Here is a 57,671-nt window from a genome sequence, read left to right on the forward strand (position 1 = left end):
GGTGCTATCTTGGTAGCTATCCAACACGATGGACACGATCTTTTGTATCGAAGCCCTTGAAGACGCGCTTAAACATTATGGACCGCCAGATATCTTCAACTCAGAACAAGGCAGTCAGTTTACCAGCACCGAATTCACACAGAAGCTAATCGACCATGGAGTCAGGATAAGTATGGATGGGAAAGGACGCCGGTCGACAATGTTTTCATCGAGCGATTTTAGAGAAGCCTGAAATATGAGGAAGTTTACTTGAAAGCTTGCACAACACCCCGAGAAGCAGAGCTTGAATTCGGCCACTACATGGTGTTTTATAATGAGGAGCGTGATCAATAGGCACTCAATGAACCCAACCCGATGAAGCCTACTTTGGTAGGCAGAGATACGCTGCATGAGCTGCATCAACCACTTGAGATATTAGCTTATGTGACCAAAAATTGGGGCCCACTTCTTTTCAGATACAGCTTGGTATATCGAACCTAGCAGAAGGTCTTTTTGTAACAAATAAAGAGATGCTGGATTAGCAAAATCGTCAACATCGATTAATATTGTGACGGCGTGAAAAATACACTTGAAAAAATTACTTAAAGGTATTATCAACCATTTATAGGATAATTTAACTATTCAGTAAAATGCTTAAATGAACAGTGTTACCCTTTACAGAAACGCTTAAGACCTTGTCTAAAAGCTGAAAAAGCGTACCAGCCATTGCTGTATCATTTACAATGACTGGTATAGCCAGTCTGCCCCCCAAACGACAATACTTCTGGAACTGGAACAGGGCTCCGACATGATTAATGAACAATCAAATAGATCAATCGCTCTGAGGGTATTAATAAAGTGTAGGCTGACTTTTTTTCAAATATACTCAACTGATAAAACTAATTTACTTCGGAAAGAACCTTTAGCTACAGGAATAGGCGAAATACCTATCACATTTGCTATAATTGATGCGTTATATAATTCGTTACCCGTAACGTTATTAAAATACTTAGATCTATATACTAACGTATTATCTTCTCTCCACTTTAACCTAATAAATACACCATTCAAACTAGTTTTGAGTATACCCGGTTGCGAAGTCAAATCATGTATATTTTTTACGTCCAATCTTATACCTCTACTACGTACGGGTGAAGAACTACAATCAATTAAAATTGGGACATCTACAGGTGATCCTGAACCAGTGGTTACTTCCGATACAGAATAAGTTCCCATATCTATGGTTTGATCTAGTCCTGTACCATTATTTATTGAACACGTCGGACCAACAACTTCACCAGTAACACTCACTACGGAACTGGTAGTCTTGGCTAGAGCAGCTTTTGATAATAAGCAGACTATAACTAAAACAGATATTTTTAAAAATTTCATACCCACCTATCTCACGAATATGTAAGCGTAAAAGCTAATCGAACTTGTAAGGTGCCGAGCTCTGCACGATCCTTTGCTTTTACTTGAATCTGGAGCCCTTTGAAATCTGTAAATGGATCAAGCGGATATATTTTTGAACCAGAGCTATCTTTCAAGATAATATCAACATTTGATAAATTTGTATTTTCCCCTGAATTTGACAGATTTTGATATACTAAGCTAGCACCGTGGGGTAATTTTGATCTTGTTGAATCACCGTCAGTACAAGTTAGGTCTAAATCAAACGGTCGAGTCGTGGAGCCCCGCATTGGAATTTTACCCATATCTATTGATTGATCAGTTAGAGTACAAGTATTATTTCTTACTACGATTTGGATATCCTGATTGCCTACCTGATTCCACCAATCATCGGATATAACCCCTAGGGTTAATTTTTTACGGTACCTACCGGGAGCAAGCGTACTTGGCAATGTAAATCTAACAAACGAAATGTTAGTGCTAACATTATAGTACTTACCTCCAGGCGTATTTAAAGGATCTACAGCATAATTATCACCACAAGTAGCTCCAGTTGTACAAAAATCTTTTCTACCATTTAAAATATTAATAGAAACTGATGACCAAGGGGTAGTAGTATATGCTGAAGCATCAGCATTAAACATTTCAGCTATAATCCCGTTTGGATCAGTGACTTTGCTTGGCAAAGGACAGGGCGCAGACCAGAATGCCGTGTTTCTAAAGTTTCCGAAACCTAGACACACTCCGGAATGATTGCTGTACACATTCGTTTTATTGTATTGTTGATCAAAAAAAGCGTTAAAGGTATCTCCTGGCGAGGCTTCGATTATAACATTAGCCGAACTTAAACCAGACCAAAAAGCAAAAAAAATAAGAAGAAATTTTAAACAAAATGAGTTAATAAATACTATATTCATTAAAAGCACCAAAATCATCTATGGATTCAAAAGTTAACTTTGAAGAAGGTTGTAAAGTAACACCTTCTAGCTTAACCTTACTAAATGGCTTAAAAATACTAAGACTTTCACTTACTTCTTGGGTGGATTCAATATCAACATCGTTCAATTTTAGTGAGGATATTGAGAAGTAATAAGGTGTAGTATTTTCTAAAAAAGTGACACCATTTTCGTCTATTAAACGCATTTTCAATTCTGCATCTTTTCGACCATTACGTAATACATCCGGACGATAAATAAGTTTTACTTTTGTATGTATTGCAATAACCATTGAGTTATTAGGATTCTTATTTGCAGATGGTATTTCCTGAATATTTAACCAATATATAGATTCTCTATTTTTAGGTTGGTCATTACTAACTCGTGCTATACGTACTACCTGACTATCTCCACCATTAATTTTTGAAAATGATGGCATCGGTATAAATGAAACATCTGACTTAGGTGAGCTAATATTTTCCACCCAAACTTGACTACCATACATAAATTTTGATTGGTTGGTAATATCTATTGAAATATTTTCTTTCTCTTCATCATAAATAAATCTCGTACCATCTAAAATGAAAGCAGCTAATGTTGGTTGGGATAATATGCTTAGTAAAATAAATGCTAAATAATTAATTTTAATTTTCATTAGTAGTCTCTTGTTAATTTTATTAAATACAGGTGACATGTTCTAACTTCATGGTTCCTGGCTTTATTTCTGATATATCTAAAACACAGCTCCCAAATTTATTGTTAACTTTTAAATATTCAGAATCAGAAGCTAGAGAAGCCACCAAAACACCATTGTCCGATATAAATCCAACACTAACCCCTGTATCACTTTCAACTTTAGTTCCAAAGCGCAATGTATCCCCATTTTTATCAAATATCCTTAATAAATATCGGTCAACAGGCATGTAACTAAATTTCCTAGCAACAATAGATTTTCCTGTTGGTGTAAAAATATGTTTACTCTCTTTCAACTGAATGTTGTTTGGAATATTTTTTGTGTCAATTTTAAGATTGTTAACCTGATACGGAGTTAATGGTACTATAGCATTACCCCAAGAATTTGTTGGATTGGACCCATTAAATGTAACATTATCAATACCTTTTATCTGAGCAATAGCTAGTGTATCGCTTTGTTGACTAGAGTAGGCAACCCCCAAATCTCTTGAACCAGCAATAACACCAGAAGCACTTGCCGACAAAGATGTCGAATTAGGACTATCAGATATTGACCAACCTGTTTGTAAGTTGTCGAACCGAATGCCTGTATACAAACTTGATGAAGTACCATGCTTATTAGTACTAACATTTACGTTGTGTGATATATTATCTTCACTTGCAAGTGTTAATCCGGCGTTAAATGAACTACCGCTAGAGGAATCATGTGTAACTCCACTGTTTAAAAATCCACTTTTATCGCTAAAGATGTCTAGTGGGACACTAACATTTATACCGGCGGAATATTGACTGCCCAAATTATAAACTTCAGAATAAGAACCGTTGAGACCTGCTGATATCCCTCCGGAAAAGCTCTTAGAAAATGAAGCATTTATGCCTGCATCTCGCCTACTTATACCTCTGTACTCTTGTGCCCAAGCGGATAAATTCAAATGAGCAAAACCAATATTTTGCTCTATTATCGCTTCATATCGATTACTTTTTTCAGTGTATAAGAACGATGTTGAAGGGTTGAATGTTGCAAAATCCTCATACCCTTCACCTGTGTATTGATAGCTTAATAGTTGTACATTCGTATCTTGCCCAAAATATTTGGCATATTTTAAAGAAAAGCTAACACCAGTTTGATGAGTCAAACCTCTAGGGTTTAATAACGGGCTATCATAACTGCTTTTTGATAAGTTAAAACCACTCGATATTACACCTAGCATCCCCAGGGGAACAGTAAACGAAGATCCAATACTCTTATAATTGCTATGTATAACAGAAGAAAGACTGGCGGTACCTAAATCGAAGCCATAATCCATAGATGCCATACCAAAAGTACCATAGATGTTACTCGACTCTTCTCGAACACCAGTTGCAAAACTATAGTTAATTTCACTCGAACGCAATAAATTTGGTAAAATATTTACCGGATAAACCCGCCTTGTTACACTTCCATTATCTTCTTCAATATTAAGAATTAACTCGCCATTTGATACCGTTGATATATTATCCAAACGAAATGGCCCAGCTGGGAGGTTTCGTGAATATAAAGTATACTTGCCTTGAACTACGGTTACCTTAGCATTGGTATTTAGAGTACCTTCAATTATAGGAGCATATCCTGAACTAAATGAGCTTTTCATCAACTGGTTCGAGTTAAGAGCGATTCCATAAAAAGAAAAATTGTCAATCAGAGAGCTCCTAGTAAAGGACTTACCTATACTGAAGTCACCCCTAATTGGTTGTATGGCTGTAGATAAAGTTAGATCAGGAGATTTAATTCCTCTTGATTGATTACCGCTAGCCTTACCTGAAAGAACCCAACGGTCAACATTGGCGTTAAAATCTAAGACACCATGAATGTCATCGTAATCTTTTTGGCCATGTTTAGAAAAACTCTTATTCCCGTTTAAATAATAATTTAACCGAAATCCATCATCGCCAAAATCCCAATTATCTTCTATATCTTCTTCTTCTAAGGTAAGAACTTGAGGTAATTGTAAGATTAATCTCTGGGTTGTATAGTCAAATTTTGAAAACCCACCGTCAATTTTACTTAAAACATAGCAATCATTTTTTGAATCTAGTAACACGTCTATTTCATGATATTTTATAGGTGCATTCGTTGATTTCAACCAAGGTTTTTTAAGGCAAAGCTCCTCCCTTTCAAAATTACTTATTTTAAATCTGTATAAACCTAAGTTTTTACCATTAAAAAACACGTCAGCAAAATATTCACCTGAAACATTTCCTTCAGGGTTTTTAAAAACCTCAGGTATATTACCACCGTCTGTATTTAAAAAAGAATAATCTAGATCATCCTGAGAATGGACAACATTTGATGATAATAACAGTACAGGTAAAAATAACTTAGACCAAGTGCGAATTTCTGGGGTTTTGAATATAAACATCTTTACCATTAATAAAATCACGAAATTACATGGTGTGATAGAATAATACTTATGATGTTTATCCTATAATTGAATGGGATAAACATCATAGAATTAAAGCTTTAATTAGTTTTTAAAAAAACCATTTTTTAATTTACTTAAAAATTACTTGTAGGCAACTGCAAATCTAGCTGAAGAAATCACAGTACCAGCTTCGATAGTAGTACCAGTACCATCTACTGCTATTTTAGCTTTGAAAGGTAACTTGCCTGCTACTGCAATACTGTCATCATAGCTAACAGTCTGCTTAAGCGCACTAAAGTTATTACCAGCATTGTCCATAAGACCTACTACGACACCTTTAGCCGTACCAGCGTTTTTTAGGCCATTTGTAGCCCAAGTACCTGTACTCGGCAGCCATGAAATATCTACTGACTTTCCGCTTGCAAGTTCACAATTTGTACCATCTGTTTTTTTCCCCACTAGATGGAAATCAACAGTCAATGCACTTGCAGCAACATTAGCTACGGTATATGTGCCTAGGTCAACTGTATTACCCTCAAGTCCATTTTGAGATGTAACGATGTCACATGTAGTATCAGTAACAGCACCAATAAAGTGTGTCGTACCTGTATTTGCCAGAGCTGAACCAGCCAAAGAAAAAAGTGCTAAAGCAATTGAGGTTTTAGTAATCATTTAATGTTCCATATGTTGAAATAATGTTTAATACAATTCACAGATTTATGAATCGAAAATAAATTATCGCCTTTCTGGCATATCAGATTGATAATTTCGCTTATATTTTCAATATTATTTATCAACGCGCACTGACCATAAGGGACGCAATGCACATAAAAATAATTAAGCTAAGAAGCTACAGACTGTGCGGCTCCCCCTCATAAAACACATTATAAAACAAGCACCTAGAAGTGATACAATTGGTCATAACTCCAACGTGGTGATTAATGATAAAACTCCCGTTCTATAAAGGTTCCGATGACCTTATCGTTCATTACTTCTGATCTGGAGAAACCGATAGTTTTTCAACGAGTCGCTTGAAACGAATTCTTAAGGTGAGCTTGGTTCGTTCTCTCCTTTGCTTATACAGCATACCTATGATTTGTTTTTCTCTCGACAAGTTCTCTGAATAAACACGGAAGTCTTCTTTACAATAAAAAGGAATGGAAATTTTTGAACCGTCCCAAAATTTTTAGGTTCATCGCGGCTTTCCGGGGAAAGCCGCTTTTATTTTCAAGAAGAAGTAGTCTGTATCTCGATACCCATATCCCATTCGCTTGATTAGCTTTATCTTGTTGTTTATCCCTTCCAATTAGGAAGAAGAGGCAGTAGTTGTTCTATATAGCTTTTAGGCGCTTCGTTATACGAGCATAAGGCTCCAACCAAGATAAAGCCTTTGTTTTTATGCCGCATTCACGGCACTTAATCCTTCGAGTTTGCACGGAAAGTTCAACAGGAACACCGAGCAACATGGCTTCTTTTACATGACGCCATTGATACTCATGGATAGCCTGGGCCTCGAGACCACATGAGCATTTCGCCTCAGAGTTAGGGTAATAAGTGAGGCTGTCTGGTGAGACTCTACTATTTTAAAGCCTTCCCAGAATGAAGATAGGAAAGTATGATTCGGCATGAAAACGGTAGTTTGTGTATAATTTTTGTTTGGCGACTAAACCATATCACTTACTACCGTTTTTGTTTTTAGTTCCCGTTAATCCGCGATGAACCAATTTTCAGACACTGAGTTAAGTGAGTACAGTCACAAACGAAGTGAACAATGACAACGAACAAAAAAAGAGAATTAAACATCCCCTTGAATTTAAGACAGAAGCTATGAAGCTATCAGACAGAGTGGGTGTTGCAGCGACAACGAGACAGTTCGGATGTCATGAATCTCAGATTTACGGTTAGCGTAAGACAATTAATAAAGAGACCAGTACCAATCAACGTGAAAGATAGCTCGCAGCTGAAGTCGCCAAGGTCAAAAGGCAATTGGCTGAGCTAACTAAAGAGTTAGATAACGGAAAAGGCCGCCACCTCCTTCGCATATGGAATCCACGGATTTTTTACAAGGTAGATACCCCCGTGCATGCACGAGGTACTTACTATGTACCAACAACCACTTCTGAGATGCCGAGCCATAGTCAGCATCAACCCAACAACCCGTGTAACCATTGCCGATACAGCTCAGCTGCTCTGGTTCACGGTTCAAAGTTCAATAAGGGTTCTTTGGCTGACTTAATAGTCATTGGCACACGCGTAATAAACTTCTGTTGTTGCTCATCCAGTTAACGAATACTTTCTTCGGTATATAGAGCGGCATAATCGATGAAGTTGCGACTGTTTTGAGCTGCTTTTAGGCAATGAATATGTCGCTTGGTGACCTCTGAAAATGCCTAAGCATCATTGATGTCGCCACTGAGGGCTTGCATGTAAACAGGCAGGCTTGCTTGATTTTCACAGATCAGTTCAAGGACCATTTGGTTTAGCTCTAGACGGTGATCTCGGCTGAAGCCTTTTAACAGTTTGATGGCATTAAGATCTTCGTTTTGGGCTTATTCACCATCGACATGAAAGATAGTGACATCAAGGTGGTCAGAGTCTGTTTTAAGTCTAAGATTATCAACGACATGCTCTGTAATCGCTTGGTAAAGCGCTGAGACATCTGCTTCATATAAAGCACTGAGGGTGCCCCTCAGGGCAAAGCCTAACTGTATGATAACCACCTACCGAAGTAGGTGGTTTAGTGGCTGGAAATTCAAGAGGGAAGGACAAGTAAGTCTAAAAAACAAATTCTTGCGTTATTACCCCTGATGAAAATTTATACTTAACGCCAGCCTTTAATATAACTTCATATGTTAAAGAATTGTCTTCAGATAGTTTTTCATATGATGAGTGCTCAAGCCTTACCATGTTTTTCGGTTAGTAATTCCAGTCACCCTCAACACTACTAAGGCTTTGTTTCCTAAATCAGGGAACTAATGCTTAAAGCTACGATCAGATCATCTAAGTTCACTCACATACTTAGAGCAATGCCAAAGCCTCGCTACAGAACAACTAACTGGAAACAATATAACCAAGCCCTAATCAATCGTGGTTCACTGACATTCTGGATTGATGAAGAAGCGATTCAAAAGTGGAAGCAACTCAAGCAAGGTAAACGAGGTCGACCTCGATTGTTTAGTGACTTAGCCATTACGACCGCCCTCATGGTTAAACGAGTATTCGCGATGCCGTTGAGAGCGTTACAAGGATTCATCGATTCTGTTTTCAAACTCGCTCAACTCCCGTTGTCATGTCCTCATTATTCATGCATCAGTAAACGAGCCAAAACGGTTAATGTGTCATTCAAGACAAAGACCCGAGGCGCAATACAGCATTTAGCCATTGATGCAACAGGGCTAAAGGTCTACGGTGAAGGTGAATGGAAAGTAAAAAAACATGGTACTGACGGGAAGCGTCAAGTTTGGCGTAAGCTCCATTTAGCCGTAGACACTGGCACTCATGAAATCATTGCGACTGAGTTAAGTTTATCGAATGTCACTGACGGTGAAGCTCTTCCTAATTTACTGAATCAAACTCGTCGTAGAATCAATGAGATATCTGGTGATGGAGCTTACGATACAAGACAATGCTACGAAGCCATACGTATTAAACAAGCTGTTCCACTTATTCCACCGAGAGAAGGTGCTACTTTTTTGGGTGCGAGGTCCCCCCCGTAATCTGGCGGTAGCTTACCAGAAATTATACGGCTCAAATAAACATTGGAAAAAGAAGTACGGTTACCATAAACGGTCACTTTCAGAGACGGCTATGTTCCGTGTAAAGACACTGTTTGGTGGGCGATTAAGTTTAAGAAACTATAATGCTCAGGTTGGTGAAACCTACGCCATGATTAAAGCGTTGAATAAGCTCACAGGGTTAGGTATGCCTAAAACGATAGAAATAGCCTAATAATTACCCATACTGGCCGTTTCTATCTGAGATCCAATTAGGAAACAAAGCCGCTTACACGTCATCAAACAAGCTTGCTCGGGTACAGTTAAAGACCGAGCAAAAAAAAGTAATGAAATAACGGCAATCCCTGAACTGATAAAGTTGCTCGATATCAAGGGGGCTCTGGTGACCATTAATGCAATGGCCTACCAAGCAAAGGTTACTAAAATCATTGTCGAGCAAGGTGACGATTACTTACTTGCGGTAAGGAGTAACCAAGGAAAACTCCGACAAGCGATAGAAAAAGCACTCTCCTCTCAGCGAGTAAACATAGCAGATGCTCCTTGTCTTGAACAAGGGCATGGACATATAGAGTCTCGTCAAGGCTATGTTTTTTTTACACGACAAACCTGAAGGTAACTTCTCTCGTTGGAAAGACTTGAAGAGTATTATAATGGTAGAAAGCTTCCGCCTTGAAAAAGGAAAAGCACTAGACCTAGAGTATCGCTATTACATCAGTTTTAAAGTACTAAGCGCAGAGCAAGCAGCGATGGCAGTTAGAGAGCATTGGTGGATAGAGTCCATGCACTGAGTGCTTGATGTCAGTATGAGTGAAGATGTGTTCCAGATATACAAAGATCATGGTCCAAAAAATTGTCTTGCTTACATCATATGAGCTTGAACATGATCCGAGAAAAGTCAACCAAGCTAAGCATTATTGGGAAGCAAAAGCGATGCATGATGAATACAGCCAGACTAGATACAGTATTAAGTGCTGGCTTTAGTCAGGTGGTGAAAAAACTAGGCATTCATACGGTAGCCCTGTATCTTCGACGTATCGAATAAATAATAATTTTCGAGCTCTCCAGCAAACATCTTCAAGTTAATTAGGTATAAATAACTTTCCACACACACATAAAGCACTAACTACCAAAGAAAGAAAGTAAAAACAATCAACCTAGCAAGCATCTTCAACATCTAATAGTTCAACCAGCTCAGGCTTGTGAAATAAGAACCCTTGAAAGAAATCTACTCCCATCTCCTTTAAAATTCCAATGTGAGAAGGTTCTTCTATCCCTTCAATAACCACTTTCACACCTATATTGTGGAAATAATCAATCAACCCTACCAAGTAACTCTGATTATTCTCCATATTTCCTAGGTAAAGATGACGACTTATTTTCACTATATGTGGTCTACACGACTCAACTCTCTCCAATGTCGAACCCTCATCACCAAAGTCATCGATCGCAATATTAAATTCACCATCAGACATAAATTCAACGCCCTGGGCTAACTTCTTATCATCTAAAGCATGAGCCTCCGTAACTTCAGCTATAACATCATCAGGAGAAAATCCATAAGCAGAAAGTAACCCTTTAAAAAGGTAAATGGTATATTTATCTTTGATGAGTCTATCGAAAAAGTCAGGAGGAAGATTAAGAAATAACTTCATATGAGGGGAGTAAAACTTACTCAATCGAAACGTCATCAGGTGACATCGATTGATCTCAAAAAGAATCCCTCGGAATTTTTCCAACTTATCCACCGCATTAAAGAAAATATCGGGACGAATAGCCTGCCCTGTATCTCTGCACTGAATACGTGATAACGCTTCATAACCAAACACTTCACCGTCGGAAGCAATAATGGCTTGAAAAGCACTGCGTATAATATAACTATCAAATTCAACTATGTAGGATAAGTCTTGAGTACTAAATTTAACCAAACCAAAAAAACCTGGTGAAAACATGCTCCATTGTCGCCTTAATGAGCAATAAAACTTGAAAATAAGAGGGAGAATTTCAACATGACAACCTAACCCTAATTATGTTTAGGTTATCCATCACTCGCATAGACTTATAGAAATTCATACGCATTCAATTATCCACCATTCACTACTAGGGTAAATCATATTTAAATCGGATCTCTTAGCAGAGTTATTTATTAGTTTAGTTACGTTCGACGAAAAACAGCATCATTTTCAAAGTTCCCATATCAACCAAGGGTTTCCACCTTAGCCCAGATTCCAATTCCCGATACCCAACTTCGGAAACTCTCAACTCATCGCGCTATAACTCATTCGTCCCACATAACCGCGACACCAAGCCAAGACGAATTCAGTTCACCACCAACTCCATGCCAAGATGGTTATTTTTTAGACAAAATAGGACGCCACGCTATAAGTAATTACTGTGTAGGTTTCGTGTCCGGTTAAGGAACCACCATTCGCTAACCTAACTTCTCGCCCAAATTCATACGTGATTCATGCTGTAATGGGTTCTAGCCTTGGTATTACCGAGTCTAATATGAATATCAACCCATGAACTTAGGGCTGGTTTCGAGAGTTTCAGTGGTGGTGATTGGAATTGATGGGGTTGAGAGGGATGATGGGGTTATGAGCATCTATCACTAATTGGAACTATCTAGTTATGTTTCTCGTACAGCTTAGCCTCAAAAGCATTAGCCTTAACCTCAATCTCGTTACGTTCTTGGTGCAGGAGAGCTAATTTAGCTTGGTCTGATTCTATTTTTATCTCAGCATTGAGTTTGTCTAGGTATTGGGCTAAGGATTAGATATTCTTCATCGGAATCATTTCTATATGACTTTGGTTGCTGAATGTAAGATAAAAAAATAGCACTACTCATGAACGAAGTAGTGCCTATGCAATAAATCGATAGGTATCTTTTACGCAAGAAAGGATTTAGATGTAAATAGGAGCATTTACATATTCTATTGAAACATGGTACGACTTGATAATTTGAATTTTTATTGTTTATTTTCAACAGCTTGTATTTTTAATTTATCCCAGAAATGAAAAAGCCACCTCCGAAGAGATGGCTATTCAAGTATATCGAAACAGCAAGTATTCAAATCCATTTGAAATGAACTATTCTCACAAAGCAGTCACGCACAGTAAGATAAACAACATGTTTCGTTGATTAATTTACATCACCCCAGTTAAGGCACAACGTTTGACTTATAGAAATTAAATACCAATTCAAAAAATCACATACCATTGGTCAATATCTTATCAATTAAGTGAAGCATAACCGGAAAACGGCCAAAATCCCTATTAGTAACTCTTATTTAGGGTTTGTGTCCGGTTCGCGGATGTGGGGATATTCACGATAGATTTACCCCCGGATGATGGTATAAAAAGCTTTAGTTAGTTAAAATTAATATATCTTTTCCATACCTATGCGTAGCTGTTATGAAAAAATATAAAGAAAATTCTACATCTGACGATACCAATCAAACTAGGTTAAAAGAATTAACTCGCTGGAGTAAGCATGCGAGGTCTAGAGAGCGCACCAATTACAATACAAGTAATGTCATCAACCATCAGCCCAAAATATCAAAAGAGCGCCTCAACCAAGCTCTCTTAGACTATACATCAGGCAATTTTCAATCTAAAGAAGAGGTAGCGATAAAGCACAAAATATCAACACAAACCTTAATTAAATATGCAAGACTGCGGGACGTTGTCAACGTATCCTTTATTTAAAAAGTAGCTGAGAGCGTTGAGGGGGACTATCTACACAAGATGCTTGTGACTTACCTTGAGAAGTATTTGAAAACGTTACAGTACAAAAAGTGAAAGGTAATGACATAGAAGTGTAACGAGCACTTGCTCGCTCTCGCTTCAAAATATGCAATTAAGTGATCTTTTATTGTACAAATTAGAGCGACTCTTTCTGTTAAACTGATTTTTTACCGAAAATAAACGCTCGCTATGAATCAAAACCTTCAACACTACTACATGCTTGAGAAGCTAGTAACGAACTCCTTAACCGCTTTGTACCTCGAAATTTCAACCCAGAAAGGTTATTGGACGGTCAAGAAAAGAAACGATTACTTAATCAAGTTCTTAAAATCTCGAAGCAAAATGCCCAAATTTACGGTATGTAAAAAAGACATCAAGGCAATGCTAGTGGTAGGCAGGAACGCTAAGGGGAATCTCGAAAAGAAGCTATGGGAACTGAATCAGATCAGCCTTAACTACAAAGCAAACCTAACTCAAGCTGACGAGCTCTACATACTGCTGACAGATTTGTTCGAACAATACCAGTTTCCATCCTTGCTTGAACAAGGCAGTAACCAAAGAGAAACCGATGTAATCTATATGAAAGAAAAAAGATTAAAGCAAGGGTTTGATGAAAACAATAAGCAAATTAAACCTTTAACGATAACCGTTAAAACAGCTAGATTAAAAGAGCTTATTGACGCTGTACAAGCTAAAGGAACATATCGTGTTGAGGTCGAAAGCGAGGATGAACAAGGTACAGTTCAATTACTAATACATAGAAGTAATCATTATTCACAAGACTAAATAATTTAAACATAATGAATCATATTTCATGTAGCCAGTTGAATCGAGGATAAACTATTTAAGGTTACCTGAAGAGGTTATTTATAAAATTCAATTCATCTTCTGACACCAATGCTTCCCCGGAACTTTTCTCATTTAACTTCAGCTCAATTTCGCGCTTTAGCACCACAAGCTCTTTATTCGACAAATTATCAAGGGCTTTCTTAACTGAATCAATCAACATTATTACACAGTATCCTTTGGTCTCTTCTTATATAAATTGAGCTAACAACGACCACCGCCTTACAGCACAGCGTTTACCTGTGAAGGGGTGTAATTATACTCTTAATATTTTCACAGCCACGTAAGGAAAAGGTTGAAAATAAAACCTTAAATTTCAAAACAAGTTGCATGAGCATAGGAGTGTAACGAGGTAAATGCGATTCGTAGTTATGGGGTAGGGTCTATAACTACTGTTGTTGGTGGGTTAAGAGCTAAATCTTAGAAACAGTCTTTAGCAATGTATATTGCTGTCGTTATTACAACAGTATCACTAGTCTAATCAAAACGGCTAAAGCATTGAAATATAACCAAAGAATGACAGCAATCGTTCCACTCACTGCTACCACCAGTTCTGAAATAGAAAGCCAGACCCCTTACGGAATCTGGCTCTGTAAGTGTTGCGCGATACTACGCTACTAGTTTTCCAGTATGTTCTCGGTTGTACTCTTCTAGCATGGAAACTGCTTCTTCAGCCTCGATAGGATGGAAAATCAATGTCATATTGACCATTGGGTACTTACGCACTAACCATGATATGAGTGGCAACATACGTGGCGTTACAGGCAGTTTAGATTCCAGTAGCTTACGTCCCTTCGAATTAGCCAAATCTTGTTTAGTGACACCTTCAATACCGTCAGCTTCAAACATAGCGACCATCTTATCGTAATGACCTCGTGGAGCGCGTTTTGGTGCTTCTGGTAGTCCCCATTTGCCCTGAGTGATAGCTCGTAACATCTGTACCTTGAATATCAACAATCACAGGTGTAACGACACTTCGGATAAGTTGAGCAGCCATAGAAGCTCTTACCTGAATTAACGCCCCTTTTAGCAACACGCATCACAAGCTTAGATTGGCAACTAGGACAAACTCTATGTTGAACAGCTGACACGGCCTCAGACTCAGGTATTACTGGTTTATCCAGAAAACTACGTCCAACTTCGACCATGTGGACCAGTTCACTACCGTTAACCAACCACAAGCGCTTATCGACAGCGAAGGCAATCGCTTCTGAAGTAAAGTCGCCTGATGTAACAATAATCATCTTACTGGCATTGTTAGCGACCATACTCTTAGAACTTGTACGCCTACTTTACGTGCCTTCCAGTGCTTACATTGTACAAGACTTAACTCCCCTTCTTTCGTCAGCCAAATATCAACACCACCATCGGGCTTCTGAGAGAAAGATTGTTTGACCTTATATCCTTGAAATTTAAAGTACTCACCAATGTAACTTTCAAACTCAATCCAACTTAAGTCATTCAACGGTGAAGTGTTCTTGCGAACTTTAATTTGAGAACTTGTCGTTAGATAACTTTGCTTTCTTTTGTACTGTTTAAAGAAAGCTATCGGCGCAGGGAGTAAAAATAGAAAGGTAAAATAGGGGGCCATCAAAGGAAGGTTGGGAGCCATAGCGTTAAAGATAAAATTATCACTGCTAGCTGCTAAGCTAGGTAATAGATATGAGAGCCCTAGGTATATAACACCAGCGAGCAACACACTAAGCCACCATGGAGCATCCATTAAGCGCCATATAATTCCATCTTTACGTCGTGCCATTTAACTCTCTACCAATAAGCATTTGAGTGCATTAAAACACAAATGATAGATAGTGAGAATAATAAATAGCTCCCGGCGCCCTGCACCAAATTAGTGCCACCTAACCCCCGAATTGGATTAGGCTGTTCATAACACGTTTACAAGGGCTCAAAGACGGATCAAGACATCTTATCCTGCTAGATGTGTTAGCAAAATCATCGCTAAAATGGACACCAAACCTAACAGATAATCTAATTAGGCTTCGTGTCCACTTACATGCAAACTCGCGTCTACTCTTTCGCTCTATCTTCAACGAACGCTTCATCCCACAAGCCGCCCCGTAACTCAACATCCTCTACATGACCAAACTTGTCAGCAAACAAAACCGTGGCATGTAACTCATGCTCTTGTCTTTTAGCTGAGATTTGTTGATCTGTTAGGTCTTTATATTGCTTTAAGCTCTTTTGTTCACGTGTCCACTTGTTATTCAGAGCCGTCGCCTTTTCCTCAATCCAGTTTTTTTTGCGCATTGCATCTTGTTCAATTGGCAATGCTTCCGTCACGACTTGATACCCCGCACCTATTAGATCTTTCTTCATGTGGTCTATATAGGTAAAAAGCTCCCCTAATGAAAGCCCCTTGGCTTCACACAAGGTATGAAGCTGCGCGATGTTAAATGCCGAACTACCACTTTCCAGACGAGAATAAAACGCACCTTTAACGCCAAGTAAATCGGCATATTCTGCTTGTTTGGTTTTAGTTTTAACTCTTTTCGTTAAACCCATACCCAACACAAAATCGCAGCCATACATTCTTAGATCTTTTACCGCTTCTGATATCAGCGTAAAGATACTTACTTTTCCTACGACCTTTGACTTCATACTTGCCTCTCTAACTCAGAATTGAAATTTTAACGCTGCGGGAATTTTTTTCAATTATTTATTGACATAACTGAGCTACAAGTCGTAATCTTTACCTGAAAAGCTTACCCTATAGTTATAATTTCAAGTAGAGAATAATATGAATGACATTCTAAAAACTATGGTTACGGATGAAGACAACTCTAACCAAGAGTACCTCTTGCACGGCAAACGCATAGCCTATGTTGCGGCTTGCTTAGCTTACAACCGTAAAGAATTACCACTGCATTGGGTTCGTTTGTTTACGGAAAATGAGGATCTCTCTTACGGTGATGGAGGGGGAACACCTATTGCCGTCATGACGGTACAACGCGTAGCAGAATATGAAAACAAAGGCGATGAACACATTGAATTCTATTTCAATGAAAAATTACATTTAGCCTCTAACACCATTAGCCGTGAAGGCGACGTGTTAACCATTGATACCGTTCATCAATTAGGTCACGCAAGAAAGATATTTACCTGCACACATGACTTAAGCACCACTCAAAGCATACCTAATTCAATTTATGAGGCAGTGGGCTACGCAAGTAAAGATCTGCCTTTTTACCACCCGCATGCCATCGAATTCTTTTGTGCCTCCACTTTTTCATTGGCCAGCGAATGCTTCGACTATGTTGATTTTGCTGATGGTCAGTCATTTTACTTTGATGCTGAACGTGCATTAACCAATGATTTCTCCCAATCAGATTCGTGGGAGCACCTGATTGATGCGCTAGAACCGATTGATACGCCTTAACGCCTTAACCACTCAAACAGAAAAAACTTCCTTTAAAAACTAGATAGAGAATAAGAAACATGACAACTGAACAAAAAACAATAAGCAATCATGGGCGCAACCAGAAAGGCACACATGAAGATATCTTTGGGCCTGATGCTGCTAACCTGCCCACATACGCTCAACCAGATTTCCTCTTTAACACCCGTTTGAACGAGGATGGATGTACGATCTCTTTCGTGATGAATACTTTTGAAAAAGTGTTCTTCCATTACCTAGACACACCTGAATTTAAAGGTTTTGCGCAATGCAATGGCTGCAAGGATTGCTCGCTATGCGAGGCAGGCATTAAGCTAGACCATCGCATTTTGACACCGGTGTATAACTTCTTCGAAGGACGCATGGAAGTTCTGGCTATTCCACCAGCAATGAAGCCAACATCTCTAGCTCCGCAGCTAAAGCCGTTATTTAGCAAGAGTGGCCTGATGATTAGCATCACGAAAAATGGCTACCAGTACGAAGTGACTTCAGCTGATATCATGGAAGGTATGGGCATCGACGGCGATAAGGTATTGGCATTTAAAAATGCCTACGACAATAACGAGTTTTCGCTAGCAGACATCTACGAAATAAAAAGCAACGAAGAGCTTGAAGACATTTCGCAAATTAAGACACGCCTATTCCTGAAGCGTGGCCGCGCAGCCTAATGACTGGTGACAACCAACTGATTGACGAGGCTGAGGGCCTCGTTAACTTCAGACTTAAAGAAAGCGCTGAGGTTATTCTTCAGCACTGCCTAGAGCACCAGAACGTTGTCGTTAACTGGCAAGTTGGTGTCGGTAAGTCCTATAACATGGATCAAGTGCTCGAAGCAGCCATTCGACAAGGCCAATACGATCTTGTGATTGTCATGGCTCCTACCCGTAAGATCATCGATGAGCGTAAGATCATCGATGAGCGTAAGTTCATCGTAAACCCTCCTAATGACATTGAAGTTATCAATATCCGCCCACGTCCAGTCAACCTGTGCGGCGAAGAACGCAACAAAGTATGGCAATCTTATGAAGCAAGGAATTTAAGTCACCTTGGTAAACGTCACTGCTGTGATTTGTGTCCTAAGCGCTCAGAGTGCTTCTGGCCTAGCCAATATGGGAAAGACCTGCAAGGTAAGCAGGTAGTGTTTGCAACCCAAACGCACCTTGAGCGAAACCCGTACTTCATTACTCATGTAAAACAGCAATCTAACGCTAGGAAAGTGCTGGTCATATTTGATGAAGCCAATGTCAGCCTAGCTAATTATAGCCGTACTCTTACCGTAAGCTCTATTCGCCAACTCATGGAAGCAACGAGTAAATCAGATGTATCAAGCAAGCATAAATCAGTTATTAGTCACTATTTAAGCTGTCTACTAGATGCACCTAGTGAAGATTTACAAGATAAAAACGCTTGGCACTTCCCTCGCCTAAGCACTAATGACATGACGCAGATCTTAACCATTGGCGACGAGATCTTTGGTGATTCATTCCACAACATCATTTACGACTTACAAGCTTTTGGCGATTCCAGTGCTGAATCTCGCGAGAAATTACCGAACGGTGATATCCGCTTTCCCGCATCTCCTTTGACCTCTACAAGTGATGTACTGCTCTACAGTGGTACCAGCCACCTATCCATTTTAAAGATGCGGTTAGGTATTGATTTCTACTCACCTTACGACAATTACGAGTTTAAAGGTGAAGGGACGACTTGGTTGAATCTTGCTTCCGCTACGGGTGCTAGTTCTAATTTCATTAAGAACGCACCACAAATCTTAGACGCATTCACGCAGCTAACAATACTACGCATACGTGAAGGTAAACGAATTCTACTTGTCTCGAAAAAATCTCATGTTGGCTACTGCGTGAAAGCAATGAACCAGATGTTAGTAGAACAAGGTGTAAACGATATCCGTGTAGTTCACGGTGAGCATTACGTGGAGAATCCCGATATAACATTGGTTCCTGTCATCCACTATGGCGTGATTGGTATTAACCAGTTTGAAGAGTTTGATTGTTGCTATTGCCTTAACAGCTACTACGTGAAGCAAGGAACGCTCAGTGATTCAATACAAGACCTTCGGGCTGATAGTGAGCGAATTGATGTAGCAATTACATACTCGAAAAAGCCACGTCGTCGCTATGGCGTCGTGGCTGATGATAAATACCGATTTACAGATGTAGCCGAGGTAGTGAACCCAATGCTACAAACCCTAGAAATGGGTTGTGTCATTCAAGCTGTGGGCCGTGTACGTCCATTCACTAAGACTCGTGAAGTTATTACCTTTCAGAGCAATGACCCTTTAGGTACGACTTACGACAAAGAGTTCTCGAACTTAGCAGAATTGCGCAAGCACTTCGGACTAGCGACCAAGCGTACACGTAGCAGTCATTCTACGGCTGATAATGTTAGAGCTCTCAGCGCCAAAAGCCTCAAACAAGCTGAAATAGCAGAGCAGTTGGGTATCAGTGTGCGCACTGTCCGCCGCCATCAATCCAATATGAAAGCCTGACTCCATTAACTATGGGGGAATAATTCCCCCCTCTTACGAGGATTATACAAGTGGACTTACTTCCAGGAATTGAGCAACACTTTGCACCAGCCAAGGAAAAGAAAACATCTATCTCTGTATTACCTAGAAACCCTAACTTTACCAGTGGGGGGACTACACATATCAATACACAGCAGGGAGTGGTTGACTTCATTGACCTAACGTTACAACTCCCTATCAGCCACATTGGTGTTGATTGCAAATATAGTTATAGTACTACTCATGTAACCTTACCCAATGGTTACGAAAAACATGATATTTCAGCGATTCATCCAACTAAGCTGTGCCTGTCACTTTGCACTAATGATATGGTATCGATAGAGCAGCATACATTCATCATTGATTTAGTATCAGGTATTGACGTCAGTCCACTACAAGCACTGTTTGACTTACCAGCAACCTTTGTTGCTTACGATGCTAACAAACTGGTGCATTGCCTCTGGGCTTTAGAGCTTAATGAACCATTCCGTATCTGGGACATACTGATTGCAGAGAAAGCTCGCTACCTTGGCCTGCATCAGTTCAATAAATGTGAAGAATTTGACAACTTAGTGGCCAAAATCGAGGCTAAAGATAGCTTTGCTGTGGAACGTGAGAATTTCTATGGCTTTAAAGCAACTCATTCCCGTTACTACCTAGAGTTCCCGTTGACTGGGTATACCGGAACGTTGTGCGAAGAAGTCGCTAAATTATACTTGTTACAAGTTCAAGCTGTTGTAATACAAGGTATCCATAACCACCTACTGGAAGTCGAAATGCCTTGGATTGTTACCAATGCAGCAATGGAGCGAAATGGCGTCCTTGTGTCTCGTGAGCAATGCATGAAAGTTCTAAACGGGACAAAGGCTAAACTTGCTCAGTGGAAGTCCGAACTTGAAGTCTATGGCTTAGCAAACCCTAGCAGCACTGATGAGAAGATCGCCTTCTTTAACGCTCTTGGCTTGCTACATCACTTTAAAGAAGGCAACGACTATAGCTTCGACCGTGAAATGCTAAGTGCTAACTACGACTTACATCCCGCCATCAAGTTGTTAGCAAAATACTCGAATATGGTTTCAATTTCTAAGGATGTAATATTAGAGCGAGGAATAATTGGCTCTGACGGTCGCATCCATCCAGTACACAAGCACCTAGATACCGTAACAGGCCGACAAGCAACAATGGCTCCTAACCTCCTAGGGTTACCTGCCGTTCTTCGCCCCATCGTTGTTGCACCTGAAGGCTATGGTATTGGCGAGGTTGATCTTGCTCAGATTGAGGTAGCGATAACGGCTGCTGTGTATAACGATAAAGACTTGATAAAGAAGTATAATGCAGGAGATTTATACACAGCATTAGCTCAAGAGTTCTATTTAGATGAACTACCGATGGAGTTCCAATCCTGTACACCTGACATATTCAAAGAACACCACAGCGATAAGCGTAACGTGATGAAAGAGTGTACTTTAGGACTCATTTATGGAATCACAGCCTACGGCTTATCTAAGAAACTCAAAGTTCACGAGGTTAAAGCCCAGCAGTTAATGGATAAGTTTCTCAATATGTTTCCTACCCTCGGTAAGTCTATGGATTTAGCACCACAATATGGTTTTATTCGTGGCTATGTGAGTACAGCAACGGGTCTACAACGGTTACGTCCCCAAGATACTGAACGTAACCGCAAAGAAAAGAATTGGATGGTCAACATGCCAGTGCAAGGCACTGCTGCAGCCTTGTTTAAAGTCTCGGGCAATCGTCTACATCAATTATATAAGCGCCATAATGCTAAGTTGATTGTCGCATTACATGATGCTTTTGTGTTTGAGGCCCCAGCAGAAGAATTAAAGGGAGTTGCGAGCCTGACGTCTCAGGTAATGATTCAGGTCATTCAGGAGCGCTACCCTCAACTAAACATCCGAACAGACATCAATACGTTACAACCTACATGTTGGAATAAAGATGGCAATGTAAACACCATTGAAGAGTGGCTACACAAGTGAAGACACTAGCTTATTTTTCCCCCAAAGTGCGTTGCGATCGATACCAGTACGGATTGTAGAGAGCATACTTTGAAATACTTGATATAATACCGGCAAAAAGAAAGACCTGACTCTATCACTTCCCAAGGCTAACGGTTCAAGAGTACCTATTCCCTTCTAGAAAATTTAGTAAACGTCACGGGTATATCTCAGGTGACACTCTGCATCATGCTCTAGCAAAGCTGTTTGGCAATCAGGGTTACATCAAAAAAACCAAGCGAGAACTGCCCAAAATAATCGGTAATAAAGAGATTGTTCACTTTATTATTCACGATTTAAGGAGGACTTGACATGTCGTAGCTTATTAGCAGAATTGAGAGTTCCCCTCATATTGCAGAGAAATGCCTAAACTACAAGCTTAGAGGGGTAGAAGCTGTTTATGACTATTTTGACGAGCGGAAAGAAGCGTTACGTAAACTAGCTCAGTTAGTTACGAGCATAACCTAATTTCTTAGTTTTATGCTCGATTTTGATAATACTGAGTCGTATAGTCACAAAGTTGACTATGAATACTTGGGGCAGACATATCAACTTCGGCTTTTATTGATGGCTCAGAACTTTGTGTTGAAGCTGCTATTTCCTGTGGTAAAAATCTTGATTTCCCTATATTTCCAATTTGAGCTTTCAAGAACTCCAATGTGACTACATCTGGGTTTTGTTGATGCAAGTGATGTAGGTAATTAAAAACTTTCTTTTGAAAGCTTGTATGGACCTCATCGGCAGCAGGCCAAGTGTCCCAATCTATAAGTTGAATACCACAAGAGAGAAAAACTTCAACAACAAACGTAGCGCATGTGAAACCAATAGTACTATCATATTGATCATTTAACTTTCCGGTTTCAGGATCTAAACAATAGACCGCATGATCTAAACCATAGCGAATTTGGCTGTCTTTATTCTCTTCGGCGATATGAAGAAGGTGAGCAAGTATCACTTGCTTTCGAAATGAATGGAAATCATCCCCTAAATCTAGCCATATATACTTGTCTGATGGCTGCTCTATCAATTCACCTTTATGTTCACCGACGTGCATGAGCATAACACCATCTTCACCATGAAATAATATGGCTATATGATTCTGTTCGCCAGGATATTGAGCCAAAGCTACACCTACCGCATCAACCTCAGAGAATGGGTTATCTTTTGGAGAATTTATTTGCATGTAAGTCTAAATCAAACCTTTAAGAATCTCATCGGCATCGAGCTCATGAATCGTTAACGATGCTTTTACTTTATCGACAGCTAAAGACCAACTGCTAAGCTTATTCCTTGCAGGGTAAGCAGCACTGATAAACGCAATCATAGCTGTAGGGCTCAATTTATTCACTTCCATCTCAAGAAGAATATCACTAACTGTCGAGTACTGTTTTTCGGAAAATAGTCGCTTAATCCCTGATATCAAAGGCAGTACTTCTTTAGCTGTATGTGCCGAGTTCCCAATATCATAAAAGTCTTTTAACCAAGGTAGCTTCTGTACAACAGAGTCATCTAATAGAACATTTGTCTTATTAAACTCAGCCCAAATCGTACTATCTTCATATTGATTTTGAATAGACGACGCAATATCTGGGGTAGTTTGAAAGCCAGATACCATAAATAGTGAAGCTGTAATTGCAGCAACAGCAACTTTACTCAGCGTATCACTATTCGATTCGTTCAGGTTTGAGGGCTTCGTATAGCTGCTCAGTAAGGCACCATTGGAAAAAGTCTCTAGCCTTGATGTTGGCTGCTGATAAGAATTTGCTTGCAGCGTCATAATCAAAAATCCCTTCGTTATAGTAATCGCTATCAATCATAAAGCACTGCTCTTGAGATTGAGCGTGATTAACAATTGTACAACTTACATTCATTTTTGCGTTTTTATCAATACTATCAAGTGCTATAGAAAAATTAGATTGAGCTCCTAAAATCTTACTCTTAGATAACTCTTGATCTTCAAATACTGATACCAGAGGAGCATTAAGCAGTTCATTCCATGAATGGCTTATATAGTCCTCACCGAGCAAACTTCTTTGAATAACATCTTTGTATCGCAGGCCAACGCGCTTAATAGGAAGCATCATACCAAGTTCAACTAGTGCGCTATGAAGGCAATCTATATAGCCAAAGAAAGCTTCTTTCGACTCATACTTAGTCGTAACAAAAGCAATAGAGTCAGTGTTAATTATGGCTCGAACTGTTTCATCAAGTGATGCAAATTCATACACAGGGTTCTCTATTTGAGTTACCGACTGAGTATCTGCATTCACATCCAAGCTAACATTTTTAGATCTCTTAAATAAAGGAAGTCTATCCTTTATTAAAGTATGTAGCTTAACGAGTCTATCAGCATCCTCGATTCCATCTACTTGAGATACAAAAACAAACTGGCATACGACTTCAACCAAGGGATCATTATGGAACCTTACCCGAGGCTTATCTTCAAAAGGCATTTGGCGATCAACTCTCTCAAATGGGACATGTAAATAGTGTTAGTATCTGAACATAATATACCACTGCGCCTAAAAAGTCCTTAGTAAATGGTTGATCTATGCGCAAAAATGATGTTTGAAACAGCTGCTGTCGTTTTTGATATCTCCTAGCTTTATTTTCAATAGAACTAACTCGATTAAAAATAGTCCTAACATCAACCCCAAGCTCTTTTGCTACTTCTATGTGTGAATTCTTTCTAAGTATCAAATCTAAAACTTCACGTTCCTTATCTGACAAGTTATTCAAAGACAACTGATTTTCAATCAATGCATCTTCAGGAGATTGTCTATTAATAGATTCAACTACTGCTTCCATTTCATCTAAGCTTTCAAACCTTACTCTCTTCCCGTTTGAACTGTTGACTCTGCTATCTCCAATTAACTTACCTACATCATTGTCATCGCTATATTCATGCTTTTACTTATCAGAGCTTTCCATACTTGAGCTAATTCGCTTTTGGCTATTTTAGCTCTGCCAGCAACTCATTTATGTCCAAAAACAATTCAGCATCCATAAAACAAGTAAAAAGCGGACTCGAAACCTTTAAATATATTACTTTAGGCCCAGTGTCCGCTTTTTACTCACATAGCGATACGCTCTTGATACACCATCTGTGGTTTTATCTCGCGCCAACCTTGTGGAACCAACGTTTGATATAAGTCTTGAATTGCTTGCGACCAAAGGAATCGTAACCACCTTTATTGGCTAGACCATTGCGGAAGCAAGACCAAAAATAGTTACGTAGGTAAGCGCTGCCTTTCATCGGCCATACTTTTTCTCGTATTGATAAATACTGTCTTCAAGCACAGTCAAATATGCACTCATATTGCCGTTCTTAAGTTCACTTGTGTTGTGCTCGATAATCTTACTGAAGTTTTCCATGACTTTATCCTACATGATTAATTTAAAGTAATCCCTGTACAGTGAGGTGCTATCGTACAGGGTTATTACTTTGTTAAGAGCCACGGACAAAACTTGAAATACGGTAAAAGGCTTTATCTGCCCGCACAGACAATGCCATTTTGCGATATGGTTTGTTCTTGTCGCTATCGAAAAAAAAAACAGGGAAACATGCGTCCCTGTTTTATTGTGTAACTAGTCCTCTAGTACCTCATCAATCAAAATTCCCGCTGAAAATCCACAAATTGTCCCTATTAACATCCCATACGGCCCACCAAATCGAAGTCCGATCGCGCCGCCAAGCTGGGCAGCTTTGAATCCTAACTCCTTCCTACTTTTAGATAGAGTCTCTGATCCTTTTTGTGGTTCAGAATAGTTGTCTTTATCCACGTACTGACTCCCTTCCTATAGATATGAAAAAGGCGACACCATTACTGATATCGCCTCTATGCTTCGCCTATTAAATAAAGCGTATATTTTTACACATATAACACCGAAACTTTTTCTTCTTTCGATATATAATACTTTCTAGCCAAGTTCTTTTCACTCGGTCTATAAGTTCTGTTTCGCCGCATTTTTTACATTCAATAAGACTCCCCTCCTAATTAAAAATAATCTAATCACATCTGTACAGTTTTGGTTGAATTTCCCAATTGAAAAATCAGAACCTTTCGTTGAAACGCTAGGCTTAAACCAACGTTGAGCTAAATTGACCAATACAACAAACCTTATTGTGCTTTACCTTTCGGGGTATCTGAGGCGCATTTCGCCGTATCCATTACTTTTCCATTCATGGTTCCACAGGCATCGGCATACCACTCAATGCGAGCTCCCGACAGAGTGTAAACTTGTTTCCCTGCTGTTCCATTCCAGGATTTTTCTATCTTCGAGATATCGCCCGGATTACCACTGAACGTACCACCTGCGAATGCCGGAGATGCGAATAGCGAAGTTAGACCTAGCAGGATGATTGATTTTTTCATTGTTGTTTTCCTTAAATACGTAATGACGCCGCTTATAAGAGACGGCGTTAACGTGATTGATGATTAGTTTAAAGAGGGTGAACGACAGGGTGTGTCGCTCAGATATAGAAATATTGAAATGATTGATGAATGCCTTGTAAGGCATACCTTGAGATAACTAATGAAAGCTATAGCAATATCAGTAACCTTATGAAAATCAGCTAGAAATAATCAGGTTCTTTCCGACCATGACACCACCTGACGAGTGACCTATCTACAATGCGTAGAATGAAAGAGCATGACAAACTAGCGAAACGACTTGGCATTATCCTTACCCGTTTGAATACAGGTGAGAAGTTGCATCTAGATGATTTAAGTCGTGAATTTGGGGTAGCAAGAAGGACGTTAAATCGTGACTTCAATGAACGGTTAAATTACCTACCTATACAACGTGACGGAGCTTGTTACTCGTTAGACCCTAAGTTCTTAGGCAGACAGACCAATAATGAGCTATCTCTCCTACTGTTAAACATGGGATTCGATACGTTGTTTTCGGGTAAGCACTATCTAAGTAATGGCGTATTAAACAACAAAACCACACCACCCTTTCTCTTCAAGAACCCACAAATCGAGGACATTAGTGAATGTGCTTCGGTGTTCGAGAAACTTATCGAATCGATACAACGACGAAACGTGATTAGCTTTAGCCATGAAGGAAAAACCTACGATGAGTTCCACAGCTACAAATTAGTAAATGACTCTGGCTACTGGTACATCGCTGGGACACAGAGAAACTGCCTAGAGCCTCTCAGAGTGGCTAAGATTCGTGAGTTAGTGCGTTACGAGGATAAATACTCTCCTGACCCTAGCGTTGAGCAGAAGCTAACTGGTTGTGGATATGAAGATGAACGACTCAATCCCGTTGAAGTCCTTATACAGATGAGCGCTAAAGTCGTGGAAGCTTTCTTAAATGAAGGTAATGCCGATGACTTCAGGGTGTTAAAAGAGTTAAGTTCAGGGCAAGTGCTTGTTAGTCACCAAACCAAGAACATTCCAGAGTTACTACGCCAACTTAAAACGTGGCTACCTCATGTGGAGGTGCTCTCACCTGATTGGATACGTTACTTGTTGAAGCAAGTGCTCCAAGTTTATATGGACTCAACCAAGTAGAAGGCACTGAGCTGATTGAAGTACGTCGCTGGGCTTGTTGATGGTTCGTTGAGATGAAATGCAACCACCAAGACATAATGTTGTTTCTGCTCTCTGTTGTAGTCGCTCCATGTCATAAAGATACCACTATACAGCGCTTTTTAAGCTTTCGATGTTAGATATGGGAACTGGGGTGTTTTACCAAACTTAAAACCGATACCAGTTAAGGGAAGGCTCAAAACGATGCTGTTTTTCAGCGAACGGTGACTAACTAATAAATAACTGCACTTTGAGCAGGTTGAATATATAGGGGTATTACTATGAGAACTGATGCTAGAACTCTGCTTCAAATCACTGAATCCAGTCCATATCTGTTTATCGTCGATATCACCAATGTTGCTGTGGTGGTTATCTTGAGCCAGATAACTTGGTTATTTTAATGAGAATGTTTTAATGGATTGAACTTGTCATTGAGCTTAGATGTGACAAGTTCCTATTCCAATCAATGCTTGTCTCTGGCTATGTGGACTTACTACACGAGGTAGGTATAGCTTGTATATTTTGGGTTAAATGGAGAACAATGCTTAAACTCGAAAATGTTATAATGCAGTAAGCTAAAAGCTCTAGGCCCTCTTCCGAAATATTTTTCACATCACGAATATAATGTTCCCCCATCACACCCTGCCAAAAACTCCCCATCCCCCAAAGTCGAGAGAATACGAGCAAAAGCATCAACCCGATAATTAACACATTCATGTGCGGGGAAGCTAATATTAATGCCAACTGTTCAAGAGTTCGTCGCCCATTCTGAATAGCATACAAGATAGCACAACAGGCGAGCCCCATCGCAGGATAAACCCACGCACCATGGGTTAACTTATCAAACCAAAAATCCATCTCTCGAATAAATAGAACACCAAAAAATGCACAAATTAACACTGATGCATGTTTAATATCACACCTCTCCTTGGCTAAATAAGCAAAAGATAATGACGTTACAAGTAATAAGATTTGCTGTAGCGTTTCAGTAACCGACATTTCACCAACCCCCCCCCCCCCCAAAGCGACAAAATCAAATCTAACCACCAAGTTAACAACAAGACTGATAATTAAGGTACATAAAGTCGTTTTACTTCGTTTAAGGAACACTTTATTTATTGAGTCTTCTATATTAAATTCCGTTTGACTAAGTGAAACTTTATACCTTTTAACGGTATTTTTCATTACCTTTCATTTCCAATGAGAAAACCTTGAATCATACCAACATGAACAAACCAAAAGCTGAAAAGTGCAAGAAAATATTCAACAAGAAACAAATGCAGGTTATTGCGATAAAGCCCCCAAAAGTAAAATAAATATACGCCATAGCTAAACCTAAACATTCGCTCCCATTGCTTCCAGATAGCAATGGGAGCCTTTAATAACAAAACACCAGACAATCTCATCCTTACCCACCTTGAATAGATCTCAACATTTTTCAACTAAGAACACACCCTTGTCGTAAAAGTAAAGTTACACTTGCAACGTGATGGTTACATTTACAATGCGACAGTTACAGTGAGAGGATGTATGTTAAAGAAGTGGACTGACTTACGACTAAATAGTCCCTGTCTAAGCTTGTGTTTGGAGGCTGTAATTTTAGTCGCTGCCATTCTATCTGTTTTGGTTCCTTTCTTAATGGAAAGCATCCATCTCATACTGTTATCAACCTTGTGGTTAGCCGTTTTCTCGTCATTAATTTTCATGTTAACTCTGAGCGACACTCTCCTACTAAATCGTATTAAACTGTAAAGGTAGGACACGCTCATAGCCCCTCCAACACGGCGCAACGGATGTACAATCCTTGAGTTATGTTTATAAATTAAGTGCTAATACCCCATCACACATTCACCCATATGAATTGATGAACAGGACAAAACCACGGAGCATTTTTCCTTTACTCGCTCCGGTCACGTTCCTGTCCATCACAACACTAATAAGCGCTATGCCTCTTCAGCCATTACCTTAATCTCATCGAAGCAGTCCATCGATAGTTACGACAGAAAATTACTATCTCTAATTAAATCACTGAATCCAGTCCATATCTGTTTATCGTCGATATCACCAATGTGGCAGTGGTGGTTATCTTAAGCCAGATAACTTGGTTGTTTTAGTGAGAGTGGTTTTAATGGATTGAACTTGTCATTGAGCTTATAAATGACAAGTTCAATCAAAATTGTAAGACGCACCATTACTTTAATATTTTTTGATACGTTGCAATGATTTCTTCTGTTGTGAAATTAGCCTCATTTCGAGACAGCATAATCCCAGGATGAGCAAATAAGCTAACCAGCGCTACTCGGTAAAGCTCATAGTTTTCTTTTTCAATATCTTCGCAGAGTCTAAAGTAAGAATAGATAACTTCATTGAGATCATTCTTAACGTCTTCATTCTTAGAGAGTAGGTCGTGAATTGAAAGTGCGTACATATGGTGTTCGATAAAAATCGACGAATAAACCAGCACTAGCTTTTTAAAGTTTAAGTCCTTGATAAGAAGACACCTTTCACTTATTACATATGCGTAAGACTCTAGTAAAAGCTGCTCTTTATTCTCATAATAGTAATAAAGTAGTGATGCGGGAACCTTAGCTGACTTAGCAATCGCCGTAACCCTAACATCGTTATAGTGATACTTGGAAAAGTATACTAACGAACTCTCCATAATTCTTTTTTTCTTGATGCTTTCTTTAACTTTCATATTTCTCACCTCAATCGCATAACACAACTGTAACAGTTTGAATTATCAGTTGCATTATTCAAAAGATGCGAAAGTAGCTCCCTAAAAATAGCATTCTTATTGTTTATATAAATAAGCACGAATTTGAAATTAACTTCCATCAAGAACAATAAAATGTATAATTTAATGTAAAAATAAATAGATATAATTAAAGATATTAAAATAAAATAATTACAAACCCATACAAAATAATCACACAAGACCGAGATTTTATACAAGGCGTGGCTGCAATATCTTCGTCCAAATGTTACTCACGCCCCATTTAACCGTGAATTCCGAAAACTCACATTCATCGCACTCGTAGTGAAACACCCATTTTGACCTTGTTTCTAATGCCAAAAGTGAAAGTATCCAAGTTTTCACTCCGAGCTGTAAACATCGAATTAAGGTGCGCTCTTGGCGCTGTAATTAGAACGGATGACTATGGAAAATCTCCGGGGAAGTTGTTCTCAATACCTCTATACGTTACGCGCCATAGCTAAACCTAAACACTCACTCCCATTGCTTCCAGATAGCAATGGGAGCCTTTAATAACAAAACACCAGTGAGAACCAAGCAAACTCGTTAAAATTAGAACTCCCTTCCTTGGTGTTTCCACCGTCCATTGCAGTCCAGCGACTTAACCCTCTCTGAATCCCGACAGCAACGTTTAAGTAATCCGTTGTAGAACGTTACCCCAATGAAAAAGGCTTCCCATCACACCATGAGTTACATGGAGCAATAGGAAGCCTTGATTTCACTAGGGTGTGAGAGGCGGATTTTATGGTGCATACATGGTGCTTTCAACTTGATTGGTTAGTGATGGACTAATCCACCGTGACTTTTATCTCATCAAAGCAGTCCATTCCGATGTAGCTTAGAAAGTTGGTTTCCCACATCGAATAGAACTCAGCGACACTGGATTCAGTAATGGAAACTTCACCCATGTATCGGATGTAAGCCACCCCATGACCAAAATCAAAGTCGATTTCTTTCTCTAGTTCAGGCATCAATCCACAGTAACTAAAGTCAGTGATGTAATCAAAAAACCATTGGTCATTAAGCCTAGTGATACGAATCTCGACAGGGTGATAGCCACCATTTTCTGGGCTGTAAGATTTCTGACGGAAAGAAAAGACGATCGATTGGATCATAGGTGTCCATTTGCCTGATTCGCTGATCACTCGGTTTAAAGTATCTTGAAGATCGACACTGACAGGTAAAGTCAGCTTATTCTTTGAAAAGCATAGTTTCATAATAAATTCTCTTTTAGTTTGCTAAGGAAGCACTCTTGTTAAATGCTCGGTATGAAAAGCCAGAGTTGGCTTAGTGGATAAGGATTGATGTGAGTTTCGAGGTTATTTAGCTTCGTTTTCACCGTCCACTAATGACAGGAGTTCATCACGACGTTGCTCGTAGTCAGGCGCAAGAACGTGGAGAAATACCGATTTCTCTGACGGCAGGATAAGTAATAACCCACGCAGTGCCGCCGCCATAAACCCAGCATTATTAGCAGACCCACCTTTGAACACAGATTTAAGTACAGTGCTTTTAAACGGCTTGTCGTCTTGCTCATTTAACACAGCGACGATATCTTCAAAGGCTGCCCACTCTTTACTATGAAGACCGCCACCTTCATTACCCGAAAGTCTAAGGAATAGAGCATTTAGATCATCATGTACCGAAAGCTCATAGAACACATGATTCTGAGTTTTCGGTGATAACTTTTTCGCTTTGCCTTCGAGCACGATATTAGTGAAATGGTCTACTGGATTATCGTCAGTAACCGTGACTTGTTCAGTACCCCCTAATACTTCAGGTTGAACGACTTCTTCTTTTTGATTGGTTTTACGTGCCATGGGACACCTCCATACGATTAGTGACTATTAAGATTAAATTCGAGATTAAGATTCAGCTTGATCAGCAAGCTTGACGACAGGGAACGTTGGACTGTTTATTGGAGCGCAGCAATACACTCCACTACCAACCGTAGTGACAATGGCAACAGCAAGTAGCCAAGGGCATTCATCATCGTTTAGTAATAAAACCCATTCAGGGTAGTTAGTAACAAAACGTAGAAAGCTTTGATCACCTTCCGATTCTTTACTCAAGGTTTCATCGGTATCGGACTCCTCAATCAAGTACAAAGTCGTACCGACCTCATCCCAGAACGCTTTCGTACTTTCTTCATCACCGAATGGTTCTATTAGATGCTCTAGCAGTTTTGCTTTCACACCATCAGGCATTGGCAATGATTGAATATCTTCAAACTTGTTTACATTTTTCATAATTATTTTCTCCTAATAATGAAAAAGCCCCTGTTTAGCTCATCGCTAAACAGGGGCTTTTCTAATGTCATTTCTAAATTAATTGGGTAAACCTAACTTCTTCATTCCCAACGTATCTCTGGTTTCGCAGTCACCATATCCGACAAACGAGAACCAATTTCTCGCCTACGTCCAACGGTCAATTTTGAGTAGCGCCTTGTGGATGAAAGGTCAGCGTGATTCAACTGCTTGGCTATGTCGTGTAACGAGACTCCTTGGCTAGCTAACAAACTCCCAACCGTATGACGAGCACTGTGTAGGGTTAGATTCGCTTTATCACCGGGTATGTCAGGCAGTCCCATCTTGGCTTTGATAGCCTTGAAGGCATGCCTAGGCTGCCCTACAGATTTACCCCTTTTACGTCCAGGAAAGAGATAGGGGTTATTCGTCACATGAGGCACTGACCTCAAAATCTCAAGCATGTAATCACTCAAATAAATAACATGGCTACTACCATTTTTCGTTTGCGGAATAGTGAGTGTTTTCTCCTCCCAATTCACATCGGATTTTAATCTCAATCGTAATTCACTATCGCGTAATCCGGTCAAAAACAGAATAATTAGGTATGCCCCAATACTTTTATCTTCATGATTGAGAGCATGACCTATGAACTCTTTCAGCTGTACTTCGGTAAAGTAACCAGTGCGGACGTTGTCTTCTTTCAACAAGCTGACCTTATCAGCAACCAACGGCGCGTCCATCAACTTGTAAGCCTGACGGTTCACCGTTTTCAACAGCGCTAATACACGATTAATCGTAGCTACAGCATAAGGTTTCCCTGTTGTCTTACTTATAGCTCCCTGCATTTCCATTTGGATCTTAACGATATGTGCCGCCGATAATTCATTAATGGGAACATGAAATATCGACTTAGCATGACGGAACCTCGCTTGATCATCTTTCCAGCTTCGCTTTTGCTTAGCCAGTGGTAAATAGACTTCATTAAAGAACCGTTCAAGGGTCATAGAATTATCGACCTTTTCAGTATCACGCTCGATCTTCGGATCAATACCCTCAAGAATTTGCTGCCGATATTCTTTCGCTTTCTTGCGCAAGGTGATTAGGTCAGTGTCATTGAACCGCCCTAGACCGATCGACGCCTTGCGACCAGTTACAGGGCTAGTAAACCTGAATATGAACCTAATTGAACCTGTTCTCTTCCCCACCAAACACCGTACACCAACAGGTAAGCCGGAGTCTTTCATTGCGGATAGATTGACTTCATAATCGGTGGATTTAGCGTTGGCTGGATTTGGTTTTAGGTTGTTGAGGAAAGTGGTGGTGAGTCGTTGTGACTTGAGAACTGTTGTCTTCATTCAAACCTCCATTAACTAGATATTCAATTAGTTAATATGTGTTTGAATCGGTTTTTGGTTCGGGCGACAGAAAACGTTCAAAAAAACAGGTCTATTTACATAAAGCACACCCGACGTTAAGTGTGCTTTTTTATGCTATAAGATCTCAATTAAGGAGTATAATACGTTAACGCTCCAGGACCAACTGGCAGACCAAATACAAACACCCATACATAGAATAAAATACTCCAACCAACCATGAAGCAGATGGAATATGGAAGCATAGTTGCAATCAAAGTGCCGATCCCTAGGTTCTTCGTATAACGCGTTGCCACTGCAAGGATAAGACCGAAGTAGCTCATCATTGGAGTAATGATGTTGGTTGTTGAATCACCGATACGGTAAGCAGCTTGAATCGTTTCAGGCGCGTAACCAACAAGCATTAACATTGGAACGAAGATAGGTGCTGTTACTGCCCACTGAGCAGAAGCCGAACCGATCATCAAGTTAATAAATCCACACATTAATATGAATGCGAAGAACAGCATTGGACCTGTTAGACCAATATCTTGTAGGAAACTTGCACCTGCTACAGCGAATACTTGACCGAAGTTCGTCCACTTAAAGAACGCAACAAACTGAGCTGCAAAGAACACAAGTACAATGTACATGCCCATTGAAGACATAGACTTAGACATTGCATTGATTACATCACGGTCTGTTTTCATTGTGCCGGTAACTTTACCGTAAACAAAACCAGGAACGGCGAAAAATACGAAGATGAACGCTACGATACTTTTCAAGAATGGAGAACCTGAAACCGTACCTGCTGCGGAACGTAGAACACCATCAGCTGGGACAATCGTCCAAGCAAGAAGCGCAGAAACCGCTAGCACTGCGATACCCGCAAGCTTAAGACCTTTCTTCTCAACGTCTGTTAGCTTGCCCATTGAATCATTTGATAAATCTTCAGACGCGTCTTCATCGTTGTATTTACCCAATTTTGGTTCAACAATCTTCTCAGTTACAAAGGCACCTGTAATCGCGATGAAGAAAGTAGAAACAAACATGAAGTACCAGTTTGATTCAGGACCAACGCTGTAAGTCGGGTCGATCATTTGAGCTGCTGTTTCTGTAATACCAGAAAGCAGAGGGTCAACCGTACCGATTAAAAGGTTTGCAGAATAACCACCAGATACGCCAGCAAATGCTGCTGCTAGACCTGCTAATGGGTGACGACCCAAAGAGTGGAAAAGCATAACTGCAAGAGGGATAAGTACAACATAACCAAGTTCTGAAGCAGTGTTCGAGATGATACCAGCAAAAACTACGGTTACTGTAACCATGCGCTGAGACGCACCCATTACCATACCACGCATCGCCGCAGATAATAAACCTGAGTGCTCAGCAATAGCTACACCCAACATTGCAACAAGTACGGTACCTAAAGGTGCAAAACCAACAAAGTTTTTAACTAGATTAGTCACTATAAGTTGTAGACCTTCGGCATTAAGTAAACTTACAACATGTATCATACCATCAACCGTTCGACCTTTAGCACCTTCAGGTCGAGGATCTAAAACTGAAACTTCAAAGTACCCAGCGATACCTGAAGTAACTAAGATTGCGACACAGAAGATTGCAAAAAGAGTGATCGGGTGGGGTAATAGATTCCCCAAATATTCAACACCATCTAAAAATCGAGTAAAAACTGTTCTTTTGGGTAATTTACTTTTTATTGAAGCAGATGAATTCACCTGTCTCCTCCTTGTGATTATTCATATGAATTGAGTTAAGCGTATTTAAACTATAAATTCTCGTACACTGTTTAATAAAAAACACATCCAACGAAATTTTATAAACATTAACTGTAAGAGGGATTGAAATAAAACCTAAAGATTTCAAGAAAAGGGAATTAGGATGGCATTCATTGAGCAACCATCATTATATTTATATCAATTATTAACTTATCTAGTTAATCGTCGCTTAAACTCTTCCAATGACTGTGTAGGTCGCTTAGATCGGCTAATTATAAAACTGAAACCTAGGGCATGTACTAAACGATATACATTACGTGAAGCATAGCTCACATTAAACTCTGTTTTGATGTATCGCCTGACATCCTCAGCCATAAACAACCGGACTTGGTCATTTACAAAGTTACTCTCAAGATATTCAGATAATCTCGATAACTGTTCTTCCTTGAGTAGAGTTGGTCTACCTGTCTGTTTCTTTGATTTTAACCCGTCAAGACCATGATTGTGATAGTTTTTAATCCATGCATTCACACTATCTTTTGAAACTCCGATCAACTGAGCAATTTGAACTCGATTATGACCTAACTCAAAGTAATGAACCGCAAGGTATCGAGTTTTTAGTCTTGAATCTGAAAGTGATAAAGCAAGATTTTTTATTTCATCAGGTGTGAGCATTGTTGGTATATTTATTATCAGTGTTGAAAAAAATAGGTTTAGATAAGGCAGAGTCAGTTTAAATGTATAGAGGTGAATGCCAAGAGAAACTATTCAGAAGTAATACGATGGAATCCACAAAACCAATAATATTAACTCCACTCATAAAAATAAAGAATACAAATGTAAATAATGTAAATAAGATGAATTCTCATTTGCAATCTGAAACAATGAAAAATCAATACATTATTTTAAAGTACTTCTATGAAGTTAAAATTATTATCAGTCGCTATTACCACGGCTCTTATACCTTTTACAACCCAAGCGGCGGATGAAACCGTTGTCGTTATCGGTTCCGCTCTTGATCAACTTGTTCAGACAGAAATCAATTCAGATATCCTTGAAAAGAAACAAGCATCGGACATCAAAGATGTTCTGAACACCATGCCTAGCGTAACGGTAGACGGAAACGCACGTTACTCTCGAAAAGTATTTGTACGTGGTATGGAAGACAAATTTTCCGTAGTGACTATTGATGGAGCTCGCCAAGAAGGCCAACTATTCCACCACTCAGGCGACCAAGCGATTGATCCTGCAATGCTTAAACGCGCCGAAATTGAACTCGGTGGTAACTCTGCGTTATCTGGCTCAGGTACGATTAACGGTTCATTTAGCTACGAAACCAAAGATCCTAGCGATCTTCTTAAGCCGGGCGAAAGTGTCGGTGCACGAGTAAAAACGAGCTATCAAACGGCTTATGAGCGTTTCGCGACCAATGTCGCTGTGTATGCAAAAGTGAACGACAAGCTACAGTTCATGGGTATTGCAAACTACTCAGAAGATGGTGATCTGCATATTCCCGATCAGGAAGCTGTAACGTCCAAGCAGGGCGAGCTTAAATCTGGTATGGCTAAGGTTATTTTCATCCCGAACGATGCCAACGAATTTAAACTGACCTTCAACCGTTACAACGATGGCGGTAAGCGTCAACTTTCTGGTGAGAAGGCAGGTGCACTGTATGCTGATGATGAACACAACTACCACTCACTAAATCGCGATACAGTGACACTTCAGCACGAATACGATGCAGGCAGTGATTTGGTTCATCTGAAAACTAACGTCTACTACAACCGTCAGTACATGGACCGCGATGCTCTAACTGAAGAATACGGCGATTGGAAGAAAGTTAATGGTTCTTGGAAGTTCACTAAAGACGGTGACTTATCTATCCCTGATCGTGAATACAACGTGACGACCATCGGTGGTGACATTCGTAACATTTCTTGGGTTGGTGAGCATGAGCTTACTTACGGTCTTGATGGTTACAAAGCTGAACAATGGATTGATGCTGGCGATGGCGTTTATCAAAGCGGTTCAAAGCAAGGCGAAACCAAGAAGTACGGTATGGATGGCGGCACAGTTACCGCTTACGGCCTTTACGTGCAAGATATGTATGAGTTCAGCGATTTCCGTTTAACCACAGGTCTGCGTTACGACGTTCACAAGTTGGGCGGTGTTTACACGGGTGATTTTGATCAGCTGTCTCCAAAGTTCAAGGGGGAATACCAAACGACGGATAACCTAAAACTTCGTGTAGGTTACGGTCGCCTGTTTAAAGGTGCATCACTACCAGAAACGCTAACGATGAAAGCAGCACCCGATGTTGACCAGTCTGATACCAAGGCGATGACCGGTAACAACTACGAAGCGGGCTTTGATTACGAGCTAACACGTTTGCTTGCGGCTGATTACGCTATCTTAGGTTTCACAGCTTACACCTACAACCTTGATAATCAAATGCACCCAACCAAAAACAACTCAACATTAGCTAACCAGTATGATGTTGAAGTGTGGGGTGTTGAAACGGTATTAAGCTATGAGCTAGATGCGTTAAGTGTTTACGCTAACCATTCGTACTCAGATGGCGAGCAAAAGAGCCTGAAAAATGGCAAGACAAGCCACATGAATAAAACCGGTATTCATAACTTTAAGGCTGGTTTTAACTACAGCATAAACAGTGAGTTTGTGTTTGGTTGGGATTCACGCTTTGTACCGGGTAATGATTACACGGATGAAGATGGTGATGAAATTAAACGCGCAGGTTTCGCAACTCATAACATCTGGGCGGCTTACACACCTACGTTTGCTAAAGATCTAGAAGTGAATCTTGGTGTCGATAACCTACTTGATAAGAAGTACGCAGAGCATACTGGCTTTGGTATCTCTTGGGGCTCAGATAAATACACCAGCTACGAAGCGGGTCGTAACTTTAAAGCGTCAATTGCTTACAGCTTCTAATATTACTTAAACTATCCCCTCTCCTTATTCTGTTGAGGGGATAAATTACCCCACCTTTACAATAGTTAGTCTTCTTGTATTACGGATCAAGTAAGGCCAAGGGTAATTAAGATGTAATCACTTGAGGCATTACTCCAATACCTAACTGTTCTTTGGTGGAAGGTGACAGCTCATCAACTCTATCGTAAATCCAGTCAACGAGTTTCTCACCGTCCATCACAGAAACATTTTCACGCTTAGCAAATTCTAAGGTAGAGTCAGCCACGGTAGCTGTAGTAATAAGCCATTTATCAACATGCTCATCTTCTTCGATAGCTGCAAGTTGACGAATTCCCCACCCACTAGTTTCACCTCTATGGTGCTTAACTTGAATAAACACTCGATTACTCGATACAGGGTCAGTGCGACTTGCTTCAATATCAACGTCAGAAATGTCTGAGATCTTATTTTTAGCAGCGATATGAGCAGAATACCCCTCCAACTCCATCAGTTCTTTAACCAACCTCTCCAAACCATAACCACCACTTTCTAGCGTAGTTGAACCGCTTCTAAGCTTTGCAAGTAATGTTTCTTTAAAGTCAGCAACTTGCTTATCTTTCTGTTGTTGAAAAATACTATCAAAGCAAACTTGGTTGTTGGCTTTTAGCTGAGTTACATACTCTTCAATCTCACCAGAAAACTCATTCAAAGAAGCAATTGTCATTCTGATTTTCAATCGACTTTCCAATGCCTGAGATAATTTGGAACGCGGGATCTTAATAGCTAAACCACTTTCGTCCTTGAAGTAGTCAACATTAATACGGTTAGCACCATAGCCACCATTCTCATCAAAGGATTTACCTTCTCGAACAATCCCAATAACGACCGCACGATACACAGGAACTACGATTATATCTCCGGGCTTAGTATGGAAAAATCGAGAGATTTGGTTTCTTTGTCGACCAAGGTTGATCTGTTCATCTTCAACGAATTTCATTAAATCTTTAAAGTCACTGAAAGACGACATTTCAATACAGTCCCACCCGTACCCAGCTAAATTTTTAGAAATCAATTCACTTGGGCTTCGAACCAAAATTATCTTACTCACACTTTTTCCTTAAAGCTCATGAGAACTCGCACACAAAGCTTCATCGCAAGAACCACCAACATATTAATACTCTATCTGAAACCTAGCTCCCAGTTCATCTCACCACATTCACGCAATCAACTAGCCACCGATACCACCGCCTAAATCAAAATCCATACATCGCATAGCAATCGCACCAGCAATATAGATTTATTCGCCCAGCAGTACCTGACTCAGTAATCTCACCCACTTCCCTACAGAAACGCTCCTGACAATCACTCAGAGGGCTGACAACAGCAAAGTTAACCCATCGAACGTTAGTAATAACGATACTGAATCATAGCGTTAGAATCGTTTCTGGTGGCTGTACTGAAATTAGTTAGTGGGTTTACAAAGAGAATATCGAGTCATTTACATATAAAAATACATGGCTAATAAGATACCCACTTTTTCTTGTAATCCGGGGGTATGCTTGATCAGGTTACTTTACATCCTGAGTTATTAAACTGCTATCAAAGACTAGGTATAGTAAGGTAAGCGTCCAATCTCAAACCTAGCTAAAAAAAAGGGGGGGAAACCAGAGTGAAGCGCGTGTTTTTACTCCTTCTAGTTGTCATTGTTACACGTTACTCTTCCATTAGTATCTTCATCATCTGTTCATGGTGGTCTAGAAAGTCTTTAGTGGTAGCGTAATGCTCAGTGTTTTCATAAGCCACCTCATATATTCCCGTTTCTGAAAATTGATATATCTTGGCTCTAGGGTACGCTAATAAAATTGGGGAGTGCGTAGCGATTATAAACTGTGAATTTTCTTCTACTAGCTGATGTATGGCAGATATCGCAGCCATCTGACGTGAAGGTGATAGTGCTGCCTCAGGTTCATCCATGATATATAAGCCGTTACCACGAAACTTATTTATTAATGTTGCCATAAATGATTCGCCGTGGGATTGCTGGTGAAGAGATTTCCCCCCATAACCTTGTAAATATCCAGTTTCATCCATCAGTGTCGCGACATTATAGAAGCTCTCTGCCCGAAGAAAATAACCGTCTCTGGGATGTTTAAAACTCTTTATAGATTTGATGAATTCGTGCAATTCTGAATGTGTACGGCTCGTCGAGAAAGTTGAATTCTTAGTCCCTCCTTCTGGGTTAAACCCTTGCGAAACTGCAATCGCTTCGATAAGAGTAGATTTCCCGGTCCCATTCTCACCTACGAAGAACGTGACATCAGGATGAAATTCTAGATGATCTAACTCCTTGACGGCAGGAATACAGAAAGGGTATGTATCAAAACTAACGATATTATTTCGCTTTAACTGTATTTCTCTAAGATAAGGTCTGTCTTCTAAGAGCATATTTTCCTTGTGTCACATCTTAATTAAACGGCGAATTTGTTTCCCTAAGATATAATATTAACTCAAAAATGCACCTGACTAATCGCACAAAGTTCGACTTCCCCCCTTTGTGATTGATTACTGATGTATATCCCCAGCGCGCTAGTGACACACTACCCAACAACGCCCATGATAAAAGGCTTAACAACAACCCCATAAAAACGATCTTTTCGCAACCAAAGGCCACATTAAAAATTCATAGCACCGTAAAGTCACCATGGTCGTACCATGGTTCTCAGACTCTACAGCCCTTGGAGATACTGGCTTGCAAGATTGTAGAAGTTTGCATTTTTTGGATTTACTAGGATTCCCTTGAGCACAGAGTCAACATGTGATGAACCATAGATGCACCATAGTTCGTTATGGAAGTAATTTATTTCAGACATAAAAAAAGCCGCTATAGAGAGCGACTGGCTGGTATTACTTAATTATTGAGACTTGAAATGCTAATGATATAGTATTGATTTACAACGGATTTTGAATCCGTCGTGTATACCAATTTCACCATACCGGCATTATCTTGGGGCGTTGCCCTTTCGATGTCTGGCATTATACGTATGCGAACTGATGTGGCAAGTATAAAAACTTGAATTCATGTGTGTTTGCCGATAATTTCGCCACTAAGTCATAAGCTGTGCGTCATGTCTCTTTTCACGCCAAGCCTTAGACTATATTCTGACGCCTAAATTTTTGAAGAAGTAATAACACCATGACATCAACAAACACAATGCCACCAGCAGGAGTAATGCGCCGATTTGGTGCCTTGTTCTATGACGCCCTTATCGTAATCGCTATTGAGATGCTGGCGGCTGGCGTCATTGTCGCTCTGCTGCATGCGCTCATGGCACTTGGCGTTTTTAACCATAGCGGTTATGCCGATGTTAGTGACTTCTTGAGCAACCACCCTATTTGGAGCCCTGCATATACCTTTTACTTAGTTGTAGTTTGGGTGTACTTCTTTGTGTTCTTTTGGACAAGAGCAGGTCAAACGCTAGGAATGCGAGCTTGGAAACTGCGCATTCAAAACAAAGATGGCTCCGCTATTACTGTAACCCAAGCTCTGATTCGCTTAGGAACCTCAGGATTTGGATTAGCAAACTTATGTGTTCCATTCGATCCTCAGAAACGTGGCTTTCACGACATCTGGGCGAAGACCGAAGTAGTAGTGCTACCACAAGCACGATAACGCGATTAAACCTGCTACAGTCAAGATCAAAAAAGGAAGGCGTTATGCCTTCCTTTTTTCTATTTACAGTTTACGCCTCAAGAGCATTATGGCTATTCCGAGGAATACCACGCTAGGGGCTAGCGCACCAAAGGCCGGTGGTATTTGATAAACCAAACTGACCGGACCAAAGAACTCACTGGATATATAGAAGGTAAAACCTGCAATAACCCCCGAAAGAATCCTAGCTCCCATAGTCACACTTCGTAGTGGACCAAAGATAAACGACAATGCCATCAACATCATGACCGCTATCGAAATCGGCTGAGTTATCTTTCTCCATAAAGCGAGTTCATAACGTGATGCATCTTGCTCCGAGGCTTTAAGGTAGGAAACATAATCGTACAACCCACTTAAAGACAGTTCTTCTGGTTTAACTGTTACGATCGCAAGCTTATCCGGAGCGAGTGATGTTTCCCAAGTATAAGTTGGTAAGCTTTCTTTGGTAATCTGAAGCTCATTTTCGAAAGACGTGATCTCTACATCGTTCATAGTCCAAACGTTGTTGCCAACGTAATCGACTTCTTTTGAGTATATAGCTGTTTTCAAAGCCTTGTTCTCATCAAAGCGCCACATATTCATACCATATAACTTCTGATCATCGATTTTGACAATGAAAATGAAGTCATTGGCATCACGTGCCCATACCCCACTTTGGGTAGAGATAATATTACCACCAGCAATCGATATAGTTCTTAAGTCACGAGCCATCTTCTGTGCTTGAGGCGCCCCCCATTGACCAAGAAGAGTCACCACGATCATTAATGGAATTGCGGTTTTGAGTACCGATAGGCCAATATCTAACTTAGAGAAACCCGCCGCCTGCATCACCACCAGCTCAGAACTCGCAGCAAGCATACCCAATCCAATCAATGCACCAAGTAATGCGGCCATTGGAAAGAACATCTCGATATCACGAGGAACACTTAATAGAACGAAATACAGCGCTTGTAGTAGATCATAGGTACCACGACCAACCTTTCTCAACTGCTCTACGTACTTGATAATTCCAGAGAGACCAACAAACGTCACCAATACCAGAGACGTCGTTGCGATGATGGTTCTGCCTATATATAAATCGAGAATCTTAAACACGGCTTAAGCTAACCTTTTATTCTTGAATTTTTCTTTCAAACGCCTTACTGGCACGCTATCCATAAAGTTTGCACCAATTGCGACAAATAACAATAACGCATTAATTGGCCACATGCCGACTACCGCAGGGATACTCCCCTCTTCAATCGAAGATTTGGTTGCACTGATTGCTAAGAAATAGGTTAGGTAAATTAGAATAGCAGGCCCAATTTTAGCGAAACGACCTTGTCGAGGGTTCACCGCAGACAGTGGCACAACAAGCATGGTCAACAATGGAATACAAAGTACCAATGAAATTCGCCATTGTAATTCCGCTTTCGCACTGTTTTCTGGATTACCAATCAGTTCGAGTGTAGGAATGGCTTCCCAATCTCGACCTTTTTTCTCAACTTCACGCTGACCAATTAAGCCTTCGTACTCTTCAAAGTGCGTCACCATATAATCAAGACGTGTCGGAACCCCTTCATGACGAGTGCCGTCATACATAACGATGACTTGGCGACCATCGCTCAGTTCTTTGACATCACCCGACTTAGAAAACATCACACTAGGCAATACCGAATCACGTGGGCGCATTTGAGCAACGAACACATTTTCTAACTTATTACCGTCGATATCATCAATGAAAACGACAGAAGAACCATCCGGCGTACCTTCAAACTTACCTTTAGGAAGTAAATCAACGCTATTTTCTGCAGCCACTTCTTCATACATTTGCTCAACTTTGTCTTGCGACCAAGGAGATAACCAAAATGAGTTGAAAGCGGCAACTGATGCGGTTATCAAAGCCAAATAAAGCGCAGATTGGATAAGGAATTTATTACCAATACCCGTAGCGTTCATTACGACTATTTCACTTTCAGCGTAAAGACGGCCAAAAGTAAGCAAAATACCAATATAGATACTGAGTGGAAGCATCAATAAACCCATCGCTGGCATATTTAGACCAACAATCGACAATATGAGGCTCGCAGGAATATCACCATCAGAGGCGTCCGCTAAAACACTGATGAATTTTTGGCTGAGAAACACGAGAAAGAGAACAAAAAAGATCGCAAATTGGCTCTTGATTGTCTCGCGGATCAAATATCTAACAATAATCACGCTCAAATTACCTATACAAAACTTGTTTTTTTGATTGAATCACTATAATTTCCCGTTGAACCTTTTATTTTTTTAAATTTTTAGCTAAGTGTTAGCGTTCTTCTTTAAGGTTAGTTCCATTATAGGATCCAACAAGTAAGAACCCATTATCTAACATTTAGTTCGATTTGTCTTCAGGATGTAGGAGTACGCATGGAGTTCAGTGTAAAAAGTGGCAGCCCAGAGAAACAGCGCAGCGCATGTATCGTTGTCGGTGTATTCGAACCGCGCCGCCTTTCTCCAGTAGCCGAGCAATTAGATAAGATTAGCGATGGCTACATTAGTTCACTGCTTCGTCGCGGTGATCTAGAGGGTAAACCTGGCCAGATGCTGCTACTGCATCAAGTACCTGGTGTACTTTCAGAACGTGTTCTACTGGTAGGCTGTGGTAAAGAACGTGAGCTAGGCGAGCGTCAATACAAAGAAATCATCCAAAAAACCATCAGCACACTAAACGAAACTGGTTCTATGGAAGCAGTATGTTTCCTTACAGAACTTCACGTTAAAGGTCGCGACACTTACTGGAAAGTTCGTCAAGCGGTAGAAGCGACTAAAGATGGTCTTTACACATTCGACCAATTTAAGAGCAACAAACCAGAGACTCGCCGTCCATTGCGTAAATTGGTATTCAACGTACCAACTCGTCGCGAGCTAAGCCTTGGCGAAAAAGCGATTTCTCATGGTCTTGCTATTGCTTCAGGTGTGAAAGCATCTAAAGATCTTGGCAACATGCCACCAAACATCGCAAACCCTGCTTACTTAGCTTCTCAAGCTCGTCGTTTAGCTGACGATTATGAGACAGTAAAGACTAAGATCATCGGTGAAGAAGAGATGGAAAAGCTGGGTATGACTTCATACTTAGCTGTAGGTCGTGGCTCTAAGAACGAATCTATGATGTCTATCATGGAATACAAAGGCGCTGCTGACCCAAATGCAAAACCTATCGTTCTAGTCGGTAAAGGTCTTACTTTCGATTCAGGCGGTATCTCGCTTAAGCCAGGTGAAGGCATGGATGAGATGAAGTACGACATGTGTGGTGCTGCATCTGTATTCGGCACAATGAAAGCACTGGCGAAACTTAACTTGCCAATCAACGTTGTTGGTATCCTTGCAGGCTGTGAAAACATGCCAGGTAGCAATGCTTACCGCCCAGGTGACATTCTAACAACCATGTCAGGCCAAACCGTTGAAGTATTAAATACTGATGCAGAAGGTCGCTTGGTTCTATGTGATGCCCTAACTTACGTTGAGCGCTTTGAACCAGATTGTGTTGTTGATGTTGCTACGCTAACTGGCGCATGTGTTATCGCTCTAGGTCACCACATCAGTGGCGTTCTATCTAACCACAACCCACTGTCTCATGAACTTGTTAATGCTTCAGAGCAAGCAAGTGACCGCGCATGGCGTCTACCTATGGCAGACGAGTACCATGAGCAGCTGAACAGTCCGTTTGCTGATATGGCAAACATCGGTGGCCGCCCAGGCGGTACTATCACCGCAGGTTGCTTCCTGTCTAAATTCACTAAGAAGTACCACTGGGCTCACATCGACAGTGCAGGTACTGCTTGGAAGTCAGGTGCAGCGAAAGGCTCGACAGGTCGTCCTGTCTCAATGCTAGTCCAATTCTTATTGAACCGCAGCGGCCAAGAGACTGAAGAGCAATCTTCAAAATAATGAAAAGGGCCTACGGGCCCTTTTTTAATAAGCGCTATTTGTTAGACCCTGTTAACCAAGTAATATTGATATCCACGATTTTCAGTTCAAGTTTCGAGTGTTAAGTATGCAGACTGCCACATTTTACATTGTGCCCTCAGACAGCCCGCAAACCAGCGAAGATGGTTTTGCTCACTATGTGCTGTTTCTTGCTCAGCACTTTGCTAAACAAGGCGCTAAACTTTATCTCAACTGCAATGACAAAGAACATGCCGAACGTATCGCTGAGGTTTTCTGGCAGGTCGAACCCAATGAATTTATTGCACATAACTTAGTTGGCGAAGGCCCAAAGTATTCAACCAACATCGAAATTGGCTATCAAGGCGTAAAACATAATTGGAATCGCCAACTGGTAATAAATCTGGCCGATAATAATACAACCTTTGCGAACGCCTTTGCTCAGGTGATAGACTTCGTTCCTTGCGAAGAAAAAGCTAAGCAACTCGCTCGAGAAAGGTATAAAATTTACCGTCAGGCTGGATATCAGCTACAAACTATCGAGATTCAACATCCATAGTCAAACCTCATAGTTAAAGCTATCTTTGGATTTAGATTCAAGAAGCTTCACTTATGAAGTTTGACCACGATTAACCATTCACAGTATCCGTTATAAGAGCACTATGGAAAAGACATACAACCCAACATCAATCGAACAAGCTCTGTATAAGACTTGGGAAGAGAAAGGCTACTTTAAGCCACACGGTGACACATCAAAAGAAGCTTACAGCATCATGATCCCGCCACCGAACGTCACTGGCAGCCTACACATGGGTCACGCGTTCCAAGATACGATCATGGATACGCTTATCCGTGCTCAACGTATGAAAGGCAAAAATACTCTTTGGCAAGTGGGTACTGACCACGCTGGTATCGCCACTCAAATGGTTGTTGAGCGTAAGATCGCTGCTGAAGAAGGCAAAACAAAACACGACTACGGCCGTGAAGCTTTCATCGACAAGATCTGGGAATGGAAAGGCGAATCAGGTGGCACGATCACTCAACAACTTCGTCGTCTTGGTGCTTCTGTAGATTGGGATCGTGAGCGATTCACTATGGATGACGGCCTATCGGCTGCGACTCAAGAAGTGTTTGTTCGTCTATACGAAGAAGACCTAATCTACCGTGGTAAGCGTCTAGTAAACTGGGATCCTAAACTGCACACTGCTATTTCTGATCTTGAAGTTGAAAACAAAGACAAAAAAGGTTTCATGTGGCACTTCCGCTACCCACTAGCGAACGGTGTTAAAACGGCTGATGGCAAAGACTACATCGTCGTTGCTACTACACGTCCAGAAACCATGCTTGGTGATACAGGCGTTGCGGTTAACCCTGAAGATCCTCGCTACAAAGATCTTATCGGTAAAGAAATCCTGCTTCCTATCGTTAATCGTCTTATCCCTATCGTAGGAGATGAGCACGCTGACATGGATAAAGGCACGGGTTGTGTAAAAATCACGCCAGCTCATGACTTTAACGATTACGAAGTGGGCAAGCGCCATAGCCTACCAATGATCAACATCCTAACGTTCAACGGTGATATCCGTGATGCGGCTGAAATTTTCACAACTAACGGTGAAGAGAGCGATGTGTATTCAACAGAGCTTCCTGCTAAATACCAAGGCATGGAACGTTTTGCTGCTCGTCGTGCAACGGTTGCTGAATTTGAAGAGCTAGGCCTACTTGAAGAAATCAAAGATCACGATCTAACCGTTCCTTACGGTGACCGTGGTGGTGTGGTTATCGAACCAATGCTGACTGACCAATGGTACGTGCGTACAGCACCTCTTGCTGCGCCTGCTGTTAAAGCCGTTGAAGATGGTGAGATCCAATTCGTACCTAAGCAATATGAAAACATGTACTTCGCGTGGATGCGTGACGTGCAAGACTGGTGTATCTCTCGTCAACTTTGGTGGGGCCACCGTATCCCAGCATGGTACGACAACGATGGTAAAGTTTACGTAGGTCGCACTGAAGAAGAAGTTCGTGAAAAGAACAACCTTTCACCGGTAATTGTTCTTAAGCAAGACAACGACGTTCTTGATACCTGGTTCTCTTCTGCACTTTGGACGTTCGGCACACAAGGCTGGCCTGAAGATACTGAAGCAATGAAAACATTCCACCCATCAGAAGTACTAGTATCTGGTTTTGATATTATCTTCTTCTGGGTTGCTCGTATGATCATGATGACCATGCACTTCGTGAAAGACGAAGATGGCAAGGCTCAAGTACCTTTCAAAACAGTTTACATGACGGGCCTTATCCGTGATGAAAACGGCGACAAGATGTCTAAGTCGAAAGGTAACGTACTTGACCCAATCGATATGATTGACGGCATCGGCCTTGAAGAGCTAGTAGAAAAGCGTTGTGGCAACATGATGCAACCTAAACTGGCTGCTAAGATCGAAAAAGCTACGCGTAAAACTTTCGAAGATGGTATCGAACCGTACGGTACTGATGCACTGCGTTTCACTCTTGCAGCTATGGCTTCAACTGGCCGTGACATCAACTGGGACATGAAGCGTCTTGAAGGTTACCGTAACTTCTGTAACAAGCTATGGAACGCAAGCCGTTACGTACTGATGAATACAGAAGAGCACGATTGTGGCATGTCACTGTCTGTTGAAGACCGTGCAAACATGGAATTCTCTCTAGCAGACAAGTGGATTGAATCTCAGTTTGAAGTTGCAGCGAAAGAGTTTAACGCTCACCTAGACAACTACCGTCTAGACATGGCGGCGAACACGCTTTACGAATTCATCTGGAACCAATTCTGTGACTGGTACCTAGAGCTAACGAAACCTGTTCTTTGGAAGGGTACTGAAGCTCAACAACAAGCGACTCGTTACACGCTTATCACGGTTCTAGAGAAGACTCTACGTCTTGCTCACCCTGTTCTTCCTTACATCACTGAATCTATCTGGCAGAGCGTTAAGCCGCTAGTAGACGGCGTTGAAGGCGAGACCATCATGACTCAAGCGCTTCCTCAGTTTAATGAAGCTAACTTCAATGCTGAGATCGTTGACGACATCGAATGGGTTAAAACTTTCATCACAGCTATCCGTAACCTACGTGCGGAATACGACATTGCACCAAGCCAAGGCTTAGAGGTAATGATCAAAGTCGCTGATGAGAAAGATGCAACTCGTATCGAAGCAAATAAGATCGTTCTTACTTCTCTAGCTAAGCTAGACGATATTAAAGTTCTAGCAGACGGCGAAGCGACTCCAGCTTGCGCAACTAAGCTTGTTGGCAAATCTGAGCTGATGATCCCAATGGCGGGTCTTATCGACAAAGATGCTGAGCTTGCTCGTCTAGATAAAGAAGTAGCGAAGACTCACGGTGAGATTAAGCGTATCGAAGGTAAGCTAGGTAACGAAGGTTTTGTTGCTAAAGCACCTGAAGCGGTTATCACGAAAGAGCGTGAAAAGCTTGAAGGTTACCAAGAGACTCTTGTTAAGCTTGAAGAGCAAAAAGCGACAATCGCTGCACTTTAAAACTGATTGAACGAGAAGGCTTCGAACTTCTCGCTCTAAATAGAAAGGTTGGTCTTCGTGACCAACCTTTTTTTATGCCTCTCACTCCAAGTCTTGTCGTCCGTCACTTATTTATTGATAGTTTTTACCTATCAAATTAATCTCTACTTCCCATTAGATTTAATGATAATAATTCTCAATAATAGCTCTATCGAAACAACACAACGATTGAGTAATTATCATGAAAAAGACACTAACCTTTGCCGCATTACATTTTACTATCGCATTTAGTGTCGCTTACGTACTCACAGGCGACATCTTAATTGGCAGCTTAATTGCCATGATTGAGCCCTCTGTGAATACTGTGGCCTTCTATTTTCATGAAAAGGCTTGGGCTCAAGTTCCAGCGCTTAAAGCTCGTCAGTGGATGACTAAATTAAAAACAGCAAGCTTCGCTACTATCCACTTTAGTGTTGCCTTTACCGTTGTCTACTTATTGACTGGCGATGCCTTTGTTGGTGGTGTGATGGCAACGTTAGAACCCGCTTTGAATACCGTGGCTTACTACTTCCATGAGAAAGTTTGGCTACGAAAAGCAGAAAGCCAAACAACACAGCCACAGTTTTGTTTGCACCAACACGCTTAACCTAGAGAGTTTATTGTTGACATAGTTGCGGCTCGCAATTAAATTATAGTTGTACATCGCAACCATATTGAGAGGCAACATGACTTCAGCACAACTTAGAGAATTATCACGTCAGCTCGTTCGACAGCTTGGAATGCTCGACAAAGATTGTGGTGATATTGCCCTACCTCCGATTCAAGCGCATACGCTTATCGAACTAGAGCAGCAGCCATTAACCGTGAATCAATTAGCGGATAAGCTCAATATTGATAAGTCCAACGCCAGTAGAGCAGTCAATAATCTAGCGAAGAACTCGTTAATCCAAACCTCGCCACACCCCAACGATAAGCGCAGTGTTGTTGCTTCAGTAACAGAGCAAGGGATAAACACTCTTGCCAAACTTCACAATCAACAAAATCAATTTTATGACTCGGTACTTGAGCGTTTAACGGAAGCGGAAACTCAACAAGTTTCGGGGGGAATCGAGCACTACCTTAAAGCACTGCAACAAAGCCACGCTTCAAGTGATGTGGTGGTTCGTCCCCTACAACAGCAAGACAACACCGTAGTGGCCAATGTAATTCGCCAAGTCTCTTATGAGAATGGGCTAACCGAAGATAAAGGTTATGGTGTAGCAGATCCCACCTTAGAAGACATGTTCAGCGTTTATAACAATGAAAGATCTCAGTATTGGGTAATTGAACTTGATGGAAAGGTTGTCGGTGGTGGTGGATTTGCACCATTAGCAGGTATGCCAGAAGTCTGTGAACTGCAAAAGATGTACTTCTTGCCAGAAACAAGAGGCAAAGGCTTAGCTAAGAGGTTGGTTAATATGTCGATGGAGAAAGCTAAGGAACTGGGTTATCAACATATGTATCTAGAAACGACCGAATGCCTTAATGCTGCCGTTAAACTTTACGAAAAATTGGGCTTTGAACACCTTGATTCAGCTTGGGGAGAAACAGGCCATGACGCTTGTGAGGTTGTCATGGCCAAAACGCTATAATGTGTTTTTGAAATAGGGTTAGCGTCGGCAGTTCATCAGATGATAAGCAAGTGAGCGAATTGATTCCTTACGTAACGGGCCAATTAAATAACCGCTAACTACGCAAAAAATTACTGACGCAAGAAGCTGGATTCAAGGCGACAAAAGAGCTCTCTTCCTGCCCATCAAGTACCACTTCTAACGAGTATAAATGTTTAGGGTTAGGATTCTCAATATCAAAAATGATCGGCGCCTCAACCTGGAAAACAACACCCGTATGTTCTGCTCGCACATCTATCGGCATCACCAATGTCATACCATTAAACTTGATTGATGCCGATATTAGCCCCGGCTTTAGCGTTTGATAGATAACATCCACTTTGAACTCACAACCACCACCGTAATGCCAGATCTGCTCTGTCACAACTTGCTCAAGCTTGACGTGACGAACGAACTGCAGATATGGCGCTTGCCAGATTCCGATACGAGAATCCGATTTAGAGACAGCCGGTGAAGAGACTGACTCATCCATATCCTCTTCAAGCAACAGGCTCTCCTCTTCTTCAAGGAAAAGAATCTCAAAACGGTTGCGACCAGACTGCATGTAAGGTCGAATATCTTTACGATATTCGACTTGGCTACCATCACAATCAAACACGGCAACGCCATTGAGTCGCACTTCCGCAAAGTAATCAACACCTGCCATTACTAACTCAACAAACGGGCACGCCAACATCGCATCATCCACTTCGATGTCATGCATCAGGTGCCACTCTTGCTCTGCGATTTCACTTTCACTCAAGCTATCAGGAAGCTTTGAACTTAACGGAGCCGGAAAGGTAATGTCATCTTGTGGAATAGAGAGATCCGTTAGTGGCGATATTTGCCAAAGACCATCGAGAGGTAATCGCATAGCATTCCTTGAGCTAGATCAATTTTGACCGCATTATAATGAATGAATGCATATAAAGACATTTATTTTTCTGAGGATAAAAAATGCCAGCTCAAGGCTGGCATTTTTTAAAACTGGGAAGAAATTACTCTTCGTCTTCATCATCTTCGTCTGGGTAGATAGCATCTTCACCTTCGTAGTAAGTGCCCCAACCGTCGTAGATAATGTCAAACTTCTCTGCAAGATTTACAAGCTTCTCAACTTGCTCATCAATCGCTTCTGCATTCAGAGTACACTGCATCGTTGCATCACAACAAAGTAGCTTGTTGCCATCTTCGTCTTCTGTCTCTTCAGCTTCAAGCACTTCAAAGCCCATTTTGAATGCTTCAACAACGGCTTTCTCAAGTACTGCGAAATCTTCAGCAAAAAGGTGATGCTCGATATCGTATAGAGCTTCAGGATCGCTACCATCTTCGATTAGTGCTTCAATGATGTCGCGAGTCTCTCCTTTTTGAAATTCAATTAATTCCGCTACTGATAGATATTCATCTTCGTGAGACATGTGTCTGCTCCAGAGTGTTGACTATGAAAAGATCAAATTTGATTGCCACGAAATATGGCATGGATCGTCTAGAAAAGCCACCTAGATCAGGTATAGAAGAGTAAGTTTATCGCTAGATAACAAAGGGGATATCAATTAAAAAGTGAAATCAAAATCACAGAAACAAATTTTCAACATATTATTAACTATCGTGTGTTTTAGCATTTCATTTTTATTGTTACTTTTCGCCTTACTTCTCTAAAACTGAGTGGTTAGTCATATCAAATGCATACTGACGATCACTTCATTGGTGCATAAGATCTCATTTAAAAGTAGATAATTGCATAAATTTTGAATGAAAAATCAAGTTCACCAAGCAAAATGGATTATCGAATTACTGAAATTTGAGCATAGAACCGCAAAAAGTTTGTTCTAGCATTGAGTCTTTCAATTGGATTTTAATATTACTAATTTTTAATTAATTAGCATTAAAAACCAATAGTTGAGAAATAACACAACCTTTACACAATTTTCAAAACTTGCATATTACGAACAAGCTTGTCATAAATAGACGCTGGATTAATAGTAAGGATGCAAAATGAGTAAGCTGTACGTTGGCTCCGAAGTCGGTCAATTAAGACGAGTTCTCCTAAATCGACCTGAAAGGGCACTCACCCACCTCACCCCTTCTAACTGTCATGAGTTACTCTTTGATGATGTACTTGCAGTAGAAGCAGCAGGTGAAGAACACGATGCATTTGCAACAACACTTCGTAACCAAGACGTTGAAGTGTTATTACTGCATGACCTACTGGTTGAGACTCTCGCTGTAGCTCAAGCTCGTGAGTGGCTACTGACTACTCAAATCTCTGATTTCCGTTACGGCCCTACATTCGCTCGTGATTTAAGAGAATACCTTGCTCAAATGGACAATGAGCACTTAGCCACGATCCTACTTGGTGGTTTAGCCTACTCTGAACTTCCTATTAAATCTTCTTCAATGCTACCGAAGATGCACCGCCCGCTTGATTTCGTTATTGAGCCGCTACCAAACCATCTATTTACCCGCGATACTTCTTGTTGGGTTTATGGAGGTGTCTCTCTTAACCCTATGATGATGCCTGCTCGTCAACGAGAAACGAATCACTTGCGAGCAATTTACCGCTGGCACCCTGTATTCGCAGGCCAAGATTTCATTAAGCACTTCGGTGATGAAGATCTTCACTATGACAATGCGAATATTGAAGGTGGAGATGTTCTGGTTATCGGTAAAGGTGCCGTGCTTATCGGTATTTCAGAGCGTACTAAGCCACAAGGTGTTGAAAACCTAGCCGCTAGTTTATTCAAATCCGGTCAAGCTAAAGAAGTGATTGCGATTGATTTACCTAAGCACCGCTCTTGTATGCACCTTGATACGGTAATGACACACATGGATATCGACACATTCTCAGTCTATCCAGAGATCGTTCGTAAAGACCTAGATACTTGGCGCTTAACGCCGAAAGAAAATGGCGAAATGCGAGTAGAGAAAGCTGAAAACTACCTAACAGCGATTGAAGGCGCACTGGACCTCGATCAACTGAAGATTATCACAACCGGTGGTGATAACTACGAAGCTGAACGTGAGCAGTGGAATGACGCTAACAACGTACTGACGGTGAAACCGGGTACGGTTATCGGTTATGAGCGTAATGTTTACACCAATGAGAAATACGACAAAGCAGGTATCGAAGTTCTGACGATTCCGGGCAATGAGCTAGGTCGTGGCCGAGGTGGCGCTCGCTGTATGAGTTGTCCTATCGAAAGAGACGGTATCTAAGCCACAAAACTCAATAAAACGAACACACTAACTTATCTAGGCCAGTACCATTGTACTGGCCTTTTTTATTAAATTAATAAAATAAATATTCACAAATACAGCATTTTTATGTTTAACTGAGTTCTTCATTGATTCTACATACGCAAGGAGCGAGAGATGGCCTTTAATCTTCGCAATCGTAACTTTCTAAAACTTCTCGACTTTACTCCTAAAGAGATTCAGTTTTTACTCGACCTGTCTGCCGACCTTAAAAAAGCTAAGTATGCAGGTACAGAGCAGAAAAAGCTTAACGGTAAAAACATCGCTTTGATCTTTGAAAAAGCATCCACTCGAACTCGATGTGCCTTTGAGGTAGCTGCTTTTGATCAAGGCGCTCAAGTCTCTTATTTAGGCCCTTCTGGTTCTCAGATTGGTCAGAAAGAATCAATGAAAGATACGGCGCGTGTATTAGGTCGCATGTACGATGGCATTGAATACCGAGGGTTTGGCCAAAGCATTGCCGAAGACCTAGGCGCTTATGCTGGTGTACCGGTTTGGAATGGCTTAACCGATGAGTTCCACCCTACTCAGATCTTGGCTGATTTCCTCACTATGCTTGAGCATGGTCGCGGTAAACATCTACACCAAATCAGCTTTGCTTACCTTGGTGATGCACGTAACAACATGGGTAACTCTCTGTTAGTGGGTGCCGCGAAAATGGGCATGGATATTCGCCTTGTCGCACCAAAAGCATTTTGGCCAGAAGAGCACCTTGTCGAAGAGTGCCAAGCTATCGCGCAAAGTACAGGTGCAAAAATCACGCTGACAGAAGACGTTGCCGAAGGTGTGAAAGGCTGTGATTTCCTTTACACCGATGTTTGGGTTTCTATGGGGGAAGCGCCAGAAGCTTGGGACGAACGTGTTGCTGTCATGACACCTTACCAAGTGAATATGGATGTCATTAAGCTCACAGGTAACCCTCAAGTGAAATTCATGCATTGCCTGCCCGCTTTCCACAACAATGAAACCGTGATCGGCCAGCAAGTTGCAGACAAATATGGAATGAACGGCTTAGAAGTCACTGACGAAGTCTTTGAATCGGATTACTCAATTGTATTTGATGAAGCAGAGAATCGCATGCATACCATTAAAGCAGTAATGGTTGCGACTCTGGGCCAATAGCGAATACTGAAAGTAAACAAAAGCTTGATGTAATCGCTTGCGCTCACAAATTGAAAGCGTATAATTCTCGGCAATTTGTCTGAGAGTAGTGAAAATGACGCCAAGCAATGTTGTGATAAAACATAATAAAATTGTGAAAACACCAAATATTGCTCGCAAGCTAGCATGCTTGCCAGGCCGTCTATTCTGCTTTTCAGCACTTTTTTAAAGCCTCCCATTATGGGGGGCTTTTTTATGGCCAATACATTATTGTGGGGAAGAAGATCATGGCGAATTCGCTCTATCAAAAGCACATCATCTCAATTCCAGAGCTTTCTCGTGAAGAGCTAGAATTAATTGTTCAAACGGCAGGTCAGCTAAAGGCTGAACCAAACCCAGAACTCATCAAGAACAAAGTTGTTGCCAGCTGCTTCTTCGAACCTTCAACGCGAACTCGTCTCTCTTTTGAAACGGCTATTCAACGCATCGGTGGTGATGTGATTGGTTTCGACAGTGGTGGTAACACCTCACTGGCGAAGAAAGGCGAAACGCTAGCGGACTCGGTACAGGTTATCTCTTCATACGTTGATGCTTACGTAATGCGTCATCCTCAAGAAGGTGCTGCGCGTCTGGCTTCTGAGTTTTCTAACGGTGTACCGGTTATTAACGCAGGTGACGGCGCAAACCAACACCCAACACAAACGCTATTAGACCTATTCTCTATCGCTGAGACACAAGGCCGCCTAGACAATCTCAACGTTGCATTCGTTGGTGACCTTAAGTACGGCCGTACGGTTCACTCGTTGACTCAAGCGCTAGCGAAGTTCGATAACATCTGTTTCTACTTCGTGGCACCTGAAGCACTGGCGATGCCAGACTACATTTGCGAAGAACTTGATGAAGCGGGTATCAAGTATCAACTGCTGACAGACATGGAAGATGTCATTCCAGAACTTGATGTCTTGTACATGACTCGAGTTCAAAAAGAGCGCTTCGATGAATCGGAATACGCGCACATCAAATCAGCGTACATCCTGACTGCTCCGATGCTGGAAAATGCACGTGATAACCTAAAGGTTCTTCACCCTCTTCCTCGTGTTGATGAAATTACTGTCGATGTCGATAAAACACCTTACGCTTACTACTTCCAGCAAGCAGAGAACGGTGTTTACGCACGTGAAGCACTGCTAGCCCTTGTTCTTAACGAAACGCTGTAGAGGAGAGATATCATGTCTAAAGAGACTCAATTAAAAGTTGAAGCAATCAAGAACGGAACGGTTATCGACCATATCCCAGCCAACATCGGGATCAAGGTACTCAAACTGTTCGACATGCATAACTCAAATCAGCGAGTAACGATTGGCCTAAACCTGCCATCTTCTGCTCTAGGCGGCAAAGACTTACTCAAGATAGAGAATGTGTTTATCACTGAAGAGCAGGCGAGCAAGTTAGCACTTTACGCACCTCACGCAACGGTAAACCAAATCGAAGATTACGAAGTGGTTAAGAAGCTACCACTAGAACTTCCTGAGCAAATCAACGATGTGTTTGAGTGTCCAAACACCAACTGTATTACTCACAATGAGCCCGTAGAAAGCAGCTTTAAGATCTTTGAAAAGAAAGAAGATATTCGATTGAAGTGTAAGTACTGCGAAAAAGTATTCTCTCGTGAGATCGTGACAGAAAGATAACGTCATACGGCAACGCCGATCGAACGCAAAAACTATTCAATACCTCGCCTGTGCGGGGTATTTTGCTCTTTACCTATCCTGAGTTTGAAGGCACACTAAAAATTGCTTTTTATCCAATAACTGACGGAATAACCAATGACTAAAGTACTTCACACAGAATCTGCTCCAACTGCAATCGGCCCATACGTACAAGGTGTTGACCTTGGCAATATGGTTCTGACTTCTGGTCAAATCCCAGTAAACCCAGCAACTGGTGAAGTATCTGCTGATATCGCAGAGCAAGCTCGCCAATCTCTAGACAACGTTCAAGCAGTTGTTGAAGCTTCTGGCCTGACTGTAAAAGACATCGTAAAATTAACGGTATTCGTTAAAGACCTAAACGACTTCGGCACAGTAAACGAAGTTTACGGTAAGTTCTTTGATGAGCACGGCGTTGCAAATTACCCTGCACGTTCATGTGTTGAAGTAGCTCGTCTACCAAAAGATGTAGGTATCGAGATCGAAGCTATTGCGGTTCGCAAATAGTTTTTTACCTATAGAATAAACGGTTTCTAGTAAACAAGTTGGCATAAC

General features: G+C 40.9%; 50 protein-coding genes and 9 pseudogenes (1 of these 59 only partly in view). 23 read left to right on the forward strand and 36 right to left on the reverse strand.

Translation table 11 applies throughout. The features are described from left to right. A pseudogene (locus OCU90_RS15130) lies at positions 1–333 on the forward strand (IS3 family transposase); it begins 730 nt to the left of the window's first position. Positions 334–855: 522 nt separating this feature from the next. Here the strand turns inward: OCU90_RS15130 and OCU90_RS15135 are convergent. The 8 genes and pseudogenes from OCU90_RS15135 to OCU90_RS26200 form a co-directional block, all read right to left on the reverse strand. Further along, positions 856–1,371, reverse strand: a complete 516-nt coding sequence (locus OCU90_RS15135) for a fimbrial protein (protein WP_061023445.1) — start codon at positions 1,369–1,371, stop codon at positions 856–858. Positions 1,372–1,382: 11 nt separating this feature from the next. Beyond that, positions 1,383–2,306 carry a fimbrial protein gene (locus tag OCU90_RS15140; protein WP_061023446.1) on the reverse strand — a complete coding sequence of 308 codons (924 nt, stop codon included), beginning with the start codon at positions 2,304–2,306 and terminating at the stop codon, positions 1,383–1,385. Next, complete coding sequence (locus OCU90_RS15145) at positions 2,287–2,979, reverse strand: fimbria/pilus periplasmic chaperone (protein ID WP_162267338.1); 693 nt, start codon at positions 2,977–2,979, stop codon at positions 2,287–2,289. Before OCU90_RS15145 ends, OCU90_RS15140 begins: the two co-directional genes overlap by 20 nt. A 22-nt stretch (positions 2,980–3,001) precedes the next feature. Next, positions 3,002–5,416, reverse strand: coding sequence for a fimbria/pilus outer membrane usher protein (locus OCU90_RS15150; protein ID WP_061023450.1), 2,415 nt, complete (start codon positions 5,414–5,416; stop codon positions 3,002–3,004). A 144-nt stretch (positions 5,417–5,560) separates the two neighbouring features. Then, positions 5,561–6,091: a fimbrial protein gene (locus tag OCU90_RS15155; protein WP_061023451.1), complete on the reverse strand. Its 531-nt coding sequence runs from the start codon at positions 6,089–6,091 to the stop codon at positions 5,561–5,563. 266 nt (positions 6,092–6,357) lie between these two features. Continuing rightward, positions 6,358–6,581, reverse strand: a pseudogene (locus OCU90_RS15160) (IS1 family transposase); the annotation flags it as partial. 30 nt (positions 6,582–6,611) lie between these two features. Then, a pseudogene (locus OCU90_RS15165) lies at positions 6,612–6,725 on the reverse strand (transposase); the annotation flags it as partial. A gap of 2 nt (positions 6,726–6,727) precedes the next feature. After that, positions 6,728–7,046: pseudogene (locus OCU90_RS26200) on the reverse strand (transposase family protein); the annotation flags it as partial. Positions 7,047–7,246: 200 nt separating this feature from the next. Between OCU90_RS26200 and OCU90_RS15170 the strand changes: the two are divergent. Next, positions 7,247–7,459: pseudogene (locus OCU90_RS15170) on the forward strand (IS3 family transposase); the annotation flags it as partial. 55 nt (positions 7,460–7,514) lie between these two features. On the opposite strand, the pseudogene OCU90_RS15175 reads toward OCU90_RS15170, so the two are convergent. Continuing rightward, positions 7,515–8,103: pseudogene (locus OCU90_RS15175) on the reverse strand (IS1634 family transposase); the annotation flags it as partial. A gap of 342 nt (positions 8,104–8,445) precedes the next feature. Here OCU90_RS15175 and OCU90_RS15180 point away from each other — a divergent pair. Continuing rightward, positions 8,446–9,367: pseudogene (locus tag OCU90_RS15180) on the forward strand (IS5 family transposase). Positions 9,368–9,416: 49 nt separating this feature from the next. Then, positions 9,417–10,195 (forward strand): annotated as a pseudogene (locus OCU90_RS15185) (ISAs1 family transposase); the annotation flags it as partial. A 112-nt stretch (positions 10,196–10,307) separates the two neighbouring features. On the opposite strand, the gene OCU90_RS15190 reads toward OCU90_RS15185, so the two are convergent. After that, on the reverse strand, positions 10,308–11,102 hold the full coding sequence (locus tag OCU90_RS15190) for an EAL domain-containing protein (RefSeq protein ID WP_061023454.1): 795 nt from the start codon (positions 11,100–11,102) through the stop codon (positions 10,308–10,310). A gap of 1,462 nt (positions 11,103–12,564) precedes the next feature. Between OCU90_RS15190 and OCU90_RS15195 the strand changes: the two genes are divergently transcribed. Both OCU90_RS15195 and OCU90_RS15200 read left to right on the forward strand, forming a co-directional pair. Next, positions 12,565–12,858 carry a hypothetical protein gene (locus OCU90_RS15195; protein ID WP_099426165.1) on the forward strand — a complete coding sequence of 98 codons (294 nt, stop codon included), beginning with the start codon at positions 12,565–12,567 and terminating at the stop codon, positions 12,856–12,858. Between the two features lie 228 nt (positions 12,859–13,086). After that, positions 13,087–13,683, forward strand: coding sequence for a DUF2913 family protein (locus OCU90_RS15200; RefSeq protein ID WP_061023456.1), 597 nt, complete (start codon positions 13,087–13,089; stop codon positions 13,681–13,683). A gap of 64 nt (positions 13,684–13,747) precedes the next feature. On the opposite strand, the gene OCU90_RS15205 is transcribed toward OCU90_RS15200, so the two are convergent. The 4 genes and pseudogenes from OCU90_RS15205 to OCU90_RS15220 form a co-directional block, all read right to left on the reverse strand. Next, positions 13,748–13,906, reverse strand: coding sequence for a hypothetical protein (locus tag OCU90_RS15205; protein ID WP_155647279.1), 159 nt, complete (start codon positions 13,904–13,906; stop codon positions 13,748–13,750). A 446-nt stretch (positions 13,907–14,352) separates the two neighbouring features. Continuing rightward, a complete protein-coding gene (locus tag OCU90_RS15210) occupies positions 14,353–14,679 on the reverse strand; it encodes a hypothetical protein (protein ID WP_061023457.1) in 327 nt (108 codons plus the stop codon). 14 nt (positions 14,680–14,693) lie between these two features. Then, positions 14,694–15,502, reverse strand: a pseudogene (locus OCU90_RS15215) (restriction endonuclease). Between the two features lie 269 nt (positions 15,503–15,771). Further along, positions 15,772–16,362, reverse strand: a complete 591-nt coding sequence (locus tag OCU90_RS15220) for a helix-turn-helix domain-containing protein (RefSeq protein ID WP_061023459.1) — start codon at positions 16,360–16,362, stop codon at positions 15,772–15,774. 139 nt (positions 16,363–16,501) lie between these two features. Between OCU90_RS15220 and OCU90_RS15225 the strand changes: the two genes are divergently transcribed. The 4 genes from OCU90_RS15225 to OCU90_RS15240 are packed head-to-tail and all read left to right on the forward strand — an operon-like array spanning position 16,502 to position 21,685. After that, complete coding sequence (locus OCU90_RS15225) at positions 16,502–17,140, forward strand: hypothetical protein (protein WP_061023461.1); 639 nt, start codon at positions 16,502–16,504, stop codon at positions 17,138–17,140. Positions 17,141–17,199: 59 nt separating this feature from the next. Then, positions 17,200–17,826: a hypothetical protein gene (locus tag OCU90_RS15230; RefSeq protein ID WP_061023463.1), complete on the forward strand. Its 627-nt coding sequence runs from the start codon at positions 17,200–17,202 to the stop codon at positions 17,824–17,826. Next, positions 17,826–19,667 (forward strand): helix-turn-helix transcriptional regulator, encoded by a 1,842-nt coding sequence (locus OCU90_RS15235; protein WP_061023465.1) that lies wholly within the window; start codon positions 17,826–17,828, stop codon positions 19,665–19,667. The genes OCU90_RS15230 and OCU90_RS15235 overlap by 1 nt, the downstream gene beginning before the upstream one ends. Positions 19,668–19,717: 50 nt before the next feature. Further along, a complete protein-coding gene (locus OCU90_RS15240; protein WP_061023467.1) occupies positions 19,718–21,685 on the forward strand; it encodes a DNA polymerase in 1,968 nt (655 codons plus the stop codon). Positions 21,686–22,181: 496 nt separating this feature from the next. Here the strand turns inward: OCU90_RS15240 and OCU90_RS15245 are convergent, their stop codons facing one another. The 8 genes from OCU90_RS15245 to OCU90_RS15280 all read right to left on the reverse strand — a co-directional run bounded on the left by OCU90_RS15245 (position 22,182) and on the right by OCU90_RS15280 (position 26,079). Further along, the gene (locus OCU90_RS15245; protein ID WP_061023470.1) at positions 22,182–22,886 is read right to left on the reverse strand and encodes a hypothetical protein; all 705 of its coding nucleotides are present in this window, start codon (positions 22,884–22,886) and stop codon (positions 22,182–22,184) included. A 6-nt stretch (positions 22,887–22,892) separates the two neighbouring features. Next, positions 22,893–23,480, reverse strand: a complete 588-nt coding sequence (locus tag OCU90_RS15250; protein WP_143700566.1) for a hypothetical protein — start codon at positions 23,478–23,480, stop codon at positions 22,893–22,895. Further along, complete coding sequence (locus OCU90_RS15255) at positions 23,368–24,156, reverse strand: TIGR04255 family protein (RefSeq protein ID WP_061023474.1); 789 nt, start codon at positions 24,154–24,156, stop codon at positions 23,368–23,370. The genes OCU90_RS15250 and OCU90_RS15255 overlap by 113 nt, the downstream gene beginning before the upstream one ends. Before the next feature lie 16 nt (positions 24,157–24,172). Continuing rightward, a complete protein-coding gene (locus OCU90_RS15260; protein ID WP_061023476.1) occupies positions 24,173–24,511 on the reverse strand; it encodes a hypothetical protein in 339 nt (112 codons plus the stop codon). Positions 24,512–24,815: 304 nt separating this feature from the next. Next, positions 24,816–24,959: a hypothetical protein gene (locus OCU90_RS15265; RefSeq protein WP_240513404.1), complete on the reverse strand. Its 144-nt coding sequence runs from the start codon at positions 24,957–24,959 to the stop codon at positions 24,816–24,818. Then, positions 24,956–25,078 carry a hypothetical protein gene (locus tag OCU90_RS15270; protein WP_261809211.1) on the reverse strand — a complete coding sequence of 41 codons (123 nt, stop codon included), beginning with the start codon at positions 25,076–25,078 and terminating at the stop codon, positions 24,956–24,958. The genes OCU90_RS15265 and OCU90_RS15270 overlap by 4 nt, the downstream gene beginning before the upstream one ends. A 213-nt stretch (positions 25,079–25,291) precedes the next feature. Then, positions 25,292–25,486 (reverse strand): hypothetical protein, encoded by a 195-nt coding sequence (locus OCU90_RS15275; RefSeq protein WP_010434944.1) that lies wholly within the window; start codon positions 25,484–25,486, stop codon positions 25,292–25,294. 338 nt (positions 25,487–25,824) lie between these two features. Beyond that, a complete protein-coding gene (locus OCU90_RS15280) occupies positions 25,825–26,079 on the reverse strand; it encodes a hypothetical protein (protein WP_061023478.1) in 255 nt (84 codons plus the stop codon). Between the two features lie 267 nt (positions 26,080–26,346). On the opposite strand from OCU90_RS15280, the gene OCU90_RS15285 reads away from it, so the two are divergent. Beyond that, entirely contained in the window at positions 26,347–27,228 is an 882-nt protein-coding gene (locus OCU90_RS15285; RefSeq protein ID WP_061023480.1) for a helix-turn-helix transcriptional regulator, read from the forward strand. A 498-nt stretch (positions 27,229–27,726) separates the two neighbouring features. Here the strand turns inward: OCU90_RS15285 and OCU90_RS15290 are convergent, their stop codons facing one another. From OCU90_RS15290 to OCU90_RS15325, 8 genes are all read right to left on the reverse strand, one after another. Beyond that, a complete protein-coding gene (locus OCU90_RS15290) occupies positions 27,727–28,431 on the reverse strand; it encodes a hypothetical protein (RefSeq protein ID WP_061023482.1) in 705 nt (234 codons plus the stop codon). A 1,006-nt stretch (positions 28,432–29,437) separates the two neighbouring features. Then, positions 29,438–29,944, reverse strand: a complete 507-nt coding sequence (locus tag OCU90_RS15295) for a TetR/AcrR family transcriptional regulator (RefSeq protein WP_061023488.1) — start codon at positions 29,942–29,944, stop codon at positions 29,438–29,440. 845 nt (positions 29,945–30,789) lie between these two features. Further along, entirely contained in the window at positions 30,790–31,218 is a 429-nt protein-coding gene (locus tag OCU90_RS15300; protein ID WP_061023490.1) for a DUF2787 family protein, read from the reverse strand. Positions 31,219–31,320: 102 nt separating this feature from the next. Continuing rightward, positions 31,321–31,821, reverse strand: coding sequence for a hypothetical protein (locus OCU90_RS15305; RefSeq protein WP_061023492.1), 501 nt, complete (start codon positions 31,819–31,821; stop codon positions 31,321–31,323). Between the two features lie 45 nt (positions 31,822–31,866). Further along, positions 31,867–32,250, reverse strand: coding sequence for a hypothetical protein (locus OCU90_RS15310; RefSeq protein ID WP_061023494.1), 384 nt, complete (start codon positions 32,248–32,250; stop codon positions 31,867–31,869). Positions 32,251–32,351: 101 nt separating this feature from the next. Continuing rightward, complete coding sequence (locus OCU90_RS15315; protein WP_061023496.1) at positions 32,352–33,605, reverse strand: tyrosine-type recombinase/integrase; 1,254 nt, start codon at positions 33,603–33,605, stop codon at positions 32,352–32,354. Positions 33,606–33,754: 149 nt separating this feature from the next. Further along, complete coding sequence (locus OCU90_RS15320) at positions 33,755–35,341, reverse strand: AbgT family transporter (protein WP_061023498.1); 1,587 nt, start codon at positions 35,339–35,341, stop codon at positions 33,755–33,757. Between the two features lie 210 nt (positions 35,342–35,551). Beyond that, complete coding sequence (locus OCU90_RS15325) at positions 35,552–36,016, reverse strand: helix-turn-helix domain-containing protein (RefSeq protein ID WP_061023500.1); 465 nt, start codon at positions 36,014–36,016, stop codon at positions 35,552–35,554. 243 nt (positions 36,017–36,259) lie between these two features. Between OCU90_RS15325 and OCU90_RS15330 the strand changes: the two genes are divergently transcribed. After that, positions 36,260–38,293 (forward strand): TonB-dependent receptor, encoded by a 2,034-nt coding sequence (locus OCU90_RS15330; protein WP_061023502.1) that lies wholly within the window; start codon positions 36,260–36,262, stop codon positions 38,291–38,293. 106 nt (positions 38,294–38,399) lie between these two features. On the opposite strand, the gene OCU90_RS15335 is transcribed toward OCU90_RS15330, so the two are convergent. Further along, complete coding sequence (locus tag OCU90_RS15335; RefSeq protein WP_061023504.1) at positions 38,400–39,380, reverse strand: restriction endonuclease; 981 nt, start codon at positions 39,378–39,380, stop codon at positions 38,400–38,402. Positions 39,381–39,985: 605 nt separating this feature from the next. After that, positions 39,986–40,717: an AAA family ATPase gene (locus OCU90_RS15340; RefSeq protein WP_061023506.1), complete on the reverse strand. Its 732-nt coding sequence runs from the start codon at positions 40,715–40,717 to the stop codon at positions 39,986–39,988. Between the two features lie 748 nt (positions 40,718–41,465). Here OCU90_RS15340 and OCU90_RS15345 point away from each other — a divergent pair. Next, the gene (locus OCU90_RS15345; RefSeq protein ID WP_017083738.1) at positions 41,466–41,942 is read left to right on the forward strand and encodes an RDD family protein; all 477 of its coding nucleotides are present in this window, start codon (positions 41,466–41,468) and stop codon (positions 41,940–41,942) included. Between the two features lie 63 nt (positions 41,943–42,005). Here OCU90_RS15345 and lptG read toward each other — a convergent pair whose 3' ends face one another. Together lptG and lptF are read right to left on the reverse strand one after the other, a co-directional pair. Then, positions 42,006–43,076 carry an LPS export ABC transporter permease LptG gene (gene lptG / locus OCU90_RS15350; RefSeq protein ID WP_017078773.1) on the reverse strand — a complete coding sequence of 357 codons (1,071 nt, stop codon included), beginning with the start codon at positions 43,074–43,076 and terminating at the stop codon, positions 42,006–42,008. A gap of 3 nt (positions 43,077–43,079) precedes the next feature. Continuing rightward, entirely contained in the window at positions 43,080–44,180 is a 1,101-nt protein-coding gene (gene lptF, locus OCU90_RS15355) for an LPS export ABC transporter permease LptF (RefSeq protein ID WP_004735336.1), read from the reverse strand. Positions 44,181–44,372: 192 nt separating this feature from the next. On the opposite strand from lptF, the gene pepA reads away from it, so the two are divergent. The 5 genes from pepA (at position 44,373) to OCU90_RS15380 (ending at position 51,036) form a co-directional block, all read left to right on the forward strand. Further along, on the forward strand, positions 44,373–45,893 hold the full coding sequence (pepA, locus tag OCU90_RS15360; RefSeq protein WP_004735335.1) for a leucyl aminopeptidase: 1,521 nt from the start codon (positions 44,373–44,375) through the stop codon (positions 45,891–45,893). 106 nt (positions 45,894–45,999) lie between these two features. After that, the gene (locus tag OCU90_RS15365; protein ID WP_061023509.1) at positions 46,000–46,449 is read left to right on the forward strand and encodes a DNA polymerase III subunit chi; all 450 of its coding nucleotides are present in this window, start codon (positions 46,000–46,002) and stop codon (positions 46,447–46,449) included. A gap of 103 nt (positions 46,450–46,552) precedes the next feature. Beyond that, the gene (locus tag OCU90_RS15370) at positions 46,553–49,426 is read left to right on the forward strand and encodes a valine--tRNA ligase (RefSeq protein WP_061023512.1); all 2,874 of its coding nucleotides are present in this window, start codon (positions 46,553–46,555) and stop codon (positions 49,424–49,426) included. Positions 49,427–49,646: 220 nt separating this feature from the next. Then, positions 49,647–50,051, forward strand: a complete 405-nt coding sequence (locus tag OCU90_RS15375; RefSeq protein WP_009847723.1) for a DUF2061 domain-containing protein — start codon at positions 49,647–49,649, stop codon at positions 50,049–50,051. Positions 50,052–50,130: 79 nt separating this feature from the next. Further along, complete coding sequence (locus OCU90_RS15380) at positions 50,131–51,036, forward strand: bifunctional helix-turn-helix transcriptional regulator/GNAT family N-acetyltransferase (RefSeq protein WP_017078781.1); 906 nt, start codon at positions 50,131–50,133, stop codon at positions 51,034–51,036. A gap of 94 nt (positions 51,037–51,130) precedes the next feature. Here OCU90_RS15380 and OCU90_RS15385 read toward each other — a convergent pair whose 3' ends face one another. Continuing rightward, a complete protein-coding gene (locus OCU90_RS15385) occupies positions 51,131–51,928 on the reverse strand; it encodes a glycosyl hydrolase 2 galactose-binding domain-containing protein (RefSeq protein WP_017083744.1) in 798 nt (265 codons plus the stop codon). A gap of 124 nt (positions 51,929–52,052) precedes the next feature. Continuing rightward, positions 52,053–52,469, reverse strand: a complete 417-nt coding sequence (gene rraB / locus OCU90_RS15390) for a ribonuclease E inhibitor RraB (RefSeq protein ID WP_004735324.1) — start codon at positions 52,467–52,469, stop codon at positions 52,053–52,055. Positions 52,470–53,046: 577 nt separating this feature from the next. Between rraB and arcA the strand changes: the two genes are divergently transcribed. The 5 genes from arcA (at position 53,047) to OCU90_RS15415 (ending at position 57,623) form a co-directional block, all read left to right on the forward strand. After that, entirely contained in the window at positions 53,047–54,267 is a 1,221-nt protein-coding gene (gene arcA, locus OCU90_RS15395; protein WP_004735323.1) for an arginine deiminase, read from the forward strand. A 156-nt stretch (positions 54,268–54,423) separates the two neighbouring features. Then, positions 54,424–55,428: an ornithine carbamoyltransferase gene (locus OCU90_RS15400; RefSeq protein WP_017086700.1), complete on the forward strand. Its 1,005-nt coding sequence runs from the start codon at positions 54,424–54,426 to the stop codon at positions 55,426–55,428. Between the two features lie 266 nt (positions 55,429–55,694). Next, positions 55,695–56,624 (forward strand): aspartate carbamoyltransferase, encoded by a 930-nt coding sequence (gene pyrB / locus OCU90_RS15405; protein WP_004735321.1) that lies wholly within the window; start codon positions 55,695–55,697, stop codon positions 56,622–56,624. A gap of 12 nt (positions 56,625–56,636) precedes the next feature. Further along, positions 56,637–57,098 carry an aspartate carbamoyltransferase regulatory subunit gene (gene pyrI / locus OCU90_RS15410; RefSeq protein ID WP_004735320.1) on the forward strand — a complete coding sequence of 154 codons (462 nt, stop codon included), beginning with the start codon at positions 56,637–56,639 and terminating at the stop codon, positions 57,096–57,098. 135 nt (positions 57,099–57,233) lie between these two features. Further along, on the forward strand, positions 57,234–57,623 hold the full coding sequence (locus tag OCU90_RS15415) for a RidA family protein (RefSeq protein WP_061023515.1): 390 nt from the start codon (positions 57,234–57,236) through the stop codon (positions 57,621–57,623). Positions 57,624–57,671: the final 48 nt, after the last annotated feature.

The sequence above is a fragment of the Vibrio splendidus genome, assembly GCF_024347615.1.
Lineage (GTDB): Bacteria > Pseudomonadota > Gammaproteobacteria > Enterobacterales > Vibrionaceae > Vibrio > Vibrio splendidus.

What these genes read in the sequence shown, in the direction of transcription:
- OCU90_RS15135 (WP_061023445.1), bottom strand. Translation starts at nt 1,371, where the DNA reads ATGAAATTTTTAAAAATATCTGTTTTAGTTATAGTCTGCTTATTATCA.
- OCU90_RS15140 (WP_061023446.1), bottom strand. Translation starts at nt 2,306, where the DNA reads ATGAATATAGTATTTATTAACTCATTTTGTTTAAAATTTCTTCTTATT.
- OCU90_RS15145 (WP_162267338.1), bottom strand. Translation starts at nt 2,979, where the DNA reads ATGAAAATTAAAATTAATTATTTAGCATTTATTTTACTAAGCATATTA.
- OCU90_RS15150 (WP_061023450.1), bottom strand. Translation starts at nt 5,416, where the DNA reads ATGTTTATATTCAAAACCCCAGAAATTCGCACTTGGTCTAAGTTATTT.
- OCU90_RS15155 (WP_061023451.1), bottom strand. Translation starts at nt 6,091, where the DNA reads ATGATTACTAAAACCTCAATTGCTTTAGCACTTTTTTCTTTGGCTGGT.
- OCU90_RS15190 (WP_061023454.1), bottom strand. Translation starts at nt 11,102, where the DNA reads ATGTTTTCACCAGGTTTTTTTGGTTTGGTTAAATTTAGTACTCAAGAC.
- OCU90_RS15195 (WP_099426165.1), top strand. Translation starts at nt 12,565, where the DNA reads ATGAAAAAATATAAAGAAAATTCTACATCTGACGATACCAATCAAACT.
- OCU90_RS15200 (WP_061023456.1), top strand. Translation starts at nt 13,087, where the DNA reads ATGAATCAAAACCTTCAACACTACTACATGCTTGAGAAGCTAGTAACG.
- OCU90_RS15205 (WP_155647279.1), bottom strand. Translation starts at nt 13,906, where the DNA reads ATGTTGATTGATTCAGTTAAGAAAGCCCTTGATAATTTGTCGAATAAA.
- OCU90_RS15210 (WP_061023457.1), bottom strand. Translation starts at nt 14,679, where the DNA reads ATGTTACGAGCTATCACTCAGGGCAAATGGGGACTACCAGAAGCACCA.
- OCU90_RS15220 (WP_061023459.1), bottom strand. Translation starts at nt 16,362, where the DNA reads ATGAAGTCAAAGGTCGTAGGAAAAGTAAGTATCTTTACGCTGATATCA.
- OCU90_RS15225 (WP_061023461.1), top strand. Translation starts at nt 16,502, where the DNA reads ATGAATGACATTCTAAAAACTATGGTTACGGATGAAGACAACTCTAAC.
- OCU90_RS15230 (WP_061023463.1), top strand. Translation starts at nt 17,200, where the DNA reads ATGACAACTGAACAAAAAACAATAAGCAATCATGGGCGCAACCAGAAA.
- OCU90_RS15235 (WP_061023465.1), top strand. Translation starts at nt 17,826, where the DNA reads ATGACTGGTGACAACCAACTGATTGACGAGGCTGAGGGCCTCGTTAAC.
- OCU90_RS15245 (WP_061023470.1), bottom strand. Translation starts at nt 22,886, where the DNA reads ATGCAAATAAATTCTCCAAAAGATAACCCATTCTCTGAGGTTGATGCG.
- OCU90_RS15250 (WP_143700566.1), bottom strand. Translation starts at nt 23,480, where the DNA reads ATGACGCTGCAAGCAAATTCTTATCAGCAGCCAACATCAAGGCTAGAG.
- OCU90_RS15255 (WP_061023474.1), bottom strand. Translation starts at nt 24,156, where the DNA reads ATGCCTTTTGAAGATAAGCCTCGGGTAAGGTTCCATAATGATCCCTTG.
- OCU90_RS15260 (WP_061023476.1), bottom strand. Translation starts at nt 24,511, where the DNA reads ATGGAAGCAGTAGTTGAATCTATTAATAGACAATCTCCTGAAGATGCA.
- OCU90_RS15265 (WP_240513404.1), bottom strand. Translation starts at nt 24,959, where the DNA reads ATGAAAGGCAGCGCTTACCTACGTAACTATTTTTGGTCTTGCTTCCGC.
- OCU90_RS15270 (WP_261809211.1), bottom strand. Translation starts at nt 25,078, where the DNA reads ATGGAAAACTTCAGTAAGATTATCGAGCACAACACAAGTGAACTTAAG.
- OCU90_RS15280 (WP_061023478.1), bottom strand. Translation starts at nt 26,079, where the DNA reads ATGAAAAAATCAATCATCCTGCTAGGTCTAACTTCGCTATTCGCATCT.
- OCU90_RS15285 (WP_061023480.1), top strand. Translation starts at nt 26,347, where the DNA reads ATGAAAGAGCATGACAAACTAGCGAAACGACTTGGCATTATCCTTACC.
- OCU90_RS15290 (WP_061023482.1), bottom strand. Translation starts at nt 28,431, where the DNA reads ATGAAAAATACCGTTAAAAGGTATAAAGTTTCACTTAGTCAAACGGAA.
- OCU90_RS15295 (WP_061023488.1), bottom strand. Translation starts at nt 29,944, where the DNA reads ATGAAAGTTAAAGAAAGCATCAAGAAAAAAAGAATTATGGAGAGTTCG.
- OCU90_RS15300 (WP_061023490.1), bottom strand. Translation starts at nt 31,218, where the DNA reads ATGAAACTATGCTTTTCAAAGAATAAGCTGACTTTACCTGTCAGTGTC.
- OCU90_RS15305 (WP_061023492.1), bottom strand. Translation starts at nt 31,821, where the DNA reads ATGGCACGTAAAACCAATCAAAAAGAAGAAGTCGTTCAACCTGAAGTA.
- OCU90_RS15310 (WP_061023494.1), bottom strand. Translation starts at nt 32,250, where the DNA reads ATGAAAAATGTAAACAAGTTTGAAGATATTCAATCATTGCCAATGCCT.
- OCU90_RS15315 (WP_061023496.1), bottom strand. Translation starts at nt 33,605, where the DNA reads ATGAAGACAACAGTTCTCAAGTCACAACGACTCACCACCACTTTCCTC.
- OCU90_RS15325 (WP_061023500.1), bottom strand. Translation starts at nt 36,016, where the DNA reads ATGCTCACACCTGATGAAATAAAAAATCTTGCTTTATCACTTTCAGAT.
- OCU90_RS15330 (WP_061023502.1), top strand. Translation starts at nt 36,260, where the DNA reads ATGAAGTTAAAATTATTATCAGTCGCTATTACCACGGCTCTTATACCT.
- OCU90_RS15340 (WP_061023506.1), bottom strand. Translation starts at nt 40,717, where the DNA reads ATGCTCTTAGAAGACAGACCTTATCTTAGAGAAATACAGTTAAAGCGA.
- OCU90_RS15345 (WP_017083738.1), top strand. Translation starts at nt 41,466, where the DNA reads ATGACATCAACAAACACAATGCCACCAGCAGGAGTAATGCGCCGATTT.
- pepA (WP_004735335.1), top strand. Translation starts at nt 44,373, where the DNA reads ATGGAGTTCAGTGTAAAAAGTGGCAGCCCAGAGAAACAGCGCAGCGCA.
- OCU90_RS15365 (WP_061023509.1), top strand. Translation starts at nt 46,000, where the DNA reads ATGCAGACTGCCACATTTTACATTGTGCCCTCAGACAGCCCGCAAACC.
- OCU90_RS15370 (WP_061023512.1), top strand. Translation starts at nt 46,553, where the DNA reads ATGGAAAAGACATACAACCCAACATCAATCGAACAAGCTCTGTATAAG.
- OCU90_RS15375 (WP_009847723.1), top strand. Translation starts at nt 49,647, where the DNA reads ATGAAAAAGACACTAACCTTTGCCGCATTACATTTTACTATCGCATTT.
- OCU90_RS15380 (WP_017078781.1), top strand. Translation starts at nt 50,131, where the DNA reads ATGACTTCAGCACAACTTAGAGAATTATCACGTCAGCTCGTTCGACAG.
- OCU90_RS15385 (WP_017083744.1), bottom strand. Translation starts at nt 51,928, where the DNA reads ATGCGATTACCTCTCGATGGTCTTTGGCAAATATCGCCACTAACGGAT.
- rraB (WP_004735324.1), bottom strand. Translation starts at nt 52,469, where the DNA reads ATGTCTCACGAAGATGAATATCTATCAGTAGCGGAATTAATTGAATTT.
- arcA (WP_004735323.1), top strand. Translation starts at nt 53,047, where the DNA reads ATGAGTAAGCTGTACGTTGGCTCCGAAGTCGGTCAATTAAGACGAGTT.
- OCU90_RS15400 (WP_017086700.1), top strand. Translation starts at nt 54,424, where the DNA reads ATGGCCTTTAATCTTCGCAATCGTAACTTTCTAAAACTTCTCGACTTT.
- pyrB (WP_004735321.1), top strand. Translation starts at nt 55,695, where the DNA reads ATGGCGAATTCGCTCTATCAAAAGCACATCATCTCAATTCCAGAGCTT.
- pyrI (WP_004735320.1), top strand. Translation starts at nt 56,637, where the DNA reads ATGTCTAAAGAGACTCAATTAAAAGTTGAAGCAATCAAGAACGGAACG.
- OCU90_RS15415 (WP_061023515.1), top strand. Translation starts at nt 57,234, where the DNA reads ATGACTAAAGTACTTCACACAGAATCTGCTCCAACTGCAATCGGCCCA.